41 protein-coding genes and 1 pseudogene (2 of these 42 only partly in view) are annotated in these 57,671 nt (G+C 69.6%); 24 read left to right on the top strand and 18 right to left on the bottom strand.

The genetic code is table 11. The features are described 5' to 3' along the window. On the top strand, positions 1–863 hold the 3' portion of the coding sequence (gene pdxR, locus BR98_RS33665; RefSeq protein WP_035850945.1) for a MocR-like pyridoxine biosynthesis transcription factor PdxR. The gene continues 577 nt to the left of window position 1, outside the view; only the last 863 of its 1,440 coding nucleotides appear in the window; its start codon lies off the left edge, out of view; it ends in the stop codon at positions 861–863. Here pdxR and BR98_RS33670 read toward each other — a convergent pair. From BR98_RS33670 to BR98_RS33680, 3 genes are read right to left on the bottom strand one after another with little or no spacing between them, the layout of a single operon-like run. Next, positions 860–2,137 carry an ATP-grasp domain-containing protein gene (locus BR98_RS33670; RefSeq protein ID WP_035850947.1) on the bottom strand — a complete coding sequence of 426 codons (1,278 nt, stop codon included), beginning with the start codon at positions 2,135–2,137 and terminating at the stop codon, positions 860–862. The genes pdxR and BR98_RS33670 overlap by 4 nt on opposite strands. After that, a complete protein-coding gene (locus BR98_RS33675) occupies positions 2,130–3,365 on the bottom strand; it encodes an MFS transporter (RefSeq protein WP_035850950.1) in 1,236 nt (411 codons plus the stop codon). The genes BR98_RS33670 and BR98_RS33675 overlap by 8 nt, the downstream gene beginning before the upstream one ends. Further along, positions 3,362–4,465 (bottom strand): nitric oxide synthase oxygenase, encoded by a 1,104-nt coding sequence (locus tag BR98_RS33680; protein WP_051970766.1) that lies wholly within the window; start codon positions 4,463–4,465, stop codon positions 3,362–3,364. The genes BR98_RS33675 and BR98_RS33680 overlap by 4 nt, the downstream gene beginning before the upstream one ends. 447 nt (positions 4,466–4,912) lie before the next feature. Between BR98_RS33680 and BR98_RS33685 the strand changes: the two genes are divergently transcribed. Continuing rightward, a complete protein-coding gene (locus tag BR98_RS33685) occupies positions 4,913–6,949 on the top strand; it encodes an FAD/NAD(P)-binding protein (protein ID WP_035850953.1) in 2,037 nt (678 codons plus the stop codon). Next, positions 6,946–8,367 (top strand): class-II fumarase/aspartase family protein, encoded by a 1,422-nt coding sequence (locus tag BR98_RS33690; RefSeq protein WP_035850955.1) that lies wholly within the window; start codon positions 6,946–6,948, stop codon positions 8,365–8,367. Before BR98_RS33685 ends, BR98_RS33690 begins: the two co-directional genes overlap by 4 nt. A gap of 93 nt (positions 8,368–8,460) precedes the next feature. Here BR98_RS33690 and BR98_RS33695 read toward each other — a convergent pair whose 3' ends face one another. After that, positions 8,461–8,838 (bottom strand): hypothetical protein, encoded by a 378-nt coding sequence (locus BR98_RS33695; protein WP_035850957.1) that lies wholly within the window; start codon positions 8,836–8,838, stop codon positions 8,461–8,463. A 148-nt stretch (positions 8,839–8,986) separates the two neighbouring features. Here BR98_RS33695 and BR98_RS33700 point away from each other — a divergent pair, with 148 nt between their 5' ends. The 6 genes from BR98_RS33700 to BR98_RS33725 all read left to right on the top strand — a co-directional run bounded on the left by BR98_RS33700 (position 8,987) and on the right by BR98_RS33725 (position 15,898). Then, positions 8,987–10,012, top strand: coding sequence for a tetratricopeptide repeat protein (locus BR98_RS33700; RefSeq protein WP_035850959.1), 1,026 nt, complete (start codon positions 8,987–8,989; stop codon positions 10,010–10,012). A 333-nt stretch (positions 10,013–10,345) separates the two neighbouring features. Next, the gene (locus BR98_RS33705; protein WP_232247820.1) at positions 10,346–12,031 is read left to right on the top strand and encodes an SWIM zinc finger family protein; all 1,686 of its coding nucleotides are present in this window, start codon (positions 10,346–10,348) and stop codon (positions 12,029–12,031) included. A gap of 277 nt (positions 12,032–12,308) precedes the next feature. Then, positions 12,309–13,265 (top strand): ABC transporter ATP-binding protein, encoded by a 957-nt coding sequence (locus tag BR98_RS33710; protein ID WP_051970768.1) that lies wholly within the window; start codon positions 12,309–12,311, stop codon positions 13,263–13,265. Continuing rightward, positions 13,262–14,029 (top strand): ABC transporter permease, encoded by a 768-nt coding sequence (locus BR98_RS33715; RefSeq protein ID WP_035850971.1) that lies wholly within the window; start codon positions 13,262–13,264, stop codon positions 14,027–14,029. Before BR98_RS33710 ends, BR98_RS33715 begins: the two co-directional genes overlap by 4 nt. A gap of 16 nt (positions 14,030–14,045) precedes the next feature. Continuing rightward, a complete protein-coding gene (locus BR98_RS33720) occupies positions 14,046–15,284 on the top strand; it encodes a sensor histidine kinase (protein WP_035850981.1) in 1,239 nt (412 codons plus the stop codon). Beyond that, positions 15,281–15,898: a response regulator transcription factor gene (locus tag BR98_RS33725; protein WP_035850984.1), complete on the top strand. Its 618-nt coding sequence runs from the start codon at positions 15,281–15,283 to the stop codon at positions 15,896–15,898. Before BR98_RS33720 ends, BR98_RS33725 begins: the two co-directional genes overlap by 4 nt. 43 nt (positions 15,899–15,941) lie before the next feature. Here the strand turns inward: BR98_RS33725 and BR98_RS33730 are convergent, their stop codons facing one another. Then, the gene (locus tag BR98_RS33730; RefSeq protein WP_035850987.1) at positions 15,942–19,535 is read right to left on the bottom strand and encodes a WGR and DUF4132 domain-containing protein; all 3,594 of its coding nucleotides are present in this window, start codon (positions 19,533–19,535) and stop codon (positions 15,942–15,944) included. A gap of 239 nt (positions 19,536–19,774) precedes the next feature. Here BR98_RS33730 and BR98_RS33735 point away from each other — a divergent pair, with 239 nt between their 5' ends. Beyond that, positions 19,775–20,419: a hypothetical protein gene (locus BR98_RS33735; protein WP_035850989.1), complete on the top strand. Its 645-nt coding sequence runs from the start codon at positions 19,775–19,777 to the stop codon at positions 20,417–20,419. Positions 20,420–20,422: 3 nt separating this feature from the next. Here BR98_RS33735 and BR98_RS36850 read toward each other — a convergent pair whose 3' ends face one another. Beyond that, complete coding sequence (locus BR98_RS36850; RefSeq protein ID WP_051970770.1) at positions 20,423–21,586, bottom strand: hypothetical protein; 1,164 nt, start codon at positions 21,584–21,586, stop codon at positions 20,423–20,425. Positions 21,587–21,983: 397 nt separating this feature from the next. Here BR98_RS36850 and BR98_RS41795 point away from each other — a divergent pair, with 397 nt between their 5' ends. The 6 genes from BR98_RS41795 (at position 21,984) to BR98_RS33770 (ending at position 30,458) form a co-directional block, all read left to right on the top strand. Beyond that, positions 21,984–22,328, top strand: coding sequence for a recombinase family protein (locus BR98_RS41795; RefSeq protein ID WP_232247821.1), 345 nt, complete (start codon positions 21,984–21,986; stop codon positions 22,326–22,328). A gap of 212 nt (positions 22,329–22,540) precedes the next feature. Then, a complete protein-coding gene (locus BR98_RS42400; RefSeq protein WP_324606719.1) occupies positions 22,541–22,774 on the top strand; it encodes a hypothetical protein in 234 nt (77 codons plus the stop codon). A gap of 513 nt (positions 22,775–23,287) precedes the next feature. After that, the gene (locus BR98_RS33750; protein ID WP_063774883.1) at positions 23,288–24,475 is read left to right on the top strand and encodes an IS701 family transposase; all 1,188 of its coding nucleotides are present in this window, start codon (positions 23,288–23,290) and stop codon (positions 24,473–24,475) included. Between the two features lie 534 nt (positions 24,476–25,009). Further along, positions 25,010–29,632: a putative T7SS-secreted protein gene (locus BR98_RS33760; RefSeq protein ID WP_051970775.1), complete on the top strand. Its 4,623-nt coding sequence runs from the start codon at positions 25,010–25,012 to the stop codon at positions 29,630–29,632. Next, positions 29,620–30,075: a hypothetical protein gene (locus BR98_RS33765; protein WP_051970777.1), complete on the top strand. Its 456-nt coding sequence runs from the start codon at positions 29,620–29,622 to the stop codon at positions 30,073–30,075. Before BR98_RS33760 ends, BR98_RS33765 begins: the two co-directional genes overlap by 13 nt. Positions 30,076–30,164: 89 nt before the next feature. Beyond that, positions 30,165–30,458 carry a hypothetical protein gene (locus BR98_RS33770; RefSeq protein ID WP_035850995.1) on the top strand — a complete coding sequence of 98 codons (294 nt, stop codon included), beginning with the start codon at positions 30,165–30,167 and terminating at the stop codon, positions 30,456–30,458. Between the two features lie 252 nt (positions 30,459–30,710). On the opposite strand, the gene BR98_RS33775 is transcribed toward BR98_RS33770, so the two are convergent. After that, a complete protein-coding gene (locus BR98_RS33775) occupies positions 30,711–31,862 on the bottom strand; it encodes an ISAs1 family transposase (RefSeq protein WP_232247170.1) in 1,152 nt (383 codons plus the stop codon). A gap of 155 nt (positions 31,863–32,017) precedes the next feature. Beyond that, positions 32,018–32,236, bottom strand: a pseudogene (locus tag BR98_RS33780) (hypothetical protein); the annotation flags it as partial. Positions 32,237–33,037: 801 nt separating this feature from the next. On the opposite strand from BR98_RS33780, the gene BR98_RS41800 reads away from it, so the two are divergent. From BR98_RS41800 to BR98_RS33805, 4 genes are all read left to right on the top strand, one after another. Beyond that, positions 33,038–33,571, top strand: a complete 534-nt coding sequence (locus BR98_RS41800; protein ID WP_035851000.1) for an integrase core domain-containing protein — start codon at positions 33,038–33,040, stop codon at positions 33,569–33,571. Between the two features lie 300 nt (positions 33,572–33,871). Then, on the top strand, positions 33,872–36,868 hold the full coding sequence (locus tag BR98_RS42190; protein ID WP_035851002.1) for a tetratricopeptide repeat protein: 2,997 nt from the start codon (positions 33,872–33,874) through the stop codon (positions 36,866–36,868). Then, a complete protein-coding gene (locus tag BR98_RS36860) occupies positions 36,865–39,747 on the top strand; it encodes a tetratricopeptide repeat protein (protein WP_157538047.1) in 2,883 nt (960 codons plus the stop codon). The genes BR98_RS42190 and BR98_RS36860 overlap by 4 nt, the downstream gene beginning before the upstream one ends. Positions 39,748–39,879: 132 nt before the next feature. Beyond that, positions 39,880–40,341, top strand: a complete 462-nt coding sequence (locus tag BR98_RS33805) for a hypothetical protein (RefSeq protein WP_051970779.1) — start codon at positions 39,880–39,882, stop codon at positions 40,339–40,341. Positions 40,342–40,346: 5 nt separating this feature from the next. On the opposite strand, the gene BR98_RS39890 is transcribed toward BR98_RS33805, so the two are convergent. Next, positions 40,347–41,282, bottom strand: a complete 936-nt coding sequence (locus BR98_RS39890; protein WP_198042328.1) for a toll/interleukin-1 receptor domain-containing protein — start codon at positions 41,280–41,282, stop codon at positions 40,347–40,349. Between the two features lie 318 nt (positions 41,283–41,600). On the opposite strand from BR98_RS39890, the gene BR98_RS39895 reads away from it, so the two are divergent. Next, the gene (locus tag BR98_RS39895) at positions 41,601–43,625 is read left to right on the top strand and encodes an ATP-binding protein (protein WP_051970781.1); all 2,025 of its coding nucleotides are present in this window, start codon (positions 41,601–41,603) and stop codon (positions 43,623–43,625) included. 22 nt (positions 43,626–43,647) lie between these two features. Here BR98_RS39895 and BR98_RS39900 read toward each other — a convergent pair whose 3' ends face one another. Beyond that, positions 43,648–43,797, bottom strand: coding sequence for a hypothetical protein (locus tag BR98_RS39900; RefSeq protein WP_157538051.1), 150 nt, complete (start codon positions 43,795–43,797; stop codon positions 43,648–43,650). A gap of 11 nt (positions 43,798–43,808) precedes the next feature. On the opposite strand from BR98_RS39900, the gene BR98_RS33820 reads away from it, so the two are divergent. Then, positions 43,809–44,006 (top strand): integrase core domain-containing protein, encoded by a 198-nt coding sequence (locus BR98_RS33820; protein ID WP_035851006.1) that lies wholly within the window; start codon positions 43,809–43,811, stop codon positions 44,004–44,006. A 457-nt stretch (positions 44,007–44,463) separates the two neighbouring features. Beyond that, a complete protein-coding gene (locus BR98_RS33825; RefSeq protein ID WP_157538053.1) occupies positions 44,464–45,387 on the top strand; it encodes a hypothetical protein in 924 nt (307 codons plus the stop codon). 69 nt (positions 45,388–45,456) lie between these two features. Here the strand turns inward: BR98_RS33825 and BR98_RS33830 are convergent, their stop codons facing one another. From BR98_RS33830 to BR98_RS33840, 3 genes are all read right to left on the bottom strand, one after another. Continuing rightward, on the bottom strand, positions 45,457–48,081 hold the full coding sequence (locus tag BR98_RS33830) for a TOTE conflict system archaeo-eukaryotic primase domain-containing protein (protein ID WP_051970783.1): 2,625 nt from the start codon (positions 48,079–48,081) through the stop codon (positions 45,457–45,459). 204 nt (positions 48,082–48,285) lie between these two features. Continuing rightward, positions 48,286–49,449, bottom strand: a complete 1,164-nt coding sequence (locus BR98_RS33835; protein WP_035851010.1) for a hypothetical protein — start codon at positions 49,447–49,449, stop codon at positions 48,286–48,288. Between the two features lie 54 nt (positions 49,450–49,503). Continuing rightward, positions 49,504–49,812, bottom strand: a complete 309-nt coding sequence (locus BR98_RS33840) for a calcium-binding protein (RefSeq protein ID WP_035851012.1) — start codon at positions 49,810–49,812, stop codon at positions 49,504–49,506. Positions 49,813–50,788: 976 nt separating this feature from the next. Here BR98_RS33840 and BR98_RS33845 point away from each other — a divergent pair. Continuing rightward, on the top strand, positions 50,789–52,141 hold the full coding sequence (locus BR98_RS33845) for a recombinase family protein (protein WP_232247823.1): 1,353 nt from the start codon (positions 50,789–50,791) through the stop codon (positions 52,139–52,141). A 568-nt stretch (positions 52,142–52,709) separates the two neighbouring features. Here the strand turns inward: BR98_RS33845 and BR98_RS33850 are convergent. From BR98_RS33850 to BR98_RS42410, 5 genes are all read right to left on the bottom strand, one after another. Then, entirely contained in the window at positions 52,710–53,228 is a 519-nt protein-coding gene (locus tag BR98_RS33850; protein WP_035851014.1) for a hypothetical protein, read from the bottom strand. Then, entirely contained in the window at positions 53,225–54,451 is a 1,227-nt protein-coding gene (locus BR98_RS33855) for a hypothetical protein (protein WP_035851016.1), read from the bottom strand. The genes BR98_RS33850 and BR98_RS33855 overlap by 4 nt, the downstream gene beginning before the upstream one ends. A gap of 103 nt (positions 54,452–54,554) precedes the next feature. Further along, the gene (locus BR98_RS33860) at positions 54,555–54,779 is read right to left on the bottom strand and encodes a hypothetical protein (RefSeq protein WP_157538057.1); all 225 of its coding nucleotides are present in this window, start codon (positions 54,777–54,779) and stop codon (positions 54,555–54,557) included. A 537-nt stretch (positions 54,780–55,316) separates the two neighbouring features. Then, positions 55,317–56,465: a hypothetical protein gene (locus tag BR98_RS33865; RefSeq protein WP_035851020.1), complete on the bottom strand. Its 1,149-nt coding sequence runs from the start codon at positions 56,463–56,465 to the stop codon at positions 55,317–55,319. A gap of 12 nt (positions 56,466–56,477) precedes the next feature. Next, positions 56,478–57,671: the final stretch of an alpha/beta fold hydrolase gene (locus BR98_RS42410; protein WP_083977312.1), read on the bottom strand. It continues 1,236 nt past the right edge of the window; the window shows 1,194 of its 2,430 coding nt (coding positions 1,237–2,430); its start codon lies off the right edge, out of view — the gene reads right to left on this strand; the stop codon is at positions 56,478–56,480.

The raw sequence follows: 57,671 nt of genomic DNA on the forward strand, positions 1-57,671 counted from the left end.
AGGTGATCGCCGACCGGAAGGCGCCGACCATGACCTTCGAGGATCCGTCGTACCCGCTGTTCCGGGAGATCGTCCGCACCGCCGGGCTGAGCACGCTGACCGCCGAGGTCGACGACCAGGGGCTGCGTCCCGAGACCCTCGGCCCGTCGAGCGCGGTGCTGGTCACCCCGATCCACCAGTACCCGCTCGGCGCGGAGCTCTCCGCCCGCCGCCGCCAGGAGCTGATCGCCTGGGCGCGCGAGGCCGACGCGGTCATCATCGAGGACGACTACGACGGGGAGTTCCAGTTCCACCGCAAGCCGACCGGGGCGCTGCAGGCGCTGGACCCCGGTCGGGTCGTCTACGCCGGCACGACCAGCAAGACGCTGGCCCCCGGCCTTCGGCTCTCCTGGCTGGTGCTGCCGCCCGACTGGGTCGAGCCGGTGGCGGTGGCCAAGCGCAACGCCGATCAACACTCGGCCGCGCTGGGCCAGATGGTGCTGGCCCAACTGATCACCTCCGGTGCTTACGACCGGCACATCCGGCGCTGCCGGGCCCAGTACCGGGAGCGGCGCGCGCGGCTCGCCGAAGTGCTGGCCGACCACGTGCCCCAGGTCGAGCTCGTGGGCCCGAGCGCGGGTCTGCACGCCTTGGTCCGATGGGCCGAGGACGGGCCCAGCGAGCGCGACATGCTGCTCGCCGCGAAGCGGGAGTCGCTCGCCCTGAGCACGCTGGGGCCCTACTGGGCAACGCCCGGTCCGCACCAGCCGGGTCTGGTGCTCGGCTACGCCTCGCCGCCGCAGCACGGCTACGCGGGCGCCCTGGCCGCCCTGACCAGGGCCTTCGGCAGGGTCTTCGACCAAGGCACCCGGAACACGCCCTAGTCCACCCTGATGTCGAGCAACGCCTCCACCTCGGCCGCCAGCTGATGGATCCCGATCGGGTGCCCGGCCGGATCCGGAGTGGACCAGACCGACAGAAGGCCGCAGATGTCGAACCCCTCAGGGGCGTGCCCGATCCGGTCGCCGGGAGCGGCGAGCGCGTAGTACGCGCGAAAGCCCGGATGGCGCCAGGCCTCGCCGACCTGGTTGGCCGCGACCGTGCCGGACCGGTAGACGAATCGGATGCAGGTGGCCAGGCGGGCCGGAGTGCGGCGGGCGGCCGCGGCCCGGGCAGCGGCGGACCGACCTGCGGCGGCCAGCAGGAAGGCCTCGACCAGGTCGATGCGGTGAGCGTCCCGGATGTTGCGGTACACGTGACCGCCGCTGATCCGGGTGCTGAACTCGACCAGCCGGAAACGCCCTTCGGTGTCCTTGCGGAACTCGGCGTTCAGCAGGCAGGTCTCCAGATCCAGCGACCTGCTCAACCGGCGCATCACCGCGGTGAGTTCCTCCTCGGTGGCCTGGTCGACCCCGGGCAGGGTGTACAGGTCCTCCTCGAAGAACGGCGGCGGACTGAGGACCTTCGAGTGGATCCCGCCCAGCTGGAACTCGCCGTCGACGACCACCCCGTCGCAGGTGACCTCCTCCCCGGGAAGGAACTCCTCCAGGAGCGCCCAGCTGTCGTCGAGCTGGTCGTAGAAGTGGTTCTGACCGGAGGCGGCCAGCGTCCGGATCTCCGCCAGGACCCGTAGCGCGCCCGCTGCGTCCGCCACCAGCTCCACGTGCGAACTGCTCGCGCCCCGGGTGGGCTTGACGACACAGGGGTAGCCGACCTCGGGCAGGCCCGCGGTCAGCTGCCGGTCGCCGATCGCCCAGTGGCCCGGCGTCGGCAGCCCGGCTGCCGCGAAGTGCGCCCGCTGCCGCGCCTTGTCACGCGCGGTCGCGTCCGCCACGGGTCGGGACCAGCTCACCCCACGGGCGGCGTTGGCCTCGCCGACGGCCTCGATGTCGGTCTCCTGGAAGGTGACCGCGAAGGCCGCGTCCCGCTGGTGCAGCACGTCCTTGACCGCATCGAGCAGCGCGCCGGTGGCGCTGCCCGACGGCAGCAGCCGCACCGAGGCGTAGCGGGGGTCCTGCTGGGCGCCGGCGTCCTCGGTGACCAGGTGAACGGCCAGGCCGAGCCGGAACATCGTCTCGACATGGTCGTGGCGGGTCAGCAGGCCCTGGCGCATCGCCAACACGACGTCCAGTCCGTCCAGCGGGGGCAGCTCACTCATTCGTCTCACCTCGGGTGGTTCCGATCAACAGGATGGCCAGCGCCAGGACCGCGGCGAGGGCGAGCACCCCGATCCAGAAGCCGTGGCGAGCCTCGTTCCAGAGCGCGACCCCGACCGCCGGGCCGATCGTGAAGCCGGCGGTCTGGGCAACGGCCAGCAAGCCTTGGTAGCGGGCGAGTTGGCTCTGCGGGGCGAGCGCCGCGACGGCGGCGTTCGCGACCGGCGCGAAGATCATCTCGCCGACGGTGAACAGCACGATCCCGCCGATGATGGCCCAGCTCTGGCGCAGCAGGCCGGCCAGCACCAGCCCCGTCGCCATCACCAGGACCCCTCCGGCCAGCGGGACGCGCCATGGAGCCCGTCGGGTGACGGAGCTGATCGGCAGTTCCCCGCCGAGCACGACGAAGCCGTTGACGGAGAGCAGCATCGCGTAGAAGGCCGCTGACTGCCCGTCGGCGGTGAGCTGCAGCGGCAGGGCGGAGAGGTGCAGGGCGTACACCGCGGCGACCACGAAGAGCAGGCCGCACAGGATGCGCACCTGGCCCGTCCGAGCCCGCTCGGCCGCGCCGGCGCGATCGTCTGGCGCGGGTTCGTCCTGCTGCTGCGGGCCGTCCGAGCCGGACCGGCTGCGGGCTCCCCACTGCAACACCGCCGCGCAGAGCGCACAGGTCGCGGCATTGACCGCGAACAGCGTGGTGAAGGAGTGCAGGGCGAGCAGGCCGGCCAGCAGCGGGCCCACGGCACTGCCCAGGTTCAGCGCCAGCCGGAACAGCGCGAAGATCGGCACCCGGTCCTCGGGACTGCTGTGCGCCGCGAGCAGAGTGCTCGCGGCCGGCACGTAGGCCTGGGAGGTGGTCGAGACCAGGCAGACCGCCAGGCCGACGGTGAGGTGCTGGTGAGCCTGCGAGAGCAGCACGAGCGAGGCCGAGGAGGCCGCCATCGAGAGCACGATCACCCGATGGTTCCCGTACCGCCCCGCGAGCACCCCGCCGGCCCAGGAACCGATCATGCTCGCCGCCGCGATCGCCGTCAGCGCGTAGGTGAGCAGTGCGCCGGAGAAGCCACGGCTCTGCAGGAAGAGCGTCGCGAAGGTGGCGAAGAACGATCCGAGGCGGTTCACGAAGACGCCCGTGACCAGGAGCTTGACGGGCCGTGGGGCATGCCGGACCACCGTGGCCACGGACCTGCGCGGCGAGGTGCCGGGTGCCGCGTCGGTGAGAGCCGTCACTGCTCGACCGCCCGGACGGCGCCGGTCACCGGGCAGCTCAGCACGGTGTCCTGGCTGACGAAGTTCGGACGGAGACCGAAGTCGGGGGCGTCGTACGTTCGGTGGTACGTGGGCGTGGCGCTGGCGGAGAGCGGGGGATTGACCCAGGACCACTGGGTCGGCACCGGCCGCCCGGCCTGGCCCTCGGCGTCCACGTGGTTGAGGAACTGGCGGGCCGCGCTGTGGTGGTCGACGATCAGCACGCCGGCCTGGCGGTAGCTGTGCAGGACAGCATAGGTGAGCTCGACCAGGGCGCGGTCCTTCCACAGGGTGCGGTCGTGGCGGGTGTCGAGTCCCATGCACGCGGCGACGTCCGGCAGGACGTCGTAGCGGTAGGTGTCACTGAGATTGCGGGCGCCTATCTCGGAGCCGACGTACCAACCACTGAACGGCGCCGCGGTGTAGCTGATTCCGCCGATCTCCAGGCCCATGTTGGAGACCGCCGGATTCGCGTGCCATTTCAGCCCGAGTTCGGCGATCCCCGGCAGCTCCGGATGACTGATCGGCACCTCGAGCAGCGCGTCCGCCGGGACGTCGAAGGCCCGTGGGTGATCGCCGGGCATCTGGATGATGACAGGCAGGACATCAAATGCCCCACCAGTCCCGTTCCATCCCAATGCTTGGGCCAGCTCGGTGATTTCCACATGCAGCGGATCGCCGATCACCGTGCCGTCGGCCTGCCGGTACCCGGCGTAACGGATCAGCTGGGGGTTGAGAATGCGGATCTCGCCCTGTGCGGTGCGCGGAGCGAAAATCGTTATCACCGAGCGTAGCTGGCCCTTGTTGGTGGACTGCCGCAGATGCTCCCAACAGGCCTGCGCGACCTCCTCGGCGGTTCGGCAGTGCCGGAAGTCGAGCAGTCGCAGTGAGCGCCAATGCATCCGACCGATGCACCGTGCGTGGTTGCGCCAGGCGACCTTGGCCCCGATCAGCAGCTCGTCAGGGGTGTGCTGGTAGCTGCCGTCCGTCTCGATGGCCCGTCTGACCTCGGCCAGCCGGGCCTTCGGCAGGTGGCTGAGCTCTGGCAGTCGGTAGAACGCCTCCGCCTCGCGCCACAACACCTCCCTGGCGTCGGGGCCTTCGGTCGACTGGACTGCGGGCGGCGCTAGGGGATTTGGGGTCATCATCATCGTTCTGTGCGAGCGGATCCAGGCGGCTGCACCCCCCGGGCCTTCCGAACGAATCGGTCGATCAAGGCGACGGGAGGAAATCTGGACGAAAAAGGGGTGATTTGGGCCGGATGGGCACTCGCGCGCCGGCATTCGCCACAAGTCGGGTGGAGCGGAAGGGATTTCACCATGTCTATGACGGTAAGTCAATGATCTTCCCCCGACTACGAGATGACCGTAAGGAATCTTCGATACCCACGATGATCCCGAGTTCGCGGGCGGGCGGCCGGGCGGACGATCCGAAAGTGGTCCAGTGGACCGGTGGGTGAGTGGCCCATTGGCGGACAGAAGACTGGCTTACGGTCAAGCTGTTAAGTCGTCAAATACGGGAGTAGTCGCATGACCGGCAGCAGGACCAACGTCTGCATCATCGGTGCTGGCCCGCGCGGGCTCTCCGTCCTGGAGCGCCTGTGTGCCAACGAGCGTGCGCAGCCCTTGTGTTCGGCCCTGGTGGTGCATGTCGTGGACCCGTTCCAGCCGGGCGCCGGCGCGGTCTGGCGCACCGACCAGTCCCGACACCTGCTGATGAACACCGTGGCCTCGCAGATCAGCGTCTACACCGACGACAGCTCGCAGATCGACGGCCCGATCGAACCGGGCCCCACCCTCTACGAGTGGGCCCGACAGCTGGCCGGATCCGACGGTGCGCAGGGGTTCGACGGTGCGCAGGGGTTCGACGGTGCGCATGGCTTCGATGGTGCGCAGGAGCTCGACGGTGCGCAGGGCTTCGACGACCAGACGCTGGCGGAGGCCCGCGACCTGCAGCCGAACACGTACCCCACCCGTGCGTTCTACGGCAGTTACCTGCACGACAGCTTCCGCCGGGTGGTGGATCGGGCTCCGGAGCACGTCACCATCCAGGTGCACCGCTCGCGCGCGGTCGCCGTGGCCGACTCCCGGGGCAGCGGGGAGACCCAGGCCGTCTGCCTGGAGAACGGCCTCTGGCTGGACGACCTGAACGCCGTCGTCCTGGCTCAGGGCCATGTGCCGACGCAGCTGTCCTCCCGTGAGGAGCGCACCGCGGAGTTGGCGCGGGCGCACCGCCTGACGTACATCCGTCCCGGCAACCCGGCGGACCAGGACCTCAGCGGCGTCCTGCCCGGCCAGAACGTGCTGCTGCGCGGACTCGGCCTCAACTTCTTCGACCACATGGCACTGTTCACCATGGGCCGCGGGGGCGTCTTCGTCCGGGCCGCCGACGGGCGCCTGGCCTACCAGCCCTCGGGCCTGGAACCGCGACTGTACGCGAGCTCCCGGCGCGGCGTGCCGTACCACGCCCGCGGTGAGAACGAGAAGGGCGCCTTCGGTCGCTACTTCCCGAAGCTGCTCACGGCCCAGTACGTCGCGGCCCTTCGCGAGCGCGCCGGCAAGGGCGACGAGGTGCGCTTCGGCACCGACTTGTGGCCGCTGATCGCCCGCGAGGTGGAGAGCGTCTACTACGGGGCGCTGCTCGACTCCCGCGGCCGTGGCGAGGAGCGGGACGCTTTCGTCGAGGCGTACCTGGCCGCGGCGGACAGCGCCGAGGTGGTGCACGCCTTCGGTATCGCGGCGGACGACCGCTGGAGTTGGGAACTGCTCTCCCAGCCGTACCGCGACCGGGAGTTCGACAGCCGGGAGGACTTCCAGGAGTGGCTGCTGGGGTACCTGGCGCAGGATGTCGCGGCCGCGATGCAAGGGAACCTGACCGGTCCTCTGAAGGCAGCCCTGGACGTGCTGCGAGACCTGCGCAACGAGATCCGCCTGGCGGTGGACCACGGTGGGCTGTACGGCGACTCGCACCGCGACGAGCTGGAGGGCTGGTACACCCCGCTCAACGCCTTCCTCTCGATCGGCCCGCCGGCCTCGCGGATCGAGCAGATGATCGCGCTGATCGAGGCCGGGGTGCTGGAGCTGACCGGCCCGCAGACGGAGATCCGGATCGACACCGAGTCCGGGGCGTTCGTCGCGCACAGCTCCGTGGTTCCCGGGCCCGTGGTCCGGTCCACGGTGCTGATCGAGGCCAGGCTGCAGGAACCCGACCTGCGGCGCACCGCCGACCCGCTGCTGCGCGCACTGCTGGAGTCCGCGCAGGCGGCCACCTTCCGCATCGCCACGTCCGAGGGCAGCTACGAGACCGGCGGCCTCGCCGTGACCGAGCGTCCGTACCGGATCCTCGACGCGCAGGGCGCGCCGCACCCGCGCCGCTTCGCCTACGGGGTGCCCACCGAGTCCGTGCACTGGGTCACGGCCGCGGGCATCCGGCCCGGGGTGGACTCGGTGACCCTGGGTGACTCCGACTCGATCGCCCGAGCGGTGCTCGCCCTGCCGGTGGTGGACCGGGGCGAGGCAGCCGAGAGCGCGGCGACTGCGGCCGAGGGCGCCGGGGTGATCGTATGAGCGGGCGAGGCGACACGACGCAGGACGCGGGACTGCTCTCCCCGGTCCGAGCCGGTACGCCGGTCGAGGAGGCCGTCTGCGACCAGGCATGGCTGCAGGCCATGCTCGACGCCGAAGCCGCCCTGGCCCGTGCCCAGGCCAGGCTCGGCACCGTGCCGGCGGCCGCCGCCCGGACCATCAGCGAGGCCGCCCGGGCCGAGAACTTCGAGCTGCGCGAACTCGCCCTGGCCGCCCGGGAAACCGCCAACCCCGTGGTCGGGCTGGTGCAGGCGCTCACCAGGGTGGTCAGCGCGACGGACCCGGCCGCGGCCGAGTACGTCCATCGCGGATCCACCAGCCAGGACGTCTTCGACACCGGGGCGATGCTGGTCGCCCGGCGGGCCCTGCTGATCATCCGCGCCGATCTGGCCCGGACGACCACCGCGTTGGGAGCACTCGCCAAGCGGCACCGCGACACCGTGATGGCAGGCCGCACCTTGGCGCTGCAGGCCGTCCCGACCACCTTCGGACTCAAGGCGGCCGGCTGGCGGCAGCTGCTCCTGGACGCGGACCGGCGTCTGGGTCAGGTGTACGACCACGGCCTGCCCGTTGCCCTCGGTGGTGCGGCCGGAACCCTGGCCGGGTACCTGGAGTACGCCAGGCTCGACGGCGGCGAGCGAGGCGAGCCCGACCTCGACCGCTACCTCGACCTCGACCGCTACCTCGACGCCCTGGTGGACGCCTTCGCCGACGAGACCGGGCTCGCCCGCCCGGTCCTGCCCTGGCACGTGCTGCGAACCCCGATCGCCGACCTCGCCGCAGCGCTGGCCTTCACCGCAGGCGCCCTGGGCAAGATCGCGATCGATGTGCAGTCCCTCACCCGCACCGAGGTCGGCGAGGTCACCGAACCCGCGGTAGCCGGCCGGGGCAGCTCCTCGGCGATGCCGCACAAACGCAACCCGGTGCTGGCCACGTTGATCCGCAGTGCCGCCCTCCAGGTCCCGGCGATCGCCGGCGCGCTCAGTCAGTGCCTGGTCTCGGAGGACGAACGCTCGGCCGGCGTCTGGCACGCCGAGTGGCAGCTGCTGCGCGAGTGCCTGCGCCTCACCGGCGGCGCCGCCCACACGGCGGTCGAACTGGCCGAGGGCCTGGACGTGCGTACCGACCGGATGTTCGCCAACCTCCAGCTGACCGGCAGTCAGATCGTGTCCGAACGCATCGCCGCCGTGCTCGCCCCCCACCTCGGCAAGGTCGCGGCCAAGCAACTCCTCACCGATGCTGCGACCCGCTCCCAGGAAACCGGTGACCCACTTCCCACCGTCCTCGCCGCGACCCCCGCCCTCCAAGGCATCCTCGACCCCGCCGCCCTCGCCACCCTGTGCGACCCCTCGGCCTACACCGGAGCCGCGTCCTCCCTGGTGGACCGCGCCCTGCGCTGACGAGGCCCACTGGGCCGCCCGATCGGCACGGCGACCAGGCTGTCTCGGTTGACCTGGTACGCCGCCGTCGGGCGGCACACTCGGGCGCAGAGGTCAGAACTCGGGTGGCGGGGCGGCGTCGAGGAGTTCGCGCTTCACGTGCTCGAAGTCGGCCCGGGCCTGCGAGTCGCCGTGGTCGTAGTCGGTCCAGAAACCGGGGCGCTGCCAACGGGCGTCGGCGAGGCGGGTGCGGCCGTCTGCGATGACCAGGGTCCAGCCACGCGGTATCCGGGTGTCCACCGTCTCGAAGTCGGCCGGGTCCCAGAGCAGTCCGGGATCGGGTACGTCGGGGCCGAGCACGCGGATCTGGCAGTCGATGTCGGAGGTGACCATCTCCGCAACCGGGTAGACGCCACCCACCCGAATCCCGTCGAACTCCGCGACCGGGATGTCGGCTGCGGGGTGGATGATCTGCAGGCACCTGACTCTCATCGGAGAAGTCTCGCCATGGCCGATCCCCGGTCGTTGCCCGGGGCGCCTGGACGGATCGTGACCGGCGAGTCACGACCCTCATCGGATACCTCGTGGCCGGCTGCTGCTGGCGCTGGCGCTCGGCGGGCAGGACCGGATCACCGAGGCGATGGGCGAACTCGAACGAGCCCTTGCGCAGGCCCCGACGGACGTCCCCGCCGAGGAGCTGACCCCGCTGCACCGGATGCTCGGCGCGATGGCGCTGCGCACCCGGCAGTACCAGACGGCCGTGCGCGCGCTCTCGGAGGCGGCGGCCCGGCTGGACCGCGAGGGCCAAGCGCTGGACGCCCGGGAGACGCGCCTCCAACTGGGCCGGGCGCTGTGCGCGCAGGGCTCGTTCGGCGACGGCGTGGCCGTCCTGGAGTCGCTGCTCGATCCGGCCGGACCGGGCGCACCGGAGCAGGCGGTCGGAGTCGGAGCGGACCGGGAACCGTCGCAGGCCGAGCAGTTGACGGCCCAGATCCGGGCCGACCTGGCCGGCGCCCTGCTCTCGCTGGGCGAGCCTCGGGACGCTGCGGTGCAGTACCTGCACCTGGCGGACATCGCCGACAGGTGGCCGGAGAAGGAACTGCTGACCTCCGCGGCAGCCGGAGCCGCGGGCGCGTTGGCGCTGGCGGGCAACTGGGACGGCGCGAAGGCGGCCCTGGAACGCGCACTCGAGTCCAACCGCGCGGCGCCGGTCCTGCCGGACATCACCGACGCCCTGCGCACCCTCGCGGTCGAAGCGGTCGACGCACGCGGCGCAGACGCCGCGGACGAGGCGCTCGGGTACCTGGCCGAGGCCGATCGGTTGCGCGAGGAGTTCCCGGACGCCGCTCGTGAGCAGTTCCGCAGCGTGGACGTCGACCTCGCGCAATGCCTGTACACCCGCGGCCGGGTGCATGCCGCCACGGGTCGGTCGGAGCAGGCGCTGGCAGCGTTCGAGCAGGCCGTCGCCGTCTACGACCGCGCGGGGTACGCGACGAGCCCGCCGCGCTTCGAAGCGCTGAGGATGGCCGCTCTGGTGGAGAGCCGGGCACTGGAGCGCACCACCGCGGCACGGACCCGCCTGGACAAGGCCGCCGCCGAAGCGGACGCAGCCGGCCTGCCCGATGCCGCATCCACCCTGCGCCGCCTGCGGAACGGCTTGCAGTAGCCGCACGGCGGCCGGGAGCGCAGTGCTCCAAGAGGCGCCGGCGGCCACCGTCATCGAGACGGTGGCCGCCGGCCACACACCCTGACCCAGCGGCGCACGCTCGGCCCGACGGAGGCCGGCGTCGGCCCCGGCGACCAGGTCGGCGAGCCGCTCGAGTGAACGCGCCGCGATGCGCAGGCCTGACACGGTGACCTCGAAGCGCTCGGCCCGCATCAGGACGAGATTTTCCTCCCGGGTGAGAGCGGTGGCCGCCTATCGTATGAAGCCCGGGTCCTGAGGGTGAAAGGACCGACTTCTGGAACGCTTCCGACCTGGTCCGTTTGGATGGGCGCCGTGACGAGCACTGCTGGATTCACTGAGGACGACCTGCGCGCGCTGGCGGGGCCGCGTTCCTTCGACCGGGGCCGGGGCTACCGCGACGCGGTCGACTCGCTCGAGGTGGACGGGCACCGGTTCACCGCCATCGTCCATGGGACCGATGCCTATGAGGTCGTGCTGGAGATGGACGAGGAGGACGGGCTGTGGGGGGAGTGCGATTGCCCCTACGGTCTGGACGGCAACTTCTGCAAGCACTGTGTCGCGGTGGGCCTGGTCGTGCTGCAGCGGCACGGGGAGCTGCCCCGGCTCCGGGCCGACAGCGGGGCGAGGACCGGCAGCCTGGAGTCGTGGCTTTCGTCGCGCTCACGCGAGGACCTGCTGGCCCTGGTCCGCGAACTGATCGACGGTGACCGGGACTTGCGCCGGCGCCTGGAGCTGCGGGCCGCGACCGCCGGTGCCGACCTGGGTCAGATGCGCGCACGGATCGCGGACCTGCTCGCGGTGGGCCGCTTCAGCCGGTACGGATACGTCGAGTACGCCGACGCCCACGCCTACGCGCGCCAGGCCGGTGAGGCGGTCGAGGCGATCAGCGCTCTGACCGACACGGGGCAGGCAGGGCAGGCGGTCGTCCTCGCGCGGGAGGCGATCAGGTTGCTCGGCGAGGCGTCTGACCAGGTGGACGACTCCGACGGACACCTCGGCGGGGTGGCAGCGGATCTGGGCGAGGCGCACCTGGAGGCCTGCCGTGGGGCCTCGCCCGATCCGAAGGAGATCGCCGAGTGGCTGGTCGGTCACCTGTTGGGCGGCCTGAGCCACCTGCCGGAGATCGATCTGGAGGATTACCGCGACATCCTCGGGGAGACGGGGCTCGCGCGGGTGCGGGAACTCGCGCAGGAAGCGTGGCGGCGCAGGCCGTCCGGCTGGGCCGAGAAGAACCTCATGCAGGACCTGGTCAAGGCCGAGGGCGACGTCGACGCGCTGATCGCCGTGTACGCCGCCGACCTCGCCCCGTCCGGCTGGACCCACCTGGTGATCGCGCAGGAACTGGACGCGGCCGGCCGCGAGGCCGAGGCGCTTGAGTGGGCCGAGCGAGGGCTGCGCAGCACCGCCGGGCAGGCCCAGGTCGACGACCGGCTGCTGGACTACGTCACCGGTCGCTACGTCCGAGCCGGGCGGCTCGCCGATGCCGCAGCCGTGCGCCGCGATCGGTTCAAGGCAGCGCGCACGCTGGCCGCCTACGGGAAGCTCCGGGACGCCGCACGGGCGGCTGGGACCTGGGACATCGAACGCGCCACCGCACTGGACCTGCTGCGCACCGACGCCGACCAGGGACGCGGCCGCGGGTGGTACGGCGACGGGCCGGTGCTGATCGACGCCCTGATCGACGAGGGGGACCTGGACGCGGCATGGGAGGCCGCCCCGGGACGCGCCGGCACCCGGCAGTGGCTGACACTGGCCGACCGGGTCCGCGATCGCCGTCCGGCCGATGCACTGGAGGTGTACCGCCGCGCCATCGAGCCGCTCAAGCAGGTAACCGGCGATGGCAACTATCAGCAGATGGCCACGCTGCTGCTGAACGCCCGCGCCTGCCACCGGGCACTGGGCACGGAAACAGAGTTCGCCACCTACCTGGCTGCACTGCGAGCCGACCAGAAGCGCAAGCGCAATCTCATGAAGATCCTTGCCGAGAAAGGTTTGTGACACTTCGAAGAACACACTTTCCCCAGTGTCGCCGGGCCCGCAGTAGCCACGAGCCGAATCCGGCAGGCAGCCACGTCGACCGCCCGTCAGCTCCGCCTCCAAGGCGTGGCGGCGACGCGCGGTTCGCTGGCCGGGCCGGACCAGGGTTTCGACGCCAAGCCTGGCACCGCAGGTTCAGCAGCGACGACCTTTCGAGCCCCACAGGCATGAGGTTTGTCATCGTTGTCGATGACGGTCCGCACTGCCCGGCGCCGCCCGCGCGCCGGAGGCTTGAGGCATGGACGACGGAGCGAGGGTGATCGAGGCCGCCGGGGCACGCCGCAGGTACGGCGGCGGCTTCGAGGCGGTGCGCGGAGTGTCGTTCTCGGTGGCGAGGGGCGAGCTGTTCGCGCTGCTGGGAACCAACGGGGCGGGCAAGACCTCGATTCTGGAACTGCTGGAGGGGCTGGCCCGTCCGAGCGCCGGGACGATCAGGGTGCTGGGCCGCGATCCGTACGCAGAGCGGGCGTCGGTACGGCCCAGGATCGGGGTGATGCTCCAGGAGGGCGGCTTCCCGGTCGATCTGACGGTGGACGAGACCGCGCGGATGTGGGCGGGGTGCGTCACCGGGGCCCGGCCCCGGCAGGAGTCGCTGGACCTGGTGGGCCTGGGGCACCGGTCCGGCGTACGGGTCCGGCAGCTGTCGGGGGGCGAGCGGCGCCGACTGGACCTGGCGCTCGCGTTGCTGGGTCGGCCGCAGGTGCTGTTCCTGGACGAGCCGACCACCGGCCTGGACCCGCAGGGCCGGCACGACACCTGGGAGCTGGTCCGCGCGCTGCGGGCCGAGGGCACGACGGTGCTGCTGACCACCCACTACCTGGAGGAGGCGGAGGCGCTGGCCGACCAGCTGGCGATCCTGCACCAGGGCCGGATCGTCGCTCTCGGTACCCCCGCCGAGGTGACCGGCGCACGTCCGGCCCGGATCGCCTTCGGCCTGCCCCCGGGCTGGCACCCCGGCGACCTGCCGCCCTTCCCCGAGCTCGGCGTGCTGCGGCACGAGCTGCGCGAGGGCCGGGTGGTGCTGCACACCGACAGGCTCCAGCACACGCTCACCGCCCTGCTGCGCTGGGCCGAGCAGCGCGAGGTCCCGCTGGACCGGCTGGACGCGCGCACGGCCTCCCTGGAGGAGGCCTTCCTGGCCATCGCCGGACAGGACACACACGCCGGACAAACCGGAGAGGGGATCGCCGCATGACCGCCGCGACACGGGTGAGGGCGCTCGGCCGGGCGGAGCTGACGCTGCTGCTGCGCAACCGCACGGCCGTCGCCGTGGCACTGCTGCTGCCGGTCGGCACGGTGGCCGCCTGGCGCCCCGCCATGGGGCAGTTCGCCGAGGGCGGGGCGGCCGGGCCGCTGAACGAGCAACTGGTCAGCGGCGGGATCGGCCTGGTGCTGCTCTATGTCGTCTACTACAACCTGGTCACCGCCTATGTCGCGCGCCGCGAGGAGCTGGTGCTGAAGCGGCTGCGCACCGGGGAGCCGACCGACCTGGAGATTTTGGCCGGTACCGCCCTCCCGGCCGTGGCCGTGGCACTGGCCCAGTGCCTGGCGTTGGTCGCGGCCGGGGCCGCGCTGCTGCACCTGGGGCTGCCGAGGCGTCCGGAACTGCTGCTCGCCGGCCTCGCGCTGGGCGTCCCGTTGCAGGCGGCGCTTGCCGCCGCGTCCACTGCCTTCACCCGCAGCGTGGAGCTGGCCCAGCTCACCACCGCCCCGCTGATCCTGCTCTCGGCGGTAGGCTCGGGCGTCCTGATCCCGCTGGGGTCGATGCCGCAGCTGATGGGGGAAGTCTGCCGATGGCTGCCGCTCACCCCGGTGATGGAGCTGGTACGGGCCGGCTGGATCGGCGGCTCCTCGGCCGGAGCGGCCCAGGTGCTGCTCGAGCTGGCCGCCGCGTCGGCCTGGACCCTGTTCGCCGCGTTCGCTGTCCGCCGCTGGTTCCGCTGGGAACCCCGCCGATGACCGCCCGGAGGGACCGATGGCAAGCCTGACCGGCTGGTGGCAGCGGCGCAGCGACCCTGCCCGGATCGAGCTCTACACCCGGTCCTCGTTCTACTTCTTCGCGCTCTCCGAGGTGGGCGTGCTCAGCGGCTCGCTGCTCGGCGGGCGCGCCTCGGCGGGGCCGTGGATCGGGCTGATCGGCCTGGGAGCGGTGCACGCCGCGCTGTGCGCGCTGCTCTCGGCCAGGGGCCTGGACTGGCTGCTGGGCCGCCGGGAGCGCCCGGTCCGACTGCTCGCCGCCGTCGCCGCGCTGTCCATGGGGGGCGCGGTGCTCGCCGTGACGCTGCGGCAGACGGGGCTGCTCGGCAGCGGCGTGGACGTGGTGGTGCTCGCCGTGGGCCTGATCGCCTTCGGCCTGGGCGCGATGGTCCTCGGCATCCGCGGGCTCCGCGAGCTGGTGTGGTGCCTGGTGGGCGCGGCGGCGCTGCTGGCTGCGCCCTGTGCACTGCTGGGGCTCCCCGGCGGGGCGGTGGTCGGGTTGGCCGCCGGGGTGCTCGGGGTGGGGGCGCTGATGATGTTCACCAGCGGCTGCTCGATGTGGCTGATGAACGTGGTCTGGGAGCTGGACGCGGCCCGGGAGCTGGAGCCGAGGCTGGCCGTCGCCGAGGAGCGGCTGCGGTTCGGCCGCGATCTGCACGATGTGATGGGGCGCAATCTGGCGGTGATCGCCCTCAAGAGCGAACTGGCCGTGCACCTGGCGCGGCAGGGCCGTCCGGAGGCGGTGGAGCAGATGATCGAGGTGCAGCGGATCGCCCGGGAGTCCCAACACGAGGTGCGCGAGGTGGTGCGCGGCTACCGGCAGGCCGACCTGTCCGTGGAGCTGGCCGGGGCGCTGTCCGTGCTGCGCGCGGCGGGGATCGACGCGGAAGCCGAGGGGGAGGGCGGCGGCGCGCTGCCGCCCGAGGTGCAGGCCGCGCTGGGCTGGGTCGTCCGCGAGGCCACCACCAACGTGCTGCGCCACAGCGAGGCCAGGAGCTGCGTCATCCGGCTGGGCACGGACGGCGCGGCGGTGCTCTCGATGCACAACGACGGGGTGGGCCCGCGCGGCAGTGACGCTGCGTCAGGGAGCGGCCTGGACGGGCTGCGCGAACGGCTCGCGGCACTCGGCGGGACCCTGGCGGTGGAGTCGGGGGCCGGTTCCTTCCGGCTGACCGCCGAGGTGCCGCTGGCCGGGCCGGACCGGCTCGGGGCGCGGCAGCGGGGAGCGGCCGTATGAGCGAGCGCGTGCGGGTGCTGCTGGCCGACGACGAGCACCTGATCCGGGGCGCGGTCGCCGCGCTGCTGTCCTACGAGGAGGACCTGCTGGTGGTGGCCGAGGCCGCGTCGGGCCCGGAGGCCCTGGCGATGGCCAGGGCGCACCGGCCTGACGTGGCGGTGCTGGATCTGCAGATGCCGGGCGGCCTGGACGGGGTCGCGGTGGCCGCGGCGCTGCAGGCCGAGCTGCCCGGGTGCCGGACGATGATCGTCACCAGCCACGGCCGTCCCGGGCACCTCAAGCGGGCCCTGGCCGCCGGGGTGCGCGGCTTCGTGCCGAAGACGGTGTCCGCGGCGCGACTGGCCGAGATCATCCGCAGCCTGCACGCCGGCGGGCGCTATGTGGACCCGGAGCTGGCCGCTGACGCGATCAGCGCCGGCGACTCCTTGCTGACCGTGCGCGAGGCCCAGGTGCTGGCACTGGCGGCGGACGGCGCCCCGATCGCCGAGGTGGCCCGGCGGGCCTCGCTCTCCCCGGGCACGGTGCGCAACTACCTCTCCTCCGCCACGGCCAAGCTCTCCGCCGACAACCGCCACACGGCGGTCAGAATGGCCCGCGAACGCGGCTGGATCTAGGGACTGTGAAGCGTGGTGTCCTCGGTGTTCTGCTCGACGGTGGTCACTTGGCCGTCACCTCCTCCAGGTCGGCGAGCAGTTCGGAGGCGATGACCGGGTCCAGGTCGCCGAACCGCAGGGGGTACTCGCGGCTGCTCCAGTGGTCGCCGGGCGCCGAGTCCAGCCAGACCGTCTCGAAGGTCTGGTCGGGAAACTCGGTCACCAAGCCGACACAGATGCCCTCGTCGAGCTGGATGACCAGGTGGCAGCCGTCGGCGAGGGGCTTGGAGAACCAGCGCTCGATGCCGGCGTCCTGCGGCTCGCCGCGCTCCCAGCCGCGCTTGGTCAGACCGAGCAGACGGCCGACCGGCACCGTGCAGCCTTCGAAGCGGTGCAGCCGATTGGCGCTCGCCTCCTGTGGCGTCAGCAGGTGCACCTGGCGGCCGAGCTGACGGAACGGCTGGAGGATCTCGTAGTCGGCGAAGACCTCCGACCATGCCGCCACCTGCTCACCGAGGTGCAGCGGGTGCGCGAGTCGAACCGTCGCGTCCTCGGAGAGGACGAAGGCGTCGTCCGTCACGTCGGCGAAGGTGCGGTCCTCGGCGACCCTGAAGGCCGTCGAAGTGCCGTCGGCCGCGTCAGCGAGCCAGACCAGCCGGCGCGCGAGGTGCCAGACGAGCGGGTGCTCGACGAAGAGTCCCTGGAACCCGACTGCGGTCCAGGTGCGTTGGGCGACCATGGCAGCCTCCAACCGATGGATCTGGTCGACCGCTACGGTGCGCACGTCCTTCTTCAACGCGGTGAATCGCTTCCGCTCGGCCGGGGCCAGCTCCTGGTCGTCCCGTGCGCCGGGGGCGGGCAGATCCTTGCGCCGCTTGCCGTCGGCGTCCAGCACGAACGGGCGCAGCTGCTCGTCGAAGCCGACGGTGAACTGGCACGGACCGTAGTCGATCACCGCGGTGCCGTCCGGGCCGAGGCCGAGATCGGGGACCAGACGGTCCGAGAGCTGCTCGCCGGTCAGGCCCAGGCCCTCCGCCACCTCGGCGATCTTCTCCTGGGCACGGACCTTGAGCGCCTTGAACTTCACCCGCTGGGCGATGCCGTGCAGGTGCAGCAGTGCGACATCGGTGCCGATCGCGGCCAGCACGTCCAGGCCCTCGACGGCGCGGTGGTGCGCGCCCTGGCCCGGCCAGTCGCGCAGGATCGGGGTGAGCCGGCGCACCGTCTCGTCGTCCCCCAGGGCCCCGAGCGCGTGCAGGATCCAGCTCTCCTTGGCGGGCAGTCCGGCCTGCCGCCACTCCTCGAACAGCGCCCAGGCGAACCCGGCGAGCGAGTCGGCCCGGCAGGCCTCGATGACGACGGCGAGGCCGGGGTACGCGGCGCCGGGCTTGGAGAGCGCCAGCATGGTCAGCACATGCCGCACCGCCTCGTCCGGCAGCGCCTCGCCCGAGGCGATCAGCAACTGCGGCAGCACCGCCGGCTGCACCCAGACCGGCAGTACCGGCATCCGCGCGGGAAGGGCGTTCTCCATCGGATCCGCGGCCAGCACCTCGGCGACGATCTCCGCCGCCTGCTCCCCGTAGCGGGCGGCAACGGCGGCCAGCACGGGCTCGACACCCTCGCCGGTCGCGACCAGCCGCAGCGCCTGTTCGGCCGCGTTCCGGGCCGGTCCGGCGGGGCCGACCGCGTCGGGAACCAGCAGCAGGGCCGCGGGTATGCCATGCCGGGCGAACCAGGAACGCGCCGTCGGCTGCACCGACTTGAGCCGCACGAAGCCGTCCGCCAGCACCCGCGCCACCTCCGCATCGAGGAACGGCAGCAACAACGGCGCGAGGTTGGCCGGCTTGGCCCGCGCGGCCGCACGCACCATCGGCAACGCCGCCAAGCCGTACTTGCCGACCACGGGCTGCAGATACTCCGTCGCGCCCCACAAGTCGGTGGGGCTCCACTCGGCGACGAACGGGGCGAGCTCCTCCTCGGGGCCTTGCGCCAGCAGCCGGGCCGCGTACCAGAGGCCGGAGCTGCGGCCGCTAAGTACGCGCTCCGCCTCCGCGGTCCAGTCGGTGTTCTCCGGATACTGCCACCCGGGGAAGTCGGCCCGAGCCCAGCGCTCCCGCTCGCCGGGGCGCCAGGCCAACTGCGCCGCCTCGTCCGCCTGGAGGCCGGCGAGAACTCGCGCCTTGCGGGGTACGCGCGGGCGGGTCATCCACGGCGCCGACACCAGCACCGGCGGCAGCGCTGCCGGCGCAGCCTCGGCCACCCGCTCCCGGGCACCGTCCAGGCTGGCGACCAACTCCGCTGCCGCAGCGTCGAGTCGCGGCAGTATCTCGGGCAGCCGGGCCTTGTGCAGCAGCACATGAGTGTTGAGCAGCTGCCGGGCGGCCGGCGCGTTCTTGCCGCCCTTGAGCGCCGCATCGGCGAGCAGTCGCACGGCTCGCACCGGGTACCGCTGCATGGCGTCCTGCAGTGCGGGGCGGATGTGCTTGTCATCCAGACGGGCGACCAGCAGGTGGAACGCGTCATCGGTCGGGAACTGCGCCGCCAGTGCGGTGATCGCCCGGATCCCGTCCGCGCCGTAGGCCAGATCTATCGCGCCGCCGAGGAACGGCACGCAGGCCGTGCCGATGCCATCGGCGAGGGTCGCGACGAGTTGCACCGACCACGCGCTCCAGTACAGCTTGGGGAAGGGACCGAGCCGCTCCACCTGCGCTGGGTGGTCCAGCGCGTGCAGCAGCAGCACCCGCAGCGCCGGCCCGTCCTCGCCGTATCCGGGCTCGTCCGCGAGGCAATCATCCACCCAGCCGGACATGCCCGGGGCGAGGTAGGCCGCGACGACCCGGCGCCGGGGAGTGGTCCGGTGGTTCGCGATCGCCGCGACGGCCTCCTGGTACACCGGCTCCTCCGCGCAGGCGAGCAGCGCACGGACCCGGTCATCCAACTGACGCTGCGGGGAGACGTAGCGGTGTGGGTACGAGACCCGCAGCCGCAGCGCCAGGTCGTACCGCCGGGATCCTTGCTGCAGGTAATGGGTCTCGACCTCGTGCATCGCCAGCATCGCGCGGGCGGCGAAGCCCAGTCCGTGCCGGGCGACCCACGCGTCGGCGAACGGCGTGTCCTCGGTGCGGCCGTCCTGCCACTCGGGCGGCAACATGCTCGCAACGGCGGCGGCGCCCACCGGGTCCGGCTCACCAGACAGGTAAGCATGGGCGGCGCGCACCAGTTCGGGGTCGGAGTCGGCGGCAGCCAGCACCTGGGCGATCCACTCGCGGTCGTCGTCGATCCGTCGCTCCTCCTGCTCGACCGCTTCCGGGCCGGGCTGGGGCACGACCCGCACCACACCTCCGCGGCGCGGCAGCGCCGTCTCCCGCCAGGCTTCGGGCAGCACGAAGGAGTCCTCGTCAGGCAGTTCGGTGGACGACTCGGGCTCCACAACCGGCACGACGTCATCGGCCACCGCGACCTCGGCGTACCCCTTCCGCTCCTTCTCCGCCACCTGCTTGGCCAGGTGCGCCCGTGCCGCGGCGGTGGAGTCCAACTCCTTCACCTGGACGCGGCCCTCGGAGCCGATCCGGCCGTAGCGCACCTGCACTGACGCGCCCTCGACCGCAGCCTCCCAGAACTTCGCAGAACCGTCACCGACGAGCTCCCAGCGCTGCACAGCTCCACCTCCATGCCGTGGCCAGCCACCGGGTGTAGTGATCATCCGGTGATCAATGAACGAAACCCTATCGACCACCCCTGACACCTGACGCAACGTCATCGTCCCTGGTCGGCCGCCCCGCCCCGCGCGCAGCCAGGAACGGGCCCTACCGTGCCCGCCTGCTCACGCCGGCGCGGTTGCGCGCTGCGGGCGGGTCGGTCAACCAACCCGTAGCCGAATGCGGCAGGGTGGGGCCCATGACGGTGCTGACCCAGACCCCGGCGGACCGGGCGATCCGCGACTGCGTCGCGCCGCTGCTGCCCGCGCGCACCAGCATGGTGCGGCTGCGTCTCCTGGGTACGGACGTCCTGCTGTTCCACCGCCTGGTACGCGACGAGCATCAGCGGCGCGAAGCCGCCGCAGCCGAGCCCGTGAACTCGATGGGTGCTCTGCAGGTCCTGCACGCTCTCCCCGCCGGGCTCCCCGTCCCGCTCGAGACTCTCACCCGTCCCGAGCAGGCCGAGGTCCGCCGCCTCCCGTCCGGTGCCGCCCGGGTGACGGCGCGTACGGTCACCCGGTCGGCGGTGCGACCCCTCGCCGTCGACTTGGCCGTGGCCCGCGCCACGAGGACCCGGCACCCCCTGGAAGCCGCCGGGCAGTTCGCCCCGTTCTGCCGCCGCGCGATCCTCCTCAAGCAGCCGCCTGTTCGGCACGACGATCTCGTCCTGGAGGCCGCCCTCTACGGGATCGGCGTCCTCGCCCAGGATCGCGGCGGCATCCGGCTGCTCCTGGCACCGGCCGAGCACCGGCCCCAGCGGCACACCGCCGCGGCCTGGCACTTCGTCGAGGACCTCTACGAGAGGCTGAGCCCGCGCACCGAGCCGGACGCTACCGTCAGCTGACGGTCACCGCGCTGGACGGATCGCCCGAACCGCGGCACCGAGTTCCGCCCAGCGGAGCAGCTGCGGTTGCGGCTTGAAGGCTCCCGGCTGCCCGATCGCGACGTTCACCAGTGGATAGCGTGCCACCGCCGCGCTGCACCACTGCTGCCACCATTGTTCGCGTTCGGCACCCGGAGGCTTCGCCTCCAGGGCGCGGAGCCACGACATCAGAACTGCGGTGTTGTGTCCGGCCGCCGCGACCGACTGCCCCTGAGTGGCGAATGAGTCCAAGTCCCGCCGCCCGCAGGCGGCGCAGTCGCACACCGGCACGGAGCTCGCGGCGAACCGCCTGGCGAGCGTCTGGCCGAGGAACAGTCCCATCAGTTCCGGGTACAGCACCGACGGCGACGTCACCGGCACCGACTTCTGGGCCGGCTCCCACGGCGGAACCACGTGCCGCTGCTTGCTTCCCGCCCCGTATCCGGCGAACACCGCACCGCGCGCCAACGCACCGAATGCGGCCAGGTCCGAGCGCAACAGTGCCACCCCCGGCACCTCGGCCAGGAGCCGTACCAGCCCCTCCACCGCGCCGTGAAGTCCCGCCAGCGGATCCAACTGCCCGCCGAGCATCACCGCTTTCACCCCCGGAACGCCAGCCAACGAATCGATCAACAGGCCTAGTTGATCCGGCGCCAGCCAACCCGCATCCGCCGGCACCACGAACACCACGCGCGGATCGTCCAGCGCCCCGACCGCCCGTGCAGCCGCTCGAAGCGCCCCGCCGTCACCGGCCCGGAGGTACCCAGTCGGGGTGAGTACAGCGCTCGCCCCGACGGCCAACTGCTCCTGAACCGCCCTGCCGAGCGGATCGCCGAACGGCAGTTGGTCGCTCGGCTCCACGAACGGCTCCTGCTCGGTTGCCACCATGGTCTCGTAGAACGCCGGGTCAGCCAGCAGAGCCACCGGGCCGCCGCTAGATCTGAGCTCAGCCACCTTCTTCAGCGCCCCCTTGCCGGTCACGACCAGCCCGCTGCGGACAGGGTCGACCTGGTCGAGGACGTAGCCCACCCGCTGCGGCACGACGTGAACCAGCAGACGGCCGGCCAGCGGCTCGGGGACGGACAACTGCGAGGTGGGCCCGGCGGCGGACTGAAGCTGGGCAGAAACGGGCGTCGGGGAGTCGGTCATGGCCTCGCCTTCGAATCGGCGGAACTGTCGACGTACTCGCTTCTCCAGTGTAGGGACGGGCCTGACAACCCCGATCGCTAACGACCAATCACACCAAGCGTTTGGCGCCAATCAGCCATTCATCGACCGGCAACTGGTCAGGCCGACCAACCCCACCGAGCGATCGGCCTATCTGAAGGCGTTGGCGGCCGTCGACCCGGCGGGACTGAACATGCGTACGTCGAGTCGCTGCGGGACTGCGAGGGCCCGGAACTGGGCGGCTGTGTCGACCCGACGGTCGCCGGGCACGAGGAGCTGATGGTCCTGCTCGGCATCCTCGCCAAACGCGAGGTCACCCGTGCCCGGATCCGGGTCCGCTCCGCCATGACGGTGCAGACCCGCGACCAGGGCCGCTACCTTGGGCGGACGGCCTCCCTACGGCTACCGTCTGGTGGACGCGGGCCCGCACCCCAACCGGTCCTTCGCCCGCCGCGGCGTGCGCCTGCGACGGCTGGACACCGACCCGCACACGGGCCCGATCGTGCGATGGATCTTCGCCCAGCGCCTGGCCGGCCACAGCCTCGCCCGGATCACCCGCGCCCTGAACGACGTGCAGGTCCCGCCCCCGTCCGCCGTCGACCCGGACCGCAACCCGCACCGCGACGGCCGACACTGGCAGGTCCCCACCGTGCGGGCCATCCTGGCGAACCCTCGCTACACCGGCCGCCAGGTCTGGAACCGCCGCGCACCGACCGCGAGCTGATCGACCCGGACAACACCACCCTCGGCCACCGCGACATCATGCGCTGGAACACCCCCGACGACTGGGCCGTCTCCCACAAACAGGCACACCCGGCCCTGGTCAGCGAGAGCGACTTCGTCGCCGCCCAGCACATCCGCGTGACCCGAGAAGTGACACCGGGCCGCACGTACCGGCTGGCCGGAATCCTGCACTGCGGCCTTTGCGCCCGCCGGATGGACTCCCACTGGACCCACCAACGCCCCGGCTACCGCTGCCGCCACGGCCACAACAGCGCCACCACCCCGCAGTCAGACCGGCCACGCAACGCGTACGTGCGAGAGGACCAGATCCTCGCCCACCTTCCGGCTCTTGTCTTGCGCGTCACGGGTGCAGTCGGGGGCATGGCGGTGAGCCGCCCACCGCCAGCGACGCCGTCGAGTACCTGCGTGCCAGCGGCATCACGCTGACGTATGACGCGGTCTCCAAGGCCTTGACCGCTGGCACTGAGCGAGCGGAGAGGATCCTGATTGGCTGATATTCCAGCAGGACATGCGACGAGCTGAGGACGATGTGGAACGACGGACGCCCGCACCTGGCCGAAGGCCTGGAACGGGCGCCAAACCACGGCGCTCGGAAACCGAGCACTGCGGGGAAAGAGTGTGTCCGAGACCGAGTTGAACCATATCTACATCCCGTCGCTGCGCGGGGAACTGCCGTTGGCGTAGCGGTTGGCGTGGCCGGTGGAGCGCCGCTCCTGAGCCGTTGCACGAGTGGTTGGCCGTCTCCCGCCCGCGAAGCCGGGCCGTGGGGGGCGAGTGTGGGCTGCATCGCCATCGGGCTGAACGAGTTCGAGCGCGACGAGCCGGGTACAGGGTTGCGCGGTCACCATGTCATTACGATCGGACAGGGCTCGGTCATGATTCTCGACCTATTCGGCCAAGTAGCTGACTGACTATGGCCGTTGGGGCGATGGTCAATCCATGGAGCTACAGGCCATGCCCGCGCTGGACGCGGACCTCGCGGAGTTCACCGGTGACATCTTCAAGTACCTGGCCTATGAGGGCCAACGCAGGTATGGACAGCAGTACTTGCGGGGGTTGATGCTCGACGGCAAACGCAAGTCGGTGGAGCCGATGGCTGAGCGCCTGGGCATCCCACGACAGAATCTGGGCCACTTCGTCGCCCAGTCCACCTGGGACTACTCCGAGGTGATGCGACGGGTTGCGGCGCGGGCGGTCAATGTCATCTCACCGTCGGCCTGGCTGATCGACGACCATCCGTTCGTCCGCTACGGCCACGGCACTGCGGGGGCGATCGTGCAGCACTGCGGCGAACGCAACCAGCACTTGTGCCAGGTCGGAGTGTCCGTGCACGCGGTGTCCGGGCGAGGGTCGACCCCGCTGCACTGGCGCCTGTTCCTTCCACAGAAGTGGGCAGAGGATCCGGTGCAGTGCGCGAAGGCCGGGGTCCCGCCCGGGCTCGCGCACCGCACCAAGCAGCAGATCGCCCTGGACCTGCTCGACGAACTCGCCGAATGGGGGAACGCCCCGCCTCTGGTCATCGCCGACAGTGACTACGGCACCAACGTCGCGTTCCGGACCGGGCTCACAGCCCGCGACATCCGCTGGCTGCTGGCAGTCCAGGGGGACACGGTGGTCCCGCCTGCCACGGGTACGCCGGTCACCGCCTGGGCGAAACGACGCCCCACCGTCTCCGTCGACACCCTCGCCGGGGCCAACCGGCACCGGGCCACCCGATTCATCGACCGCGCCAAGACCGCGAGCCACCGAGCCCGCTCTGGCTGGTTCGCCGCCATTCCCGTGCACATCGCCGGCATCATCGAACGCGGACACGTCGCGGAAACCGACAGCCGGCTCCTGCCCCAGCGCACCCTGCTGGTTCAGTGGCGGCGCAAGAACGGCGGAGGGGTGTTCCGCTCCTGGATCACCGACCTGCCCCCGGATACTCCACTGTCGGCCCTGGTCAGGCACGCCACCAGCCGCTGGCGTATCGAGACCGACTACCGCGAGATGGAGCAGGCCCTGGGTCTGGGAGACTACGAGGGCCGGACCTACCGCGGATTCCACCACCACGTCACCCTGGTGTCAGCCGCGCACCTGTTCTGCCTGGAACAGCGCCTCAACCCAAAAGATCAGGACACGCCCTGAGCCTGTATCAGGTCGTGTCCTTCCTACAGATCGCGCTGATCACCACCCTGTGGCGTTGCCCGGCCTGCCACCGAAACCCGAACGACCTCACCGGCCTTGGTCAAGGACCATGACCGAGCCCTGTCGGATAATCTGGCGAGTGTTGGGGTGATTGCTGAGTGTAGCTGGGGGGCGAGTGTCGGGGCTGGGGTTGGCGGAGCGGCTGGTTGGGCTGCACGCCGGGCAGGCTGACGGTCTCAGGGTGGTAGCGGAGTTTCGGTGGAGTGTGGTGTTGGTGCCGACGCAAGGCGGGGAGCCGTTGGCAGGGGGCATTCAGTGGTTGTACGCATACGCGCTGAGCAACACGGCGAATGGGATCGGCGACGCGATCGCGGAGTTGAAGAAGCTGCGGTGGCCGCGTTGACGGGGACCTCGGATGCGAACAAGGCGGAGCAGCAGCGGTTGCTGGAGGAGTCGAAGCGGCTGCGGGCGATGGCCAACGGGCAGGGCGGCCAGGGCTGATGGGGTTGCGGGGTTGATGGGGGAGCGGGGTTGATGGGGTTTCTGGATTCGGTCGGGGACGGTCTGGAGGGTCTGTACAAGGACGGTAAGAAGGCGGTTGGGCAGGCGATCGACCAGAACGCCCATGCGTTGGGCGGGATGCTGGACTTCGTCGGCCTGCACGAGGCGGCGCATGCGGTGGACACGTTCGGCGACAAGGTGGCCGACAATCTGGGTGCGCAGGTCGGGGAGTTGCAGCTCGGGGACTCGGATGATCCGAAGGAGCTGGTGCACGGTGATGTGAAGGCGATCACCGAGTCGGCGGGGCATCTGCGGGCGTTCCATGCCGCGTTCGAGGAGACCGGCAGCGGGCTGCGGTCGATGGATTCGGAGCACTGGCAGGGGCAGGCCGCGGATGCGTTCCGTGCCAAGTTCCAGCCTCATCCGACGCAGTGGCTGGTGACGGCGGACGCGTGCGCGGCGGCTGCGGTGGCGTTGGACGAGTTCTCGCACACGGTCGGTTGGGCGCAGGACCAGGCGAAGCAGGCCATCGACGCGTACAACGCGGCGAAGAAGGCTCACCAGCAGGCGCAGGACGCGTACAACGCGAGCGTCGACAGCTACAACAAGGCCGTCAGGACGTGGAACGACGCCGCCAAGTCCAACCCCAACCCCGGTCCCAAGCCCACCGATCCGGGCGCGTTCCAGGACCCGTCCACCGAGCAGCTCAGCCATGCCCAGGACCTGCTGCGCGGCGCCCGGGCGGCTCGGGACAGCGCGGCCGACGCGGCGGCGAAGGCGATCAGGGCTGCCACGGACGCGGCGCCGGCGAAGCCGAGCTTCACCGAGCGGATGAAGCTGGACGCGGTCGACCTGGCCGAGGGCGGCATGGACGGCTACGAGCACCTGTACGGCGGGGTCGTGAAGGGTGCGGCGGACATCATCAAGTTCGGCCGGGGCATGAACCCGCTGGACGTCTACAACATCACCCACCCCGCCCTGTACCTCGACCATGTCAACACGGTCGCCGCCGGCCTGGTCAACGTCTCCAACCACCCCACCCAGCTGCTCTCCGCAGTGGTGGGGTCGGGGTGGGGATCGGACCCGTTCGAGGCGAGCGGCAAGCTGTTCACCAACGTCGCCTTCGGCATCGCCACCGGCGGTACGGGCGAGGCCGCCTCGGTCGCCACGGACGTGGGCGTCAACGCCACCAAGGACGTCGCCGAGAACGCGGCCAAAGACGCGGCTGAGAACGCGGGCGGAAACGCAGGCCGTGACGCCGTCAAGGACCCCGAGGTCCCGGGCCGCGGCAAGGACGACCGGGTCTGCGAGAACGACCCGATCGACATGGCTACCGGCCACATGACGCTCACCCAGACCGACGCCCACCTGGCCGGCGTCCTGCCGCTGCTATTCACCCGCACCCACGACTCGCACTACCGGGCCGGGCGCTGGATGGGCCCGACGTGGGCCTGCACCCTGGACGAGCGCCTGGAGATCGATAAGGAAGGGGTCGTCCTCCTCCTCGGCGACTGCATCGCCCTGGCCTACCCCCACCCCACCCCCGGCCTGCCCACCCTCCCGAGCACAGGCGCCCGCTGGCCCCTCGCCCTGGACTCCGAGGGCCGCTATACCGTCACCGACCCAGTCTCCGGCCACATACGCACCTTCACTGTCGACCCGGCCAACCCCGAGCTTGCTCCGATCGACTCGCTCACCGACCGCCCCGGCCACCGCCTCACGTTCGACTACGACCACGACGGCGCACCCACCGGCATCCGCCACAGCGCCGGCTACCACCTCGAAATCGACATCACCGACTCCCGCGTTACCGCCCTGCGCGTCGGCGACCTCGAACTCGTCCGCTACCACTACACCGACGGCCACCTCACTGAGGTCATCAACTCCTCCGGCCTTCCACTGCGCTTCGAGTACGACGACGCCGGGCGGATGACCGCCTGGATTGACCGCAACAACTCCCGCTACGACTACGCCTACGACGAGCAGGACCGCTGCATCGCCCAGGGCGGCTCCGGCGGCCACCTGCGCTGGCGATACGAGTACCGCCCAGGACGCACGATCGCCACCAACTCCCTTGGCGCGGTGGAGCAGTACGAGGTCAACGAGAGCCACCAGATCACCGCTCACACCAACGCGCTCGGCCACACCACCCGCTTCACCCGCGACCGCTACCACCGCCTGCTGTCCGTCACCGACCCGCTCGGCCGCACCACGGCCTACGAGTACGACGCGACCGGAAACGTCATCACGGTGACCCGCCCGGACGGCACCCAGTCCCACGCCCGCTACGACGCGAGCAACCTGCCCACTACTGTCGTCGACCCGGACGGGTCCGCCTGGCGCCAGACCTACGACAGCAGTGGCAACCGCACCTCACTGACCGACCCAGCCGGCGCCACTACCGACTTCACCTACGGCCCGAGCGGCCACCTATCCGCCGTTACCGACGCGCTCGGCAACACCACCACCGTGAAGTGCGACGCGGCCGGCCTCGTCCTCGCCGCCACTGACCAGCTCGGCGGAGTGACCCGCTACCAGCGAGACGCCTTCGGCCGCCCGATCGCCGTCACCGATTCCCTCGGCAACACCACGCACCTCGCCTGGACCCCCGAGGGCCTGATCGCCTCCCGGACCGGTCCCGACGGCGCGACCGAGACCTGGACCTATGACGGTGAGGGTAACGCCCTCACCCACACCAACCCCCTCGGCGCGGTCACCGCCATGGAGTACACCGACTTCGACCTGCTCGCCGCCCGCACCGACCCGGACGGCACGCGTTATGCCTTCGCCTACGACGACGAACTGCGCCTCACCCAGGTCACCAACCCCCAAGGCCTCACCTGGACCTATCAGTACGACACCGCAGGCCGTCTGACAGCCGAGACTGACTTCGACAACCGCACACTCACCTACACCCATGACGAGGCCGGGCAACTAACTGCCCGGACCAACGGTCTGGGCCAGCGGATCAGCTACAGCTACGACTCGCTGGGCAACCTCACCGAAAAGGACGCGGCCGGCACTCCCACCACCTACACCTACGACCCCCTGGGCCGGCTCCTCTCCGCCACCAGCCCTACCGCCCACCTCACTCGTACTCTTGACCCCCTCGGCCGGGTCCTCACCGAAACCGTCAACGGGCGAACCCTCACCGCCACCTATGACCTCCTCGGTCGGCGCACAACCCGCACCACCCCCACCAGCACCCTCAGCGCTTGGGCCTACGACCCGGCCGGCAACCCGCTCGCACTCACCACCGCCGGACACACCGTCACCTTCGATCGCGACGCCGCCGGCCGCGAGACCACCCGCCACCTCAGCGAGGCCGTCCGCCTCACCACCACCTGGGACGCCGCCCACCGCCGCAGCACCCAGACGCTCACCGACAGCGCCCGCACCCTCCAAGACCGCGCCTACCACTACCGCGCCGACGGCAACCTGATCGCCCTCGACGACCAGCACACCGGTACCCGCCGCTTCGACCTCGACGACCTTGGCCGCGTCACCGCCGTCCATGCCGCCAACTGGACCGAGCGCTACGCCTACGACCCGGCAGGCAATCTCGCCGACGCCGCGTGGCCCACCCGCGAGGACAGTGCTGTCGGCGCCCGCACCTACACCGGCACACGGATCACCAACGCCGGCCGCACCCGCTACGAGCACGACACCCAAGGCCGCGTCACCTCTCGCCGCCAGACCACCCTCTCCGGCCGCACCGACACCTGGCGCTACACCTGGGATGCGGAGGATCGCCTCACAGCCGTCACCACCCCCGACGGCACCAAGTGGCACTACCTCTACGACCCCTTCGGCCGCCGCATCACCAAGCAGCGCATGGCTTCTGACGGCACAACGGTGGCGGAGTGGACCGATTTCACCTGGGACGGCCCCACTCTCGCTGAGCAGAGCGCCCACAGCCCCAACCTCCCGGGCCCCTACACCCTCACCTGGGACCACGACGGCCTCCACCCCCTCACCCAGACCGAACACCTCCACTCCCAAGAAGCCGTCGACCGCCGCTTCTTCGCCATCATCACCGACCTCATCGGAACCCCCACCCACCTCCTCAACCCCGACGGCACCACAGCCTGGCAAGCCCGCACCACCCTCTGGGGCACCACCACCCACCCCAAAACCAGCACCACCACAACCCCCCTCCGCTTTCCCGGCCAGTACTACGACCCCGAAACCCGCCTCCACTACAACCACCACCGCCACTACGACCCCACCACCGCGCGCTATCTCAGCCCCGACCCCCTCGGGCTCACCCCAGCGCCCAACCCCGCCACTTACGTCCACAACCCACACACCTGGAGCGATCCGCTCGGCCTGGCGCCGTACGACCCCAAGGGAGTCGACCTTTCGAAAGCGCGTAGGGTGAGCGGCAGGTTCGAGAACAAGGGGAACCCCAATGAGATCGTCTACCGCCAAAAAACCGATGGTACGGTGACGGCATACGCGGTCTACGATGATCTGGGGCGGTTGGTCAAGCGTGTCGATGTGGACCCGAATTCCGCGCCGCATGCCGGCATACCTGCTCCGCATGCGTTGGAAATGCATATCAATACCAATCCGAAAACTGGTCAAGAGTTTCCGGTGTGGGATAAGATGCCCCGCCCCCTCAGGCCTGACGAGGAAATTTATTGGAGCAGCTGATGAAGGCTAGTGAGTACTCTGAGGTTGCCTCGTGGGCCGAGGGCTTCGGTGGGAGTCTCGACTCATTCGACTTTATCTCCGGGCGCTTTAGTCTCGCTGACTGGATTTCTCTCTCGGAGATCTTTCGCCCAAGCTTTATCGAGATAGAGGGCTGCATCCTCTGGAATCGATCGTTCGAACGTCAGAACTTCGACACGTGGATGACAGAGCTATCCGGCGACCGAACCGGGGTCGAAACCGTGTTGAACCGGTTGAGGCTCTGGCAGCTCATTGACTACGGCGAGTCCGCGGAAGACGCGGCGGCTGCCAGCACTGTGGCGGACTCGATCGCACAGTGCTGGAAACTTCGTCTGGCAGAGCAATTTCCTGGTGTCAGGTTCCATGTGGCGGCGCTGGAAACCGAGGATGGGCCTGTCGTAGAATTCAATGTCGTTCGGCATTGATAGGGAAACGTCGATGAAACTGCGCTTGCCGAGAATGCCATCCATGCGGCTCAAGGGCGTGCTCGGTGGTTGCGGCAGGATGATCACTCATGTTGCTTCGCCTGGCATACCTGGTGTCACCAAGGTTCGCCGCCCTGCGGCTGCTGTCGATGAGTTACCGTGACAAGGACGTGGAGATCCTCGCCTTGCGCCATCAGTTTAACGTCCTTGAACGGCAGCTCGGCGCGGTGAGGGTGAGATTCGCCGCTGAGGACCGTGCTTTCCTCGCGGCGCTCCTTGCCCCGCTGCCGCGCGAGGTCCTGCGCCGCCTTCGGCTGCTGGCCCGACCGGACACCGTGTTGCGCTGGCATCGTGACCTGATGAAACAGCGTCACGCCCGCTGATCGAGACCGTCACCCTGACCGGCCAACGGCAGTAGTGAGGGACCGACTGGCTCAGCTGCGGGACAACCTGATGAAGGAGCCTGATGTCAGGTCAGCGGCCGGGGCGCGGGCTGGCAGCCCTCGATGAGTGACGCAAGATCAGCTCCGCGAATCGGATGCCGTCTTGGTGCCGCCGCCAGGCCGGGAAGATGGGCGGCGGCGCGTACACCTCAGGGGCGTTTCAAAGTCCCGGTGATCATGTAGACCGGCTGGTCAGGCGATGCCCAGGAGGTCCAGCGGCCTGTTGAAGGGCTCGTAGGAGACGTGGCGGAGGCCGGCAGCGATGTTGCGGTGTCCGTGCTGTCGCAGCGTGTTGATCGCCAAGTTGCGGAGGGTCGCCATGTTCTCGGGTCCGTGGCCGGTGCGGATCTTCGAGGCGTCCTCGCCGAAGGTGGTGTCGCGGACGAAGTGCAGCCGGTTCTCGATGGTCCACTGTGACCTGGCGAGCTGGCCCAGGCGCTGGGGTGAGGCTTCTTGTGAGGTCAAGTCGGTGATCGCATAGACGGTCTGACGGCTCACGGTGCCAACCTTGAGGTCGGTGCGGTGTCGCAGGATCCGCACGGCCTGGACGGCGTGGGGAAAGTCCAGGCCGAGACCGGTGATGGTGAGTGCCCTGGTCACGCGGGTCTCCTTGCGGCCGTGGCCGATCTCGCGGTCGTAGCGCCTCGCGGTGACGTCCTTCCACGGCAGTGACCGCAGCCGGCGGTGCAGCTCAGGCTGGTTGGCCTTGACCACCAGCAGGTAGTGGGCCTTCTTCTCCTCCACGAGGAAGCGCGCGTGGGCGCGCTGGGTGTGCAGGGCGTCGGCGGTGACGGTGATCCCGGTCAGGTCGTAGGGCTCCAGCAGCGTGGCGAAGCACGTGATTTCGTTGGTCTTGTCGGGAACCCGTAGCTGGGTGACGGTCCGGCCGTCACCGGTCATCGCGGCCAGCAGGTGGGCGGCGGGAGTCTGGCCGTTCCGGGAGCCACGGGCGGTCTTGCCGTCCACGGCCACCGAGTCCGCACCGCCGGGATCAGCACCGGTTAGATCGGCCAGGCCCCGGGGGCAGACCAGGTTGACGACCCGTCGGATCGTGGCGGCGCTCGGCCCGATGCGCACCCCCAACGCGCCCGCCACACGAGCACCCAGCCGGGCCAGGGCCTGCTGCGGAGCATTCGCGGACCACTGGCCGATCGCCGCATACGAGCGCGCGCCGGCGACCACCGCCGAGGCAGCAACCAGCAGCACCGCCACGAACGGGTGACGCACACCGCGCCGCCGACGCGGATCCGGCAGCACCCGCAACCGCTCCACCAGCGAGAGTCCCGCCACCTCCTCCAGAGTGGGCGACTTGACGAGACAGACGGTGGCAGACTGACGGCACATCGAAGCTCCAGCGGTTCAAGGCGACTTGGCAAGGTCACCTCGTTCAACTGGAGCTTCGATGCGTACGTGACGGGCCTACCCGGACCCTCCAGACCGCTCTGGCCTGCGAACTCATGTGATCACCAGGACTTTGAAACGCCCCTGGCGTACACCTCAGCCTCGGCGACGGTGGGCCACGAGCTGACGTCCTGGCAGTAGCCGGTCGACTGATTGCTGACCTCGTCGACAGCCCACCGCTCGGACGCCCCGTGGAAGCTGATCTCACCGGCTCCCAGGACTGCTCCTCCGGTAGCACACACCACGTGCTCCCTGCGGCGCGGCGCAAGACGCAGGGCCCCAGCTTGATCGACAACGAAGGTGAAGGGCTCGGCCAAGTGCTCCTCGAACATCGCGTGCCAACCAGAGAGCGCCTCGTCCTCGTCGTAACAGTCGACCGTGGCCTCCTCAGCCATAGCCTCCAGTTGCGCCCTGCTTATCGTGCTCATGACCGCAGAGCGTATCCAGAGTGTCGCCTTCCCCGGATAGGAAGGCCGAGGTTCTCTACTTCTGACGGTGGCCCACCTCGTTGGCAGAGGCTGGACGAGGCCGACCAAGCGGGGCGGCCTCACGATGCTTCCCGGCGCGCAGAGCAAGCCGACGGTCGACCAGCTTGACGGGCCTACGGCAGCTCGGGGTAATGGTGACATGCTGGCCCGTTCCTCCGCGGCCAAGGATGCCGAGATACTGGTGCTGCGGCACCAGCTGAGCGTCCTCGAACGGGGCAGGCCGAAGCAGCCCTTCGCCCTCGGCGACCGGGCCGTGATCGCTGCTCTGGTCGGGCTGCTGAGCAAGCGTCAGCGCCTCAGCCTGAAACTCTCGATCACCCCGCGCACGGTCCTGCGCTGGCATGCGAGGCTGGTCGCGCGGAAGTGGACCTATCCGCACCGAGGGCCGGGACGGCCGGCCAAGCCCGAGGCACTACGCGCCCTGGTACTGCGCCTGGCCCGCGAGAACGACACCTGGGGATATCGCCGGATCCACGGCGAACTGCTCAACCTGGGCTGGAAGGTCGCCGCCTCCACGATCTGGGAGATCTTGAAGAAGGCCGGCATCCGGCGCCCCAACGCGCCGACCGCTCCTGGTCACGGTTCCTCACCACTCAGGCGCAAGGGATCCTCGCCGTCGACGTCTTCCACGTGGACACCGTGTTTCTCCGGCGCCTGTTCGTCCTGTTCTTCATCGAGCACGGCACCCGGCGCGTGCACGTCGCCGGCGTCACCCGCAACGTCACCGCGGAGTGGGCAACCCAGCAGGCGCGTAACCTGCTGATGAACCTGGACGACGTGCGCACTACCGGTATCCGGTACCTGATCCGCGACAACGCCGGCTACTTCACTGAGGCCTTCGATGCGGTCTTCACCGCTCTCGGCGCCCGCGTGGTGCCTGTCCTTCCCGGCGTGCCCCGGATGAACGCGATCGCCGAGCGCTGGGTCGGATCCTGCAGACGCGAGTCCACCGACCGCCTCCTGATCACCGGAGAACGCCACCTTCGCCTCGTCATCGACGAGTACGCCGCCCACCACAACGAACATCGACCGCACCGATCACTGGGACAACGCTGCCCTGACGCCGTCGGCACACCTGAACCGCCCGCCGCTGATGACCAATGGCGTGTCATCCGGCGCGACCGCCTTGGCAGTCTTATCCACGAATACACGCAGGTCGCATAAGGTGACACGGTTTTCGGCACGCGCAAGGTTCAAGGCCGCCTCCGCACATTCGAAGCCGTCGAGGGCCGGGTCGTGGGCAAGGGCGAGGAGGAACTGGGTGCCGCGGGGATCGCCGAGCCGAGCCAGCTCTGGGGCCGCCCCCACGCGGGCTCTGCCGTCGAGTGAAGGAACGCGTGCACGGAGTCGCTCGTTGGTCGCTGTGTCCATGGTGAAGCGTCGGAGTTGGCCGTAGCCGACAGGTATCGAGGGGTGTCGGGTCGCCGGTGTGGTGTGCCCGATCGTGGATGGGGGCGGTGTGCCATGGTCGTGGTGAGGCCCGACGGTCATGATGTCTTCCTCTGTTATGCGTGGGAGGACAAGGAACAGGCCGACGCCCTGCGTACTGAGTTGACCGCGTTGGGCCTGGAGGTATTCCAGGACCACGACGGTATGCGGGACTACGACTGCATTCCCGACCGCATCGATGCCGCGCTCCGTGGGAGCCATGTTTTTCTGGCCCTCTACTCGCCCGCCTTTCTGGCCAGCGAGTACTGTCGGCAGGAGTTGCACTTTGCGCTCCTGAGCTCGTATCACCTGCATCGCAGCCGGGCACGGGTCCTCGTCCTTACCCAGCACCTCGGCATCGAGCAGGTCCGGCCGGAAAGGCTGAAGCACTGGCGACTGCCGGCGCCCAACCAATCTCTTGACCGCTTGGCCGCGTCCGTCGCGGCTCAGGTGCGTCGGCTCGGCGAGCAGGACCGGCGCCGACTGGGTGACGCGCCGAATCCGCCGGCTCCGAGGTGGTATTCGGAGCCGATGCCGGACATCGTGGAGACGTACGGGCGGGAACTGGAGCTGTGGCGGATTCACGACGCCTTCTTTCCCGACGACTCTCCACATCATGGCGGTCAGGTCGTGGCCGTCACTGGTGTCGGAGGCCAGGGCAAGACACAGCTCGTACGGCACTACGCCCGGACCTTCGCCGCCGATTTTCCGGTGGGGGTGTTCTCGCTTCAGGGCTTCGAGGGACACGGGACGGGAGGGGGCGGTGACACGGCGGTGGGGCGGGTGGTGGAGACGCACCTGACACGCGTCGCCGACCAGCTACTTCCCGGCGAGAGCCCGGTGTCCTTCGGGGACACCGTCAGATGGTTAGACCAGCTGGGCAAGTTGGGGCCGTACCTGTGGATCGTGGACGACGTACCGGAGGACATCAGCCACGCCGGGTTCAAATCGCTGCTGGCTCCGACGAGCAACGGCCGTACTCTTCTGACGGCCCGCTACCAACTGCGCGGCTGGGTCCACTCCGACCGTCAGCTGGTGCTCCCGTCCCTGGAGCGTGGCGCGTCCATGGCCCTGCTGACGAGCCAGTGGCCGCACGGCAGACCCAAGCCGGTGGCACGCCGTCTGGAAGACCTGCGCGGTGAACGCCACCAGTACGCCGCCGTTCGCCGGATCGTGGACACGCTCGGCGCTCACCCACTGGCTCTCGCCCTCGCGGCCGGCCTGAGCAGCTCACCGGAGGCCACCGGGATCGCCGACTTCACAGCCCTGGAGAAGCTGGTCACCGACCCCGATCGTGACGCGTTGGCGCTGGCCGAGCAGCTACGCCCCAGATTGCCCACCGATCACATCACGGGGGTCGCCGCCACCCTGTCGCGCAGCATCACCGCCCTCCCGGAGGAAGGCCTCGACGTACTGCTGCTGTCCAGTGTCCTCGGTACGGCGCCGCTTCCCGCGGCGCTGGTCTCCCTCGTTCTGGCCGAGGCCGACGGGCTGTCCCGCGTGGAGGCGGACGACAGGGCTCAGAAAGGCCTTCGCCAGACCGAAGCGGGCTACCTCAGCCAGCGGTGCGGCACGGCGACCAGTGACCTCAGCGCTGCAGCGGGGCTGTCGTGGAGCGTCCACCCACTGGTCAACCAGGCTGTCCGCCAGTCGGAGCGCTCACCGCACCGCCGTCAGGAGCTGCGCTTGGCCGCCGTCGCAGCCTTCACCCGCGAGATGGACGACGCCCGCGACAGCCAGCGGTATCCGCTCCTGTCCGGCTATCTGTCCCATATCGAGCGACTGGCCGCCGACATGCTGGACATCGACGAGTGGCACCTCCTCAACGAAGCCGGACGGCTGCACGCCGAGCTCGGTGACAGCCGGGCCGCACTCGGCCTGTACGGAAGGCTCCACGCGATGTGCCGGTCTCGGCTGGGGGACGATCACCTCACCACGCTCGCCTTTCAGCTCGGTCTGGGGGTCGCCCATGGACTGCACGGAGACCATGGAACGGCCCGGCGTCTGCTGGAGACGACGCACTCAGCCCTGTGCCAACGGCTCGGTGCACAGCACCCCGACGCCCTCACCGCGTGGAACGATCTCGCTGTGGTCTGCGGCGCCGCGGGTGACCACGACCATGCCAGGGGCATCTTTCGATCGGTGCACGAGATCAGGGTCCGGGTGTTCGGACCGCAGCATCCCGACACCCTGGACTCCCTCACCAACTACGCCATCCACGTGGGCCGGTGTGGGGACCATGCCGAGGCGCACGAGCTCAAGACCGGCCTGTATCGGACGTTCCGCTCCCTGTACGGCGAGGCTCATGCCTGTACCCTCGACGCGCTGAACAATCTGGCAGCCACGACACTGCAGCTCTCGGACCCCGCCGGTGCCCGGGGGATGCTGCGCACGGTGCACCGGACACGGCAGCGTCTGCTCGGACCGCTTCCGCACACCGCGGACGCGGCGGAGAACCTGGCCGCCGTCGTGGAGGACCCGAACGAGGCCGCCGATCTGCTCACCGAGGCCTACCAGATCCGCCTGCACACCCAGGGACCGCCACATCCCTCGACCCTGCGCACCCTGCACCACCTCCTCGCCACGCTGTTCGAACGGGATGGCGAGCAGGCTCCTACCCTCCAGCACGGCCGACCCGAGACCGTCGCGGCGAGGTTCGCGACGACCGAGGTGGCCGAGACCCTTCCGGCAGGTCTGGTGCCGGGGCAGATCCGCCTGGACGACGAGCTCATGGACGAACGGATCGCGGTGCTGGAGGCGGCGATACGTGTCTACGACGTCCGGCTGGCCGCCCTCGGCCCGGACGACGTCGCGACGATGATCGCTGTCGGCCACCTGGCGCACGCGCACGCGGCGCTGGACCAGTTCGACGGCCAGTACGAGGAGGCCTGGGTACTCATCGACGACGCCACCACCGGCTTGGAACTGACCCTGGGCACGGGCGACGCCGCCACGGTCGCGGCTGACGAGGTTCGCACCTGGGTAGCAAGTCTCGGCTCCGACCGGGACGCGACCGAGGCGGGCAGCCGGTGAACGTGCACGATGTCTTCCTCTCCTTCGGCGGCCATGACAGGGCCAAGGCCGAGCGAATCGCCCGGGCGTTGCGCGACAGAGGACTGACCGTCTTCCTCGACGAGGACATCCGTACCGGCCAAGGCGTCACCGAGACCATCGAGCGGGCGCTGGCCTCGTCCCGGACACTGCTCGTGTACTACTCGGCGGGTTACCCGAGTCGGTACGCCTGCCAGTTCGAGCTGACGGCGGCGCTTCTGGCCGGGCAGCGGGAGGACGACCCCACCGGCCGTATCGTTGTGATCAACCCGGAGTCGAGCGAGGAGCACCTGTTCCCTGTGGAACTGGCGGACGCCTCGTTCGCCCGTGCACCCAGGTACGGCGACAAAGCCGCCCTCGATGACCTGGAAGGCGCTATCCGACGGCGTCTCAGCTCGGTGCAGGGCACCATGGGTGAGCCCCGGTTCACCGAGCGGCCACGCTGGATCGCCGATCGCGTGGCCGGCGTGCACGGCTTCGTCGGTCGGTACCGCGAACAATGGCAGTTGCACTCACAGCTCCGTGCGGGTGCCTACCCGATGGTCAGGCAAGTGATGGGTGGTCCTGTGGTGGCGCTGCTCGGTGTGGCCGGCGCCGGCAAGTCCGCCCTCGCCGCCGCCTACGCCTGGCAGTTCGGTGGGGCGTACCCAGGTGGAGTCCACTGGCTGGACCTGAGCGGCGCAACGGCGTCCGACGTGGCGACCCGTTACGCCCAGGAGTTGCGCCGGGTCGCCCGCACCCTTCGTTTTGGTCCCGCTGTCGGCCTGGCCGACGCGGCGGAGCTGAGCGCCGCCGTGTCCGATCACCTCTTCACGGCTGCCCAACCCGCCCTGTGGGTGGTCGACGATCTGCCGCCCGACCTGGACCCCAGGGAGGTCCAACGTCTGCTGCTGCCCGCCGGTCCGCTCGTGCACACCGTTCTGATCGGCCGTCGCGGCCCCTTTGCCGAGTTGATGCCCGTCGTGGAACTGGGCTCGATGAGCGCCGAGGACGCCCAGATTCTTCTGCGCGAACACTGCCCGGTGGACAGCGAGGACGAACGGCAGGCCCTCGGTGTCTTGGCCGAGCGGCTGGGCGGCCACCCCCTGAGCCTGCGACTGGCCGGTCGTCAGTTGCGGGACCGTCAGGGGCTGTGCTCCGTCAGCGACCTTGTCCGCCAGCTCATCGAGGATCCGGCGGTCCTCGACCCCGCCATCGGTCTGGTCCGCTCCAGCCTCGACTCGCTCACCGCGCAGCAGCGGCTGATCCTCCAACTCGCCACGATGGGTGCGGGCGCTCCTCTGCCCGCCGGGTTCATCGCCGATGTGGTGACTGCGCTGCAACCCCGCGAGGGTGACCTGGGCGACGCACTGGCCGGTCTGCACGAGCTCATGCTGGCGACCCGGATCGAGGACCGCTGGGAGGTTCACGCCATTGTCCGGGAAGCCGCGCAGCGCTATCTGGCCCCTGTCGTTCCCGAAGCCGAACTCGCCCGGCTCGTCGCGGAGAGGCTGCGGGAGCAGAGTGGAGAACACCGCACGGAGTCCGACCGGCTCATGCCGTTCGCCGCTGTGCTCGCCCGCCATCCGCTCGTCACCCCGGACGCCTGTCACGCGCTGCACCGCATGCTGAGCGTTTTCCACCAAGACCGTGGAGAGCCCGTCGAAGCCGCCCGGTACTGGGACCGGGCTCTCGCGTACGGCGTCCCGGCGGTATCCGATCTGGTGCGGGGCGCCCGAGCCCACCTGGACGCAGGCCACTACGAGCAGGCCGAGGAGTACGCCTCGCGCGCGCAGGAGGGCGCAGAGCCCCGCGACCCGAACCGGATGTCCGCCGTCGGCCTGCTGGCCCAGGCTCTCGACGCGCTCGGTCGTCCCGAGGCGGCGAATCCCCACTGGGCGATCGTGCAGGCCACTTTTCCGTCATCATCCGGTACCGGGCGCACCGGCGCGGACACGCCGGGGAGCGAATCGGGCCTCGACCATACCCGGATCGAGCTGCGGCTGGGCTACCTGAAAAGCCGGCGGCTCCGCGGCGACATGCGCGCGGCCCTGGCCCACGCCTACGCGCTGGTGGACCTCCTCGCCCATGAGCCGCCCGAACTCGCAGGACACCACCTGCAGGCCGCGCGAATCGAACTGGCCATCCTCCAGCTCTCCACGAACGCCCAGCGCGAGGCACGGCAGACGGCCGAGTCCGTCCAACGCTGGTACCACGACCACAGGTTGCCCGATCACATGAACGCCGTGACGGCACAAACCGTCCTCGCGAAGGCCTGGCTGACCCTGCATCTGCTGGAACTCCGACCGGACCCGGCGAACTGGCGAGAGGCCGCCGAGACGCTGGGGCTGCAGCGAAGGCAGCTGCTCCGGAGTCACGGGCCGATGAACGACCGGACGTTGAGCACCGATGTGGAGTACGGCAACGCCCTGCTGTGCCTCGGCCGTCCTACGGCGGCCCGGAAACACCTGACAGAGACGATCTCACGGCTCGATCGGCGGTACGGCCAGCAGCACCCGATGACGCTGCGCGCTCGGCTGCTGCTGGCCCGCTCACATGCACAACTGCGTGAGTACGAGACGGCGAAGGAGCTGAGCGAGCAGGCCTACACGGGGCTGCTGGCCACACTCGGCCCCTGTCACCCCGACACCCTCTACGCCCAGTACGATCTTGGCGTGGTACTTGTACTCACCGGATCGCATCGCCCGGGCCTTAGCATGCTGTCGGCCGTGCGTCGTACCGCGCCGTCAACCATGGGACGCACGAACGACCTGTACGCGCAGAGCGTGGCGGCGACGGCCCTGGGCGTCCTGCCGGGTGCCGTGTGGCGGCTGGTCGACCGCCTGACCAATGACCGACCCCATACCGACGAAACCCCATAAACGCCGCCTGGCAGGGTAGACCCCTGGCAGCGGGGGACCGTCGGCTCTGCCGGATCGCTCCTTCTGCTGCAAAAAAGCGCGTTCTTGACGACCGCGTTGTTGATGATGTCGATGACATGGATGGGTGGGGGCATGGATCCGGTGTCGGTGGGATTACTGGCCGCGCTGGCTGGCGGGGCCGGAGGCGAGCTCGGACGAGACGCGTGGGCGGCGCTCTCCGCACTGGTGCGACGACCGTTCCGCCGCGGTGGCGCCGACGAAGACGGCCCGGCAGCCGGTTCGGGGGAGGCGGAACTGGCACGGCTCGCCCAGAACCCCGCCGACCAGAGCATCGCACAGGCACTCAGCACGACGCTGGCGGTACGGGCCGCCCTGGACGCGGAGTTCCGCGCCGTACTCGCCGCCTGGCAGGACCAGGTGCAGCGGATTCCCCTCGACGACCGTGCCGTGCACAACACCATCAGCGGCGGTACCCAGCATGGTCCGGCGCTGCAGGGGCGGGACTTCTCCAACCTCACGTTCACCATGGCCGCTCCGCGGTCGGACAGGCCGGGCGGCTCCGACCGCGGCGGGCAGGGCGGTACGGCAGGCTGAATCCGTCAGAAGCCGTCCGCGAGTTGCTGCACCTGGTCCACGATGCGATTCCACAGCTCCTCGAAGAGCTGCTCCTTCGAAAGGGACCTGGTGCTAGGACCGCTCCCGAACACCGACAGGTCGTGCATTTCCAGCCGGGGAGTTCCGGTAGCGCGATCGAACACCGGTGTGGCGGTGCCGTTGCTCCTGTTGACGCCGTACAGACGCGACCCGACGACGAAGTTGAGCACGTCGTCCCGCCCCATGCCGCCCATGTGGATGTCGATCCCGTACAGGGTCCGGCCGCGCCGCTCGACGCGCACCCGAAGTTCCGAGTCGGAGTTGCGGACCGTGCAGACGAGGCCGGACTCGGACATCCGCGGGGCGGCTTTCTTGAACTGCTCGGTGAGATACCGGAACGAGGACTCCAGCTCCGCGTATCTGCTGAAGCCCTCAGGTGTCGTCCTGGGGATCCGCAGAACCTGCGCCGTGCTCTCGCTCCGCGTCGGTGTTCCCGCCAGGGGCGCGGAACCGGAGTCGGGGATTCGCAGGCGGAACGCGCGGGCCAGATCCTGAGGCGTGTAGTCCTCCATACGGAGAAATGCGACGGCGGGACTGAGGAGTTCCGCCGGCACGGTCACATCCCCGACCAGCACCGGGAGGATGTAGTCGTCAGGGTTGTCCAGGGCGGGCACCAGCATGGCCCTGAACTCGTCCATCGGATAGGGCGTCGCGAGGTACTCGCGCGACAGGAAGGGCGCGACGTAACGTGCCCTTTTGCCGCCGTAGACTTCCCGGAATCCCATGATGAGATTGCGGCCCCACAACTCGATGCTGAGATCACGGTCGTAGAGCACGGACAGGCCGGACTCCCTGCATGCCGCGACGACCTGTTCGACGTAGGGCCGCTGTTCGCCGGCAAACGAGACGGCGAGATCGTGGACCTGGTTCGGCTCTCCCATGAGGGGAGCATAGGGCGCGCACGCGACGGACGTGTGGTGTGTGTCCAGGACGGGGAGGAACACTCCGCCGGGCGCCCTGTTCCGGCCAGGCGTCCGCAGCCCGAGCGCGACCAATGAGAGGAGAGCGAGGGTGACCGGCATGCCTCCCGACCATCCGGTGCCGTCCGTTCCCCGTGCGAGGACCGCATGACCGAGCCCTCTGCGTCCCGCACCGACAACAGCATCAGCGGGGGAACGTACTACGGCCCGGTGGTCCAGGCCGGCAGTGTCACCATGAATCTTCCGCCGACTCCCGCCCCTCCCCTCGGGATTCTTCCCATGCCCTCCTCCGTCTTCGTGGGCCGCGACCACCAGGTGCGGGAACTGTTGACGGTCCTCACCCCGGACGGCGAGGCCGGGCCGCGCCCTCGCGTCGCGCTGGTGACCGGTCCCGCGGGAATCGGCAAGAGCGAACTGCTGCTGCAGGTCGCCCATGGTGCAGTCGGCCGCGGTTGGTTCCCCGGCGGGGTGCTCTCGATCGACCTCCAGGGGTACGCCTCGGGCCTGGCACCGCTCACGCCGGCAGCCGCCTTGGGCCGGCTGCTGCACCGGCTCGGACTGCCGCTGGACGCGATCCCGGAGCATGCGGAGGACCGGGCCGCTGTCTACCGCGAGCGCCTCAGGGACCGCTCGGTGCTCGTGCTCCTCGACAACACCCGCGACAGCGCACAGGTCCACCCGCTGCTGCCGCCGCACGGCTGTGCGGCTCTGGTCTCCAGCCGCAACCGGCTTCCCGCGCTGGACGACGCCCGCCGGTTCCCACTCTCCGCCCTTTCGCCCGATGAGTCCTGTGAACTGTTCCTCGTGGCGGCCGAGCCCCACATCGAGACGGACGTCGAAGAATCCGCGACCCGCTCTCACTCGCGACGAATCGCCACCAACTGCGGCGGACTTCCCCTCGCCCTTCGGGTCGCGGCCGCACGAGTACGGGGAGAAACAGCCGACCACCTCGCCGAACTCGCGACATGGCTGGACGACGAACGGAAAAGACTGGTGGAACTGGACGACGGCGAGCGCACCGTCACCGCTTCGTTCCGGGCCTCCTACGACAGCCTCGACGACGGTGAGCGACTGCTGTTCGCCCTGTGTGGTCTGCACCCCGGACCGCGCGTGGGCGTCCATGCCGTCGCCGCCTTGGCCGACCTGCCGCTGCGCGACGTGCGGCGCCGGATGCAGACACTGCGTAACGCCCACCTGGTCGAGACGGACGGCGCCGGCCACTACAAGCTGCACGATCTGCTCCACGTCTGCGCCCGGGAACGGGCACACAAGGACGTGCCCGAGGCGGGTACCAGAGCGGCCATGGACAGGTTGATCGACTGCTACCTGTACACCGCAGACCGCGCGGACTCTGCCGTGGCACCAGGGCGCTACCGCCTGCCCCACACCGTGGACCACCCGCCGCACAGCATCCCCGACGTCGACGAACGAGACGCCGCACTGGCCTGGTTCGCCGAGGAGATGCCCCAACTGGCCGCTCTCCTCAGAGCGGCGGCCACCACCTCGGATCCCTCGCGGTGCTGGATCCTGGCCGACGCGATGCGCGGCTTCTTCTTTCACACCAAGGCCTGGGACAGCTGGCTGGAGACACTCCAGGTCGCGCTCGACGCGGCCACGGACGCCGGTGAGGTCCGCGTACAGAGCGTCCTGCACAACAGCATGGGAGTCGCGCTCATCGAACAGGACCGCTCCCAGGACGCGGCGCGCCATTACGAGGAGGCGAGGTCCGGGTTCGAGTCGGTGGGCGACGCGCACGGGGTGGCGACCGCGGTGGAGAACCGTGCCTGGGTACACCAATACGCCGGAGACCACCTCGCGGCCCTGGCCGATCACCAACAGGCGCTCGACGTCTACCGCGGCCTCGGTGCCCGGCGCAACACGGCGATCGTCCAACGAGGCATGGCGCTGGCCGAGATGGAACTCGGACGGTACGAAGACGCCACGGCGCATCTGACACAGGCGCTGGACGTCTTCCTGGAACTCGGGCTGGACCTCGATTCCGCCATGGCCCTGAACGGTCTGGGCGAGGCGAATGCCAGAGCCGGCCAGGCGGAACCGGCCCGGCGCCACTTCCTGCGAGCCCTGCGGCGAAGCCGGGCCTGCGGCAGTCTCTTCGAGGAGGCCCGTGCACGCGAGGGTCTCGCAGCCCTGCTGGAAGCCACTGATCCTCGGCGTGCCGCGCACCATTGGAAGCGTGCGCTGTCGCAGTACCAGACCCTGCGCTCCCCGAAGGCCGAGCAGGTGTGCTCCCGCCTGACCGCACTGGGTCTGTCGTCGCCGGAGGCGAACAGCGCACGAAACTGAGCCGGGGTCACCGAATGGTCAGTCAGTCGGCCAGGTGACGGTAAGACGCGATGTTCTCGGCGACCGCGGGTGAACACCCGCGCTGCAACAGGGTGTCGAGGTGCGGGGAGGCAGCCCGGCGCACGTCATGGCTGATGATCAGCTCCACGGTGACGAGCTCGTTGTCCGGCATCCTGTATGGCTGTGAACGAGGCCCAGGCTCGGCAGGTTCTGGGTGCCTATCAAAGGCACTACAACGAGCACCGGCCGCACCGGGCCCGCAAGCAGCTACCCGCCGACGCCCACGAGCAGACCCCCGGCGCACACGACCTCGAAGGCCGCAGACTCCTGCGCACCCGCGTCCTCGGCGGCGTCATCAACGAGTACCGATACGCAGCTTGACCAGCAACGATGACTTTCCGAGCCCCACAAGATCGCCGACCTCGTAGATCAAGCCGGCAGCATGATCGCCGTCCTACGCGATGCCAAGCCCGAGACCAAGCGCCAGATCTACGCCGCACTCGGCCTGCGCTGCGACTACAATCACGCGCAACGCAAAATGTAGGTCAGGATCGCTCCTGACCTGCATTCCCTCGCCAACAATGTTGGCGAATGGGTTGTGTCCGAGGGGTGTGTCGACCCATACGCACATGCCGCTGCTGCGCGGGCAACTGGCACTGCCGTAGTGGATTCGGTGCGGCGGGTCACAGTCCCACTGCAGACATGATGCTTGTCGCGGATGGCGGTGCGCAAGGAGTGCAGCTCGGTTTCACCCGTTCGAGTGGGCCGGCGGGTGACCGACGAGTCCAGCCGTTTGCCGCCGCTCGGCGGTTGGGTCCGGGCAGGGTTGGATGGGGGCATGGCTGTGAGCATCATGACGGACACCATTCGAGCCGCCGCGTCCGTCGGGGTGTTCAGCGGCGGCGAGGATCTGCTGGCTGCCGGCGCCGTCCGCGGTGTGGAGCCCGGCTACGGCGGTGTCAACGCTGATGTCGCTGATGGAAAACAGAGTTGGCAGGTGTGGGTCGGTGTCGTGGGCGGTGTCCTGACGGGTGAATGTGACTGCCGCGACGCTCTCGCCGCTGCTCTGTGCCCGCACACGGTCGCGGCCGCGCTTGCCGGCGTGCGCGTGGGGCTCACCTGGACCTCACTGCCCGAGTCGCACGCCAGCACCCAGGCATTGGATCCGGCCGAGCGGCGCTTCCGCGCCCTCGCCCAAAGCGTTACCCCTGCGGAGCTGGTCGCGTTGATCGCCCGTCACGCTGTCCGGAACCGCCTGCTCGCCACCGACCTGGAGGTGGTCACCGGCCGCCTTGGCGCGCCGAGCACCGAGGACCTGGCGCCGCTGCGCGCGCTGGTAGACGAGGCCCGGTCCATCCCCGACGGCAGGTACGAGTACGACCTGCACGACATCGTCACCGCCGTGCGCGCCGTCCTCGCCGAGCTTCGGGCCCAGGCGCTGCGCCCGCCGTCGGGCGAGCTGCTCGATGCGGTTGAGTACGTCGTCGAGCGCTGGGACCATCTCGCCGGGGTCCTCAGCCAGGACTGGCGCACGTACGACAACGAGTCGGGCGAGATCGGCGCTGAACTGGCGGCGCTCCACCTCGATTTGTGCGAACAGCTGCGGAACGACCCGTTGGAGCTGGCCGAGCGCCTCGCCACTCTGGTCGCCGCCTGCGAGGTTGACTGCTGCCTGAATCCGCCGGCCCCGTACCGGCACCTGCTCGGCCCCGATGGCGTGGCCGCGTTCGAGGAGCGCTGGAAGGTCCTGCGCCGTTGGTAGCAGTGTGTCCGGGTTGCCGCCTCGGGTGGTGCATCGCGGCCGTCGGCGAGTAGTCGTAGCCGTACTGGGTCAGCCGCCCGGGTACGAGTGGGCCTCTCGGTAGGCGTTCCAGATCGCGGTGCGCAGTTTGCCGCGAGCGGGGACTTCGAGGCCGTGTTCTCGTGCCCACGACCGCACGTGGGCGGAAGTCGGCTCGGATGATGAGGTATCCGTTGCAGGCGACTCGCTCTGTGCACCCTGCTCCTGGTGAGTCGCCTGCGGTTTCGTGAGCGCGGGGACGGTGCTGAATCCGCGGCGCTCGAGGATGCGGCGGCGCTTGTGGTGCATGCGCTCCAGCAGCGGCACCTCGGCATCGAGGTAGTCGTGGGCCTCGACGTGGTTCTTCTTCGCCTCGGTGTTGCGCATGATCCGGCCGACTTGTTGGATGACGCGGCCCTTGAAGGAGACAGGGCTGGTCAGGAAGAGGGTGTCGAGGCGGGGTGCGTCGAAGCCTTCGCCGGCGATCTTGTCGATGGCCAGCAGTACGAGCGGGCCCGCATCGTCTTCGGCGAGTGCGGCCCGGATGCGGTCGCGCTGGATGACCGGCAGGCCGCCGTGCAGGAGCATCGTCTCGATGCAGTGCCCCTTGAGTGCGGCGGCCAGCTGGTTGACGTGTTCGATCCGGTTGGTGAGCGCCAGGCTGCACCGCCCTCTCCGGTATGCGTCGGCGATGTCCGCGGCGATGAGCTGATTGCGGGTCAGGTCAATGGCGAGTTCGCCGTAGATTGCCTGGATGGAGGCGCCATCTGTGCCGGGCTCGTCGGTGGTGAAGGCGGTTCGGTGCACGATCAGGTGTTTGGCGAAGGTGCTCTGGTCTTCGATCTCGTGTCGGATCGGGCCGCACTGCATGGTGATCAGCGCGTCCATCTGGTCCGCGCGGTAGGGGGTGGCGGACAACCCGATCAATCGCTCGGCTTTGACCCTGCGGATGGCGGCCTCGGCGGCCGGCGCGCCGACGGCGTGGCACTCGTCCACGACGACCAGGCCGTAGTTGTCCAGGAGTCCGTCGGGGGCGTTTCGGTGGGTGAGGGACTGAAGCATGATCAGGTCGACGATGCCGCCGCGGCGGTCTTTGCCTGCCCCGAGAGAGCCGACCGCACCGTCGCCGAGATCAAGGAAGGTCTCCAGACGCTCGCGCCACTGGGACAGCAACTCGGCCCGGTTGACGATGATCGCGGTGGGCCGAGCGTGGTAAGCGGTCAGTGCGCAGGCCATGACGGTCTTGCCCGAGCCGGGCGGGGCGACGAGTACCCCGGTGGCGTGTGGGGTCATTGCGGCGACGGCCTCGACTTGGACCGTGGTGAGTTCGCCGGTGAACCGGACGTCGATCGTGGTGTGCTCGGGCTGTGTGCTGGTGACCTTGAGGATGCCGCCTGCGGCGCTGATCAGGCTGGTGGCCTCGTCGTGTAGCCCTCGGGGCAGGGCGATCCATTCGGGGTCGGTGGCGTCGAAGCAGCAGATCAGACGGGGGGTGTTGAAGGTGGAGAACCGCTGGTTCTGCCGGCGGTAGAACTCCGGGTTGTGCAGGGAGGCGGCGTGCTTGAGTGCGGCGATCAGTTGCGGGGGCAGCCCGCTGGTAGCGATCTTGAGCATCGCTCCGGCTTGGGCCCTCACGATCTTCGGGGCTTTACCGAGGGCGTTTCGACGCGGCCGGGCCGGCAGTTGCGGGGTGGTGGGGGAGGGGCCAGCCTGAAGCGGGCCGAGTTCGCTCACGAGGGCTTGGACCTGATCCGGTGTCAACCGCTGGGTTTCTGACAGGTGGGCGAACTGGTCGGGGAATGGCTGCCAGGTTGTCGGGTCGCAGAACACGGTGGTGCCGCCGGTGCGGGAGCCGCCGTGAAGCGGGAGGGCGATGAGGTTTCCGAAGCGGGCTCCGCCCTTGGAGTGGGTCGGCAGGAAGTCCTGGGCAGGCAAGAGCCGGTCGTAGCTGGCCAGGGACATCCCGTGGCGGGCGTCGATCGCGCGCCGCAGCAGCGCCATGCCCATCGCGCGGGCGAGAGCGGCAGGCACCGGGGCGGTGAAGAAGATCCACACGTGCGCGCCGGCTCCGGAGCGGGAGATCTCCGCAAGCGTCGGTACCCCGGCCTTCGTGCACGCCTCGACGTATGCGGCGGCGTCGCCCTTCCAGTCCTTGTCGTCGAAGTCGCATGCCAGCAGGTGGGTCGTGTCGTCGGGGAGCATCGGGTACAGGCCGACGTGCAGCTCGCGTTGCCCTGCTTCAGGACGGCTCAGATGCCGGAAGACCACCTGGTCGGTGAGTGGGAAGAACATGCGCTCGGCGTCCGGCTTGTTCTTGTCCCAGGGGTTCTCCTCGGCTGGGCTCCATCCGGTCCGGCCGTTCTTCGAACTCACCCACCGTGTCGCATACACATCCGTGCGCCCGGCGAACAGCGTCCGGAAGAGGGAGACCTTGGCCTGGGGGCTGGAGTCCGCGTCCGCGTACGGCAAACCGTTGTTGGCCAGGGAATCCGAGCGTCGGGGTGGTGCGGTGTCCGTGAGTGGCTGTACGTCATCGGGTTCGGCGTTGCCGCGAGCCATGCCGATTTGTGCGCGCAGCAGTTCGTTCTCCGTCGTCAGCTCGGCGATCTCCTGCAGCGCGGCGTCGAGCCGTACGCGCAACTCGGCGGGGTCGTTCCAGCCGGACCAGTCATCCACCAGCCCATGATCCGAAATCGACGGTCGATGCGCAGTCATTCAGGACGATTTCCGGGCGTGTCCTGCGCAAGCTCGGCGCGGAGTGCTGGTCGTCCACGGCCCGTCGTCTGCCAGTGCCCCGCGCGGAACGGTTCCGTTGTCGCCCGGGGTCCTCCGGCGGGCGGGTGGTGGACGCCGCTCTCCCGCCGGAGGCTCCGCAGCTGTTCAGGCAGTGAGTCCGGCGCGGTTGAGGCGTTCGATGAGGCTGGACTTGCGTTGGTGCTGCTGGTGTAGGAGTGCGAGGCGCTGGCTGAACTCGTGTGCATTACTGGTGCGTTGGCCGACCTCGCGTAGATCCTTGAGCAGCTCGACGGCGGCGTCGTACTCGCCCTGCTTCTTGGTATCGATCAGGGCGGTGACACGCAGCCAGCTCTGCTCCTGCCGGCCGACCAGGGCCGTCAGACGCTGCTCACGGGCGAGCACCGTCTGCTGCTCCCGGCGGGCGACCTCTTGGGCCTGATGCTCGGCGGCGAGGCGTTGCCGCTCGGTGCGACGTGCGGCCGCGGCGTCGAGGAGCTGGGCTGCTGTACGCCTCACCGCGTCGGCCGGTGCATGCATCGCCGCGCCGTGGAAGCGCCGCAGCAGCTCGGTCCGGACATGTGGGTCATCGTCGCGGACGACGCGCAGCAGCAGGGCGTTCTTCTCCGCCGCAGGCAGGGCCTCGACCCACCGGGTCAGGTCGCCCTCCGGGGCCGTCGTCGCTGTCAGCGCGGGGCTGGCGTCGGCGGCGACGGCGAGCAGGTCGGAGTCGACCCGCAGGAAGTCGGCCAAGGCGCGCTGCGGTGCGCTCAACGCGGCCAGGCCCGGCGGGACGGGCGGTTCGACCTCGCTCTGGAACTCCTCCTCATCGTCCTCGCGAAGTTCCCAGCCACTGAGCGCGGACAGCCAGGCCAGGTACAGGGCGCGCAGATCACCGGCCGCCAGTTCCGCGCGCACGCCGTTGAGCGCGGCGAGCGAGTCCTCGGCGTCCTCGTCCCAGTCACCCTCCTCGTCCTCGCTGCTCAGGTCGAGCAGCACGTGCGGGCCGGAGGACCAGGCGCGTACGGACTCCTCGAAGCAGTACTGCTGCGCGGTCCGCAGGTCCAGCAGCTGTTTGGGCAGTCGGATCACCACCCTGTGGGTACCCCAGTTGGCGACGTAGAGATGGGCGTCGTAGTACCGCTCCATCATCTTGTCCGGGCTGCCGCGGAAGTCGCCCCACTGGTAGCTGTTGGTGAACCTCGTCGAAGTCACCCGCGCCCTGGTGGACAGCGCGCGCACCTCGGCGATCTGGGCCGCGTTCAACGGGCGGTCAACGGCCAGGAACTCGTAGTACTGATACTCACTCAACGGACCTGCTCCACTGCACTCACGGACTGTCGGGACTGATGTGGCCGGGCGCCGTCAGGATGCCCACCGGCAGAACGCCTCGATCCACTCCGCACCTTCGGGCACGGGCGACGGAAGAGGAAGGTCGATGATCCCGATCGCCTGCCGATGAGCCCCACGGGAGCAGACAGCAACGATCTGACTGCCACGAAGATCGACCTGCTCGACGACGACCTCCACCCCGAGCACCACCGTCGCGAAGGGCACGGCCAGGTGCTCCTCGAACATCGCGTGCCAACCGGAGAGCGCCTCGTCCTCGTCGTAGCAGTCGACCGTGGCCTCCTCAGCCATCGCCTCCAGCTTCGCCCTGCTCATCGTGCTCATGACCGCAGAGCGTATCCAAGGCGTGGCTCACCCAGGGTGAGAACGCGAGGAAGAGGGGGCGTCTCCCGTGCTCAGCAGTCGTACCGGAGGGTGGGCAGGTCCGGGCAGGTGCGGCAGATGAAGACGTGTACGCCTCCCGTGTTGCCAATGCACATCCCGTGGCTGTCGTCTTCGTGCGCGGGACGGGCGGAGTGCTCGCAGTCGGAGCCGGGGCGGGTGCGCTCCTCGACAGGGAGCCATCGGCCGCAATGATTTCCTCGCCGAGATGGTCAGCAGGTGCTCCATCCGCCGGCCGCAGGTGCAGTCGGGCCATCGTGGTGGCCGAGTTCAGCCCGGGTAACCGCAGACCGTGCTCCGGTTGGTGGTGAAGGCGTCGTAGTTCCGAGCGAGCTCTCGGGGCAGTCGGGGACAACACGCACGTGGGTACCGCAGGGTGGTGCGCCGCGATGTCCAGTGGGGCCGATGGAACAGTACGGCTCATGATTCTCGGTGACGGGTGGAAGCAGCTTCGAGGCCCGAGAGGCCGACACCAGCGGGTTCGACTCCGCCTGTTGGTTGGCGTGGTGAACAAATCCGTTTGGCATACGCATGCTCCCCAGCCAACAGCCGGGATCAGACCCAGGCGTCACGGAGCTGAGCCGGGTCTCGCTGAACCCAAGCCTGTTCAGGTGCTCGGTCCGATTGCCGTGCTCCCCGCCCCAGGGCTGCTGGCTGTGGCACCGGGTGAGAAGGCAGTAGTGGCCAGCGCGCAGGGATTCTGATCGAATTTCACCCGTTCGTGATGATAAGTCCGGACGATGCTCGCCAGAGCCTTGTTGGGGTGGCCATGCTCGGGTGTGCGGTGTTGGCCGCGAGTCGGCGGGAGGTGTCGGTTGTGGCGATGGCTTTGGCAGTGAGTGGCGATGTGTCCGCTACTTCAGACGGTATGTCGGATGCGCTGGCTGGATGGGTGCGTGAACGTGGAGGGCACGCTCAGGTGAGGACACCCGAGAGCGGCGGGCTGCGGTTCGCGTTCTACGGCCGGGTCTCCACCGAGGACCACCAGGACCCCGCCACGTCGCGCGCCTGGCAGTTGCTGCAGGCCGAGTCCCTGGTTTCCGGCCATGGCCGGGTCGTGGCCGAGTTCTTTGATGTCGGGCACAGCAGGGCGCTGCCCTGGGCACGCCGTCCCGAGGCCGGCGCTCTTCTCGCGGCGCTGACCGATCCGGACCGGGGGTTCGACGCGATCGTCATCGGCTCGAGCGAACGCGCCTTCCACGGCAACCAGTTCAGCGTGATGGCGCCGCTGTTCGAGCACTACGGCGTGGGCGTGTGGATCCCGGAACTGGGCGGCTGTGTCGACCCGAAGGTCGCCGGGCACGAGGAGCTGATGGTCCTGCTCGGCATCCTCGCCAAGCGCGAGGTCACCCGTGCCCGGATCCGGGTCCGCTCCGCGATGACGGTCCAGACCCGCGACCAGGGCCGCTACCTGGGCGGACGGCCTCCCTACGGCTACCGCCTGGTGGATGCGGGCCCGCACCCCAACCGGTCCTTCGCCCGGCGCGGGGTGCGCCTGCGGCGGCTGGACACCGACCCCCACGCCGGCCCGATCGTGCGGTGGATCTTCTCCCAGCGCCTGGCCGGCCACAGCCTCGCCCGGATCACCCGTGCCCTGAACGACACCCAGGTCCCGCCCCCGTCCGCCGCCGACCCGGACCGCAACCCGCACCGCGACGGCCAGCACTGGCAGGTCCCCACCGTGCGGGCCATCCTGGCCAACCCCCGCTACACCGGCCGCCAGGTCTGGAACCGCCAGCGCACCGACCACGAGCTGATCGACCCGGACAACACCACCCTCGGCCACCGCGACGTCATGCGCTGGAACACCCCCAACGACTGGGCCATCTCCCACAAACAGGCACACCCGGCCCTGGTCAGCGAGGCCGACTTCGTCGCCGCCCAAAACGTCCGCGTGACCCGAGAAGCGACGCCGGGCCGCACGTACCGGCTGGCCGGGATCCTGCACTGCGGCCTGTGCGGGCGCCGGATGGACTCCCACTGGACCCACCAGCGCCCCGGTTACCGCTGCCGACACGGCCACAACAGCGCCACCACCCCGGACCCAGACCGGCCGCGCAACGCATACGTGCGAGAAGACCAGATCCTGGCCCACCTGCCAGCCCTCGTCCTGCGCCTCACAGCTGCAGTCGGCGATGCGGCCGGTGAACCGCCCACCGCCCTCGACGCCGTCGAGTACATGCGTGCCAGAGGCATCACGCTGACCTACGACGCGGCGGCCAAGACCCTGACCGCCGGCACCGAGCGAGCCGAGAGAAGCCTGATCGGCTGACATTCCGGCGAGACAAGCGACGAGCTGAGGACGTTGCGGAACGACGAACGCCCGCACCTGGCCGAAGGCCTGGAACGGGCGCCGATTCACCGTGCTCGGAGATCAAGCACGGTGGGGAAAGAGTGTGTCCGAGGCCGGACTTGTACCACCGTCCACCCTGGAGTGGGCTTCTGCGGTGCTGGAGCTGGGCGGGCCCTGATCTGCGGCGACCGCATCGACGCCGGTCCGTCTCTCTCCGGAGAACGGCTGGCGTGGTGCCCGATTCCTGTTAGCAGTTTGGCCGTGAGCAGACTGAGGCGGAAGGCTGTGGGGCGGATTTAACCCGAAAGAGTGAGTTGCTGGGGATCGGCGGCGCATCGGTCCAGCGGTCAGCGTCGCCGTTTGCCCTTGCCACGAGTGCTGCGCTGGCGGGTGCGGGTGGCTTTCAGGTGGCCAAGGACACCTGCTCGAACTCCTCGGCATCGACGAAACCAGACCCCGCCGGCTGCAGCCCTCAAACTCCAAGCGCGAAGTCCGGGCTAGTTGCCGTGCGAACCCCTTTATCGCGGCTCACGTACATCTTGCGGCGTCAGGCTGGGTCCGCTGCCAGCGGGAGGCGAAGCTGGATCCCAGCCTGGGCGCGCACTCGCTGGGCGATCCGCATGGCATCGCGCCCTGGCATTCCGATGTCAGTCATGTACCCCACAAGCGCCTGCTCGTACGCATCGGCGACAGGAGTGACTTCCCCGGCGCTGCTCTCGGTGAGCACCTGGCGAGCCTCGGTCAGCGCTGCCTGAGCTTTTGTGGCCAACTCCGTGTCGACCGCGGCGTCCGCTTTGGGCGACTTCTCGCGGGGCCCGAACAACTGCTTCACCCGCGCGCCCAACCCCTTGACGGCTTCGGCCACCCTGGGCTCGGCCTTTTTGCCCGCGGCTTCGCCCACACCCTTGGTCAGTCCTTCGATAAACCACAGGAGAAGCAGGTAGCCGATCGGCAGGGCGAGAGGGAGAAGGTTTCTCTCCGACTCGTCAGTGAAGTACGTCAGGTCGAGTCCGATCTCGACCGAGATCGCCTCGGCGGCACTTCGCGGGTCGGATGTATCGGTCATGGTCGTTGGCTCCGATCGTCGGGTGGCAGTGCTTCGCTGAGGGGGATTGGCTGCGCTTCGCCGAGCAGGACCGGCATCCATGCCCTGGGATAGAAGAGCTTGTCGACCAGATCCTGGGCCTCGAGCCTCGCGGCGTCACCGCCCTCCTCCTCGCGCACCTGCCGCAGCCACAACTGGTGCCGCGTGATCCAGGTTCCGTCTAGGTTCATGACCGCGAACCCAAGCGAGGTCGCGATCCGCACGGCCCGCTCTTCCGCGTTCTGAGCGAGCGCCCTCCAGGTCTTCTGCTCGCCTGGGCTACCGCTCGCCGCAGCCGCGGCCCGCCCCACATAGACCGTTGCCAGCTCGTAGGCCGCCGCTGGATAGAGAGACGCGTAGAAAGTGAGCATGTCACCGTCTCGCGCTTTATCTATCAGCGTGTCTCCCTCCGCCTTCAGCCCGTCGGCCGCCGCGCGAGCGGCGTTTCCCTCTCCATGTCGGACCATCCTGGCGCAAAGTCCCCCGGCAATGTCCTCAATCCTCGCCGGGCCGCCAACCGTGACGTATAGGAGCGACTCGATCAGCGCATCCATCTCGTCGTCCGCATTCTGTGCCCCGGCGGCGCGAGCGAGCATCAGCGCTCGGATCGCGAGCACCCCGCCGATCGTCTTACCGTCGCCAAGCACTTTGCCCTGAAGGTCGTGGGCTAGTTGACCGAGGCGGTCAAGGAGCCTGTGGGCGCGCTCCGTCATGTCCCTCGCGTCACCGGGGCCGTCGGCGTCGAAGACTTCGGACCTCGCCCACTGCCTGATCTGCTCGAACCATTGCTCCCCGTTGTCCGGGCGACATGCCTCCAGGATTGCGTCGATCGCCTCCGCCAGTTCTTCGGCGTCGGCGTCCTGCCCCGGGCCGCTTCGCAGTGAGCGCGCGATCGCCCGCAGCCGATCTTGCAGCGGTGTCGCGGACACGTCCAGCTCGTCCACTACTACGTCGTTCGAGGAGACGCCCTCGGGCAGCTCGTCGAGTGTCTCAGCGCTGCCGTTCTCGTGGACGTGCGCGTACCCGCCCGCCCGTTTGACGTACTTTCCGCTTACGTTGCCCAGCCTGTGAGGGGCGGCGTCGTCGGCGAGGAGGTAGTTCATTTGCATCTCGCTGCGGTGCGAGTCCAGGACGAACAAACAGCACGCGGTCATGAACACCTCGTTCACGACGATGTGGCGTTGGAGGTCGCGCGCTGGGGTCATAAGATCACGCTATCCGCGGGCACGGGGGTGTGCTCGCGGTAAGGGCCCTTTTGGGGACGGCCTGCTCACCGAGGCTGCCGTCCGAGCGGAAGTGAGCGGCCGGTCAGTCAATGATCATGCCGCAGTACTCGCCGTCATGTCGACCAGCAGGACCTCGAACGCAGCCGCCCCCCCATCCGGGTTCGGTCATCTCGTTGAAGGCGGCGACCGCCGCGTCCATGGGCTCCCCGCGGTGTGTCAGGTTCGAGATCCGCTTGGTCTCGTAGCTGATCTCTTCGAGGCGTTGGCTGGCCACGGGCGGGGGAAGCAGTTCGGGGCGCAGGTCCATGACCTGCATTATGCGTGCGTAGCCATACCATCCTTTGTCGGGATGATCGTGTGCCGTTTCCGGCGGGATCCGCTAGGTCGATCACCTCCGGTATTGGTGGGGTATTTCGCCCGCTGCTTCTCCTTGCGGATTGTGACAGGGCAGCGGTCGTAGTGAACGGGCAGGGCACGGATACGCTGCCGGGCGAGCGAGAAACGACCGGGGGGTGTGCGATGTCCGAGGTACTGCAGGGGCTGATCGATGCGCTGCTCGCCCGCGTCGTCTCGCACGAGTCCCCGCCGCTGCCGGCCTTCCCCGAGAGGTCGCCGGGTAGCAGCGGTGCGCCGCCCGAGACCTTGGCGGTGGCGTCGTACCGGTCCTGGGCGAGTGGATGCCGGCGGTGGCGTGGGCGGCCTGGGTGAGGCCGGAGCAGTCGTAGCCGGTGGCCGTCGGTGCCGTCGCCTCTCCATTTGTAGGGGGTGCCGATCTTGGAGTGGGCGCAAGCGATCACGGTGGCGGCTGCGCACGCGATTTGTTCATCGCGTCGCCGGGCCCGAGTCAGTCAGCATCCTGCATGGTCCTCTGGATGGCTGCGTTGACTTCTGGTGAGTCCCAATATGTGGAGTGGGTCCAAAGACCTGCGGTGGCGGCGTGTGAGATCGGCAGGTCGGAGGGCAATTCGCCGTTGTGCAGGCGGAAGACTGTGGCCGCGACGAAGGCAAGGGGGTCCAGGGGCTGCCACAGGTTGGTCCAGGCTGCCAGCGACGTCGGCAGCTGCACCGGGTTGTCCGGAGAGTAGGGCGCCAGAGCACCGCCGCGAGGGTCGCAGAGATGGAAGTACGCAGCCTGGGAGCCGAAGGTGACGAGGGAATTCACCCAGAGCGGCCTGCTCGCGGTGGCGAGGTCTACGGCGATCACACCACCGAGGCTGTGTGCGACGATCCGGACCGGGTGGTCTGCGGAACGTCCGAGGCGTGGGTCGACGGCGCTGATGGTGTCGCGGATCCGATCGTGGATCAGCTGTTGGTGGCGCTGGTAGACCAGGACATCGCCCAGGAACCGAGTGGTGGCGGGCCCGAGGCGGGTACGGAGGGCGTGATTCATCCGTCCGGCGACGGCGTTCACCGCAGCGCCGGCCATGCGGTCGAGGCGAATGAGTACGCGCTGGACGGTGTCCCTGCCAGGAGCAGAACCGCTGGCCGCTGCGCGCAGACCGCTGTCTTCCTCCGCCTCCCCCGGTCGGCCCTCTCGGAGTGTCTCCGTGAGGGCGAGGGCGGTCTCGCTCAGCAGCTCTGCATCGGCGAGTTCGCTCAGCCATCGGGTCTCTGGCCAGACTTCGTTGACGGCTTCGAGGATCGCGCTCACCGATGTCGACGTGGCGGGGGAGTCGCGCAGTCCGTCGTCACCGAGGGCGTCGCGGAGCAGAACTTCGAAGAGCAGCCGGCTGTCGATGGGCGGGGCGTTGATGGCGAGTGCCCGTCCGAGGTCGTCGTGGGCGGTGCCCGGGCCGTCCTCGCGGAGCCCGTCCCCTTGGCGGGCGCTTGCGGGCAGGGCCAGGTCGACGAACTCGTGGCGCGCGCCCAGGTCTCCCCAGAACACGGGCAGCATCGGGACCCCACTGGTCTCCTGCATCTTCTTCACGGCGGCGTCGAATTCCTGCGGCTCCCGGTTGCCCACCCCGTGGATGACGAAGACCGGACTGTCCATGACGTAGTGCTCCTACACGGTGGTGACGATGGCGGACGGGTTCCCGTAGACCGCGTACGCGAGCCAGGTCGGATCGGCGTCCGCGTCACGGGCCGCGCGGCGGGCGTTGAGGGATGCTTGACCGAGGGGCTGATGGTCCACCACCAAGTGCCGGTAGAAGGCCTCGGCGTAGGTGAGGGCGGAAGTCGACCTGACAGGCCACAGCGTCCCCACGAATGCGGCGGCACCGGCCTCAAGGAACATGGGGGCCCAGCCGAGCGAGGAGCCGAACCAGTCGATCTCTCCCGCGCTGCGACAGGCGTTGAAGAAGACCAGCGGCCGGCTCTCCCGCAGCGCGCCGCTCGCGGTCAGGTAGCTGAGGTCAATCGGATCGAACGGACCGTCGGCCATCTCGACGGTGGAGCCTGCTGGGGTGAACGAGTTGTGGCATGCGAAGTGGAGCAGGCCCGACTCACCGAGGTCAAGCAGCCTTGTCAGATCCGCGGTTGACTCGATCGGAGTACCAGCTGGTTGGCCGAGGCGGGACTGGATCAGGTGGACCTCGCGTAGCGCGTCGGCCGGCGAACCGGGAGGAACGATGAACACCGCGCCGCCCAGGTCGATCTGATCTCCCCGTCGCTGTTTGAAAACCCGGCGGACCAGCGGCATCCACTCGGCGAGGAAGCCCTCGCCCTCAAGGTTTCCGTTGAGCGGGTAGAGCAGCTCCCACGGGATGATGCCCTGGTCTCCCAGTACGGTCAGAGTGGAGATGCTCGATTGCTGCGACCAGAACTGACTCTGGACCGGCTCGGGGATCACCGTGTTCCAGAGCTGGACGCCGTGGTTGCGAAGACGGGCCCGCAGGCGGTCGGCGGAGAGTTGGCGCCCGCCGGGCCGGTGAGTCCTGGAGAGTTCCTTCAACTCGGCGAAGATCTGCTGCGCTGCCCGACTGGGGTCGCCGCCCTGGAAGCTGAGCTGCTCGGGGGCGTAGAAGGTGTCCGTCATCAACTGAAAGCTGTAACTGCCGGGCGCAGCGCCCTTCAGCACCTGCAGCGTGGCCTCGCCCGGTCGGGCCGCCAGCGACGGCAGCCTGGTGCGGTGCGGCCGTCGTGAGACGGTGGTGCTGCCGTAGTTGACAGAGACCACGCGGTTCGTCTCGCCCAGAAACGTGCCGTTTCGGAAGACTCGGACGATCACGATGTGCTGGCCGGGCCCCGTCGCCCTGAG

It is taken from the genome of Kitasatospora azatica KCTC 9699 (assembly GCF_000744785.1).
In the GTDB taxonomy this organism is placed as follows: domain Bacteria; phylum Actinomycetota; class Actinomycetes; order Streptomycetales; family Streptomycetaceae; genus Kitasatospora; species Kitasatospora azatica.

Coding starts and splice junctions, on each gene's coding strand:
- BR98_RS33770 (WP_035850995.1), top strand. CDS start 30,165: ATGTTGCTTCGCCTGGCATACCTGGTGTCACCAAGGTTCGCCGCCCTG.
- BR98_RS33760 (WP_051970775.1), top strand. CDS start 25,010: ATGGGGTTTCTGGATTCGGTCGGGGACGGTCTGGAGGGTCTGTACAAG.
- BR98_RS39900 (WP_157538051.1), bottom strand. CDS start 43,797: ATGCCGGACAACGAGCTCGTCACCGTGGAGCTGATCATCAGCCATGAC.
- BR98_RS33855 (WP_035851016.1), bottom strand. CDS start 54,451: ATGACCCCAGCGCGCGACCTCCAACGCCACATCGTCGTGAACGAGGTG.
- BR98_RS33670 (WP_035850947.1), bottom strand. CDS start 2,137: ATGAGTGAGCTGCCCCCGCTGGACGGACTGGACGTCGTGTTGGCGATG.
- BR98_RS33715 (WP_035850971.1), top strand. CDS start 13,262: ATGACCGCCGCGACACGGGTGAGGGCGCTCGGCCGGGCGGAGCTGACG.
- BR98_RS33860 (WP_157538057.1), bottom strand. CDS start 54,779: ATGGACCTGCGCCCCGAACTGCTTCCCCCGCCCGTGGCCAGCCAACGC.
- BR98_RS33775 (WP_232247170.1), bottom strand. CDS start 31,862: ATGTGCCGTCAGTCTGCCACCGTCTGTCTCGTCAAGTCGCCCACTCTG.
- BR98_RS33865 (WP_035851020.1), bottom strand. CDS start 56,465: ATGGACAGTCCGGTCTTCGTCATCCACGGGGTGGGCAACCGGGAGCCG.
- BR98_RS33735 (WP_035850989.1), top strand. CDS start 19,775: ATGACGGTGCTGACCCAGACCCCGGCGGACCGGGCGATCCGCGACTGC.
- BR98_RS33695 (WP_035850957.1), bottom strand. CDS start 8,838: ATGAGAGTCAGGTGCCTGCAGATCATCCACCCCGCAGCCGACATCCCG.
- BR98_RS33710 (WP_051970768.1), top strand. CDS start 12,309: ATGGACGACGGAGCGAGGGTGATCGAGGCCGCCGGGGCACGCCGCAGG.
- BR98_RS42190 (WP_035851002.1), top strand. CDS start 33,872: ATGGTCGTGGTGAGGCCCGACGGTCATGATGTCTTCCTCTGTTATGCG.
- BR98_RS33720 (WP_035850981.1), top strand. CDS start 14,046: ATGGCAAGCCTGACCGGCTGGTGGCAGCGGCGCAGCGACCCTGCCCGG.
- BR98_RS33750 (WP_063774883.1), top strand. CDS start 23,288: ATGGAGCTACAGGCCATGCCCGCGCTGGACGCGGACCTCGCGGAGTTC.
- BR98_RS33825 (WP_157538053.1), top strand. CDS start 44,464: ATGGCTGTGAGCATCATGACGGACACCATTCGAGCCGCCGCGTCCGTC.
- BR98_RS33690 (WP_035850955.1), top strand. CDS start 6,946: ATGAGCGGGCGAGGCGACACGACGCAGGACGCGGGACTGCTCTCCCCG.
- BR98_RS36850 (WP_051970770.1), bottom strand. CDS start 21,586: ATGACCGACTCCCCGACGCCCGTTTCTGCCCAGCTTCAGTCCGCCGCC.
- BR98_RS33725 (WP_035850984.1), top strand. CDS start 15,281: ATGAGCGAGCGCGTGCGGGTGCTGCTGGCCGACGACGAGCACCTGATC.
- BR98_RS33840 (WP_035851012.1), bottom strand. CDS start 49,812: ATGAGCACGATGAGCAGGGCGAAGCTGGAGGCGATGGCTGAGGAGGCC.
- BR98_RS39895 (WP_051970781.1), top strand. CDS start 41,601: ATGCCCTCCTCCGTCTTCGTGGGCCGCGACCACCAGGTGCGGGAACTG.
- BR98_RS33850 (WP_035851014.1), bottom strand. CDS start 53,228: ATGACCGATACATCCGACCCGCGAAGTGCCGCCGAGGCGATCTCGGTC.
- BR98_RS33805 (WP_051970779.1), top strand. CDS start 39,880: ATGGATCCGGTGTCGGTGGGATTACTGGCCGCGCTGGCTGGCGGGGCC.
- BR98_RS39890 (WP_198042328.1), bottom strand. CDS start 41,282: ATGGGAGAGCCGAACCAGGTCCACGATCTCGCCGTCTCGTTTGCCGGC.
- BR98_RS33685 (WP_035850953.1), top strand. CDS start 4,913: ATGACCGGCAGCAGGACCAACGTCTGCATCATCGGTGCTGGCCCGCGC.
- BR98_RS42400 (WP_324606719.1), top strand. CDS start 22,541: ATGGACTCCCACTGGACCCACCAACGCCCCGGCTACCGCTGCCGCCAC.
- BR98_RS33700 (WP_035850959.1), top strand. CDS start 8,987: ATGGGCGAACTCGAACGAGCCCTTGCGCAGGCCCCGACGGACGTCCCC.